At 62.4% G+C, this 57,671-nt stretch carries 53 protein-coding genes and 2 tRNA genes (2 of these 55 cut by a window edge); 17 read left to right on the forward strand and 38 right to left on the reverse strand.

Features of this window, described 5'->3' with window-relative positions; all coding sequences use genetic code 11:
• Positions 1–329, forward strand: the 3' portion of a protein-coding gene (locus KTJ77_RS09445; protein ID WP_217338133.1) for a DNA-directed RNA polymerase subunit beta. Its footprint begins 301 nt before the window's first position; 329 of the gene's 630 nt are visible here — the last part of the coding sequence; the start codon falls outside the window, past its left edge; it ends in the stop codon at positions 327–329.
• Positions 330–530: 201 nt separating this feature from the next.
• Here the strand turns inward: KTJ77_RS09445 and KTJ77_RS09450 are convergent, their stop codons facing one another.
• The 7 genes from KTJ77_RS09450 to topA all read right to left on the reverse strand — a co-directional run bounded on the left by KTJ77_RS09450 (position 531) and on the right by topA (position 8,144).
• Positions 531–1,103 (reverse strand): isochorismatase family protein, encoded by a 573-nt coding sequence (locus tag KTJ77_RS09450; RefSeq protein ID WP_217338134.1) that lies wholly within the window; start codon positions 1,101–1,103, stop codon positions 531–533.
• Between the two features lie 31 nt (positions 1,104–1,134).
• The gene (locus KTJ77_RS09455) at positions 1,135–1,542 is read right to left on the reverse strand and encodes a hypothetical protein (protein WP_217338135.1); all 408 of its coding nucleotides are present in this window, start codon (positions 1,540–1,542) and stop codon (positions 1,135–1,137) included.
• A 96-nt stretch (positions 1,543–1,638) separates the two neighbouring features.
• Positions 1,639–1,713 (reverse strand) — tRNA-Thr (locus KTJ77_RS09460).
• Positions 1,714–1,865: 152 nt separating this feature from the next.
• Positions 1,866–3,419, reverse strand: a complete 1,554-nt coding sequence (locus tag KTJ77_RS09465; protein ID WP_217338136.1) for an alpha/beta hydrolase — start codon at positions 3,417–3,419, stop codon at positions 1,866–1,868.
• Positions 3,420–3,430: 11 nt separating this feature from the next.
• The gene (locus KTJ77_RS09470; RefSeq protein WP_217338137.1) at positions 3,431–4,594 is read right to left on the reverse strand and encodes a DNA polymerase III subunit delta'; all 1,164 of its coding nucleotides are present in this window, start codon (positions 4,592–4,594) and stop codon (positions 3,431–3,433) included.
• A 104-nt stretch (positions 4,595–4,698) separates the two neighbouring features.
• Positions 4,699–5,331: a dTMP kinase gene (tmk, locus tag KTJ77_RS09475; protein ID WP_217338140.1), complete on the reverse strand. Its 633-nt coding sequence runs from the start codon at positions 5,329–5,331 to the stop codon at positions 4,699–4,701.
• A complete protein-coding gene (gene topA, locus KTJ77_RS09480; RefSeq protein ID WP_217338141.1) occupies positions 5,328–8,144 on the reverse strand; it encodes a type I DNA topoisomerase in 2,817 nt (938 codons plus the stop codon). Before topA ends, tmk begins: the two co-directional genes overlap by 4 nt.
• Before the next feature lie 210 nt (positions 8,145–8,354).
• Here topA and KTJ77_RS09485 point away from each other — a divergent pair, with 210 nt between their 5' ends.
• The gene (locus KTJ77_RS09485) at positions 8,355–9,623 is read left to right on the forward strand and encodes a hypothetical protein (RefSeq protein ID WP_217338142.1); all 1,269 of its coding nucleotides are present in this window, start codon (positions 8,355–8,357) and stop codon (positions 9,621–9,623) included.
• Here the strand turns inward: KTJ77_RS09485 and KTJ77_RS09490 are convergent.
• The 8 genes from KTJ77_RS09490 to KTJ77_RS09525 form a co-directional block, all read right to left on the reverse strand.
• On the reverse strand, positions 9,593–10,105 hold the full coding sequence (locus KTJ77_RS09490; RefSeq protein WP_217338144.1) for a hypothetical protein: 513 nt from the start codon (positions 10,103–10,105) through the stop codon (positions 9,593–9,595). The genes KTJ77_RS09485 and KTJ77_RS09490 overlap by 31 nt on opposite strands.
• A gap of 1 nt (position 10,106) precedes the next feature.
• The gene (locus tag KTJ77_RS09495) at positions 10,107–10,667 is read right to left on the reverse strand and encodes a hypothetical protein (RefSeq protein WP_217338146.1); all 561 of its coding nucleotides are present in this window, start codon (positions 10,665–10,667) and stop codon (positions 10,107–10,109) included.
• Positions 10,664–11,329: a DUF4352 domain-containing protein gene (locus KTJ77_RS09500; RefSeq protein ID WP_217338148.1), complete on the reverse strand. Its 666-nt coding sequence runs from the start codon at positions 11,327–11,329 to the stop codon at positions 10,664–10,666. Before KTJ77_RS09500 ends, KTJ77_RS09495 begins: the two co-directional genes overlap by 4 nt.
• 98 nt (positions 11,330–11,427) lie before the next feature.
• Positions 11,428–12,159, reverse strand: coding sequence for a M23 family metallopeptidase (locus KTJ77_RS09505; protein WP_217338149.1), 732 nt, complete (start codon positions 12,157–12,159; stop codon positions 11,428–11,430).
• Positions 12,159–12,518 (reverse strand): TadE family type IV pilus minor pilin, encoded by a 360-nt coding sequence (locus tag KTJ77_RS09510; protein WP_217338151.1) that lies wholly within the window; start codon positions 12,516–12,518, stop codon positions 12,159–12,161. Before KTJ77_RS09510 ends, KTJ77_RS09505 begins: the two co-directional genes overlap by 1 nt.
• A gap of 14 nt (positions 12,519–12,532) precedes the next feature.
• The gene (locus tag KTJ77_RS09515; protein ID WP_217338153.1) at positions 12,533–12,790 is read right to left on the reverse strand and encodes a DUF4244 domain-containing protein; all 258 of its coding nucleotides are present in this window, start codon (positions 12,788–12,790) and stop codon (positions 12,533–12,535) included.
• A 42-nt stretch (positions 12,791–12,832) separates the two neighbouring features.
• Positions 12,833–13,732: a type II secretion system F family protein gene (locus KTJ77_RS09520; protein ID WP_254367411.1), complete on the reverse strand. Its 900-nt coding sequence runs from the start codon at positions 13,730–13,732 to the stop codon at positions 12,833–12,835.
• A complete protein-coding gene (locus tag KTJ77_RS09525) occupies positions 13,716–14,777 on the reverse strand; it encodes a TadA family conjugal transfer-associated ATPase (RefSeq protein ID WP_217338154.1) in 1,062 nt (353 codons plus the stop codon). The genes KTJ77_RS09520 and KTJ77_RS09525 overlap by 17 nt, the downstream gene beginning before the upstream one ends.
• Before the next feature lie 486 nt (positions 14,778–15,263).
• Between KTJ77_RS09525 and acs the strand changes: the two genes are divergently transcribed.
• A complete protein-coding gene (gene acs, locus KTJ77_RS09530; RefSeq protein ID WP_217338155.1) occupies positions 15,264–17,231 on the forward strand; it encodes an acetate--CoA ligase in 1,968 nt (655 codons plus the stop codon).
• Positions 17,232–17,290: 59 nt separating this feature from the next.
• Here the strand turns inward: acs and KTJ77_RS09535 are convergent, their stop codons facing one another.
• Together KTJ77_RS09535 and KTJ77_RS09540 are read right to left on the reverse strand one after the other, a co-directional pair.
• Positions 17,291–17,758: a RidA family protein gene (locus tag KTJ77_RS09535; RefSeq protein ID WP_217338156.1), complete on the reverse strand. Its 468-nt coding sequence runs from the start codon at positions 17,756–17,758 to the stop codon at positions 17,291–17,293.
• 2 nt (positions 17,759–17,760) lie between these two features.
• The gene (locus tag KTJ77_RS09540; protein WP_217338157.1) at positions 17,761–17,976 is read right to left on the reverse strand and encodes a DUF4177 domain-containing protein; all 216 of its coding nucleotides are present in this window, start codon (positions 17,974–17,976) and stop codon (positions 17,761–17,763) included.
• 63 nt (positions 17,977–18,039) lie between these two features.
• Here KTJ77_RS09540 and KTJ77_RS09545 point away from each other — a divergent pair, with 63 nt between their 5' ends.
• The 5 genes from KTJ77_RS09545 (at position 18,040) to KTJ77_RS09565 (ending at position 23,014) form a co-directional block, all read left to right on the forward strand.
• The gene (locus KTJ77_RS09545) at positions 18,040–20,763 is read left to right on the forward strand and encodes a transglycosylase domain-containing protein (RefSeq protein ID WP_217338158.1); all 2,724 of its coding nucleotides are present in this window, start codon (positions 18,040–18,042) and stop codon (positions 20,761–20,763) included.
• Positions 20,760–21,686: a metallophosphoesterase gene (locus tag KTJ77_RS09550; protein ID WP_217338159.1), complete on the forward strand. Its 927-nt coding sequence runs from the start codon at positions 20,760–20,762 to the stop codon at positions 21,684–21,686. The genes KTJ77_RS09545 and KTJ77_RS09550 overlap by 4 nt, the downstream gene beginning before the upstream one ends.
• Positions 21,687–21,826: 140 nt before the next feature.
• A tRNA-Pro gene (locus tag KTJ77_RS09555) sits at positions 21,827–21,900 on the forward strand.
• Between the two features lie 69 nt (positions 21,901–21,969).
• On the forward strand, positions 21,970–22,161 hold the full coding sequence (locus KTJ77_RS09560; RefSeq protein ID WP_367948880.1) for a hypothetical protein: 192 nt from the start codon (positions 21,970–21,972) through the stop codon (positions 22,159–22,161).
• A 100-nt stretch (positions 22,162–22,261) separates the two neighbouring features.
• The gene (locus KTJ77_RS09565; RefSeq protein ID WP_217338160.1) at positions 22,262–23,014 is read left to right on the forward strand and encodes an HAD-IIB family hydrolase; all 753 of its coding nucleotides are present in this window, start codon (positions 22,262–22,264) and stop codon (positions 23,012–23,014) included.
• Between the two features lie 60 nt (positions 23,015–23,074).
• On the opposite strand, the gene galE is transcribed toward KTJ77_RS09565, so the two are convergent.
• From galE to KTJ77_RS09605, 8 genes are all read right to left on the reverse strand, one after another.
• Positions 23,075–24,091, reverse strand: coding sequence for a UDP-glucose 4-epimerase GalE (galE, locus tag KTJ77_RS09570; RefSeq protein ID WP_217338161.1), 1,017 nt, complete (start codon positions 24,089–24,091; stop codon positions 23,075–23,077).
• Positions 24,092–24,128: 37 nt separating this feature from the next.
• Positions 24,129–24,794, reverse strand: a complete 666-nt coding sequence (locus tag KTJ77_RS09575; RefSeq protein ID WP_217338162.1) for a thymidine kinase — start codon at positions 24,792–24,794, stop codon at positions 24,129–24,131.
• A gap of 107 nt (positions 24,795–24,901) precedes the next feature.
• On the reverse strand, positions 24,902–26,359 hold the full coding sequence (mqo, locus tag KTJ77_RS09580; RefSeq protein WP_217338163.1) for a malate dehydrogenase (quinone): 1,458 nt from the start codon (positions 26,357–26,359) through the stop codon (positions 24,902–24,904).
• A 121-nt stretch (positions 26,360–26,480) separates the two neighbouring features.
• Positions 26,481–27,212: a VIT1/CCC1 transporter family protein gene (locus KTJ77_RS09585; protein ID WP_217338164.1), complete on the reverse strand. Its 732-nt coding sequence runs from the start codon at positions 27,210–27,212 to the stop codon at positions 26,481–26,483.
• A gap of 99 nt (positions 27,213–27,311) precedes the next feature.
• Positions 27,312–28,376 (reverse strand): aspartate-semialdehyde dehydrogenase, encoded by a 1,065-nt coding sequence (locus tag KTJ77_RS09590; protein ID WP_217338165.1) that lies wholly within the window; start codon positions 28,374–28,376, stop codon positions 27,312–27,314.
• 163 nt (positions 28,377–28,539) lie between these two features.
• Positions 28,540–29,622: an ABC transporter permease gene (locus KTJ77_RS09595; RefSeq protein ID WP_217338166.1), complete on the reverse strand. Its 1,083-nt coding sequence runs from the start codon at positions 29,620–29,622 to the stop codon at positions 28,540–28,542.
• 41 nt (positions 29,623–29,663) lie between these two features.
• Complete coding sequence (locus KTJ77_RS09600; RefSeq protein WP_217338167.1) at positions 29,664–31,169, reverse strand: sugar ABC transporter ATP-binding protein; 1,506 nt, start codon at positions 31,167–31,169, stop codon at positions 29,664–29,666.
• A gap of 1 nt (position 31,170) precedes the next feature.
• A complete protein-coding gene (locus KTJ77_RS09605) occupies positions 31,171–32,295 on the reverse strand; it encodes a substrate-binding domain-containing protein (RefSeq protein WP_217338168.1) in 1,125 nt (374 codons plus the stop codon).
• Positions 32,296–32,535: 240 nt separating this feature from the next.
• Here KTJ77_RS09605 and KTJ77_RS09610 point away from each other — a divergent pair, with 240 nt between their 5' ends.
• The 5 genes from KTJ77_RS09610 (at position 32,536) to KTJ77_RS13715 (ending at position 37,499) form a co-directional block, all read left to right on the forward strand.
• On the forward strand, positions 32,536–33,441 hold the full coding sequence (locus tag KTJ77_RS09610; protein WP_217338169.1) for an SDR family NAD(P)-dependent oxidoreductase: 906 nt from the start codon (positions 32,536–32,538) through the stop codon (positions 33,439–33,441).
• Between the two features lie 120 nt (positions 33,442–33,561).
• Positions 33,562–34,584 (forward strand): VOC family protein, encoded by a 1,023-nt coding sequence (locus KTJ77_RS09615; protein ID WP_217338170.1) that lies wholly within the window; start codon positions 33,562–33,564, stop codon positions 34,582–34,584.
• 77 nt (positions 34,585–34,661) lie between these two features.
• A complete protein-coding gene (locus tag KTJ77_RS09620; protein ID WP_217338171.1) occupies positions 34,662–35,336 on the forward strand; it encodes a TetR/AcrR family transcriptional regulator in 675 nt (224 codons plus the stop codon).
• Between the two features lie 86 nt (positions 35,337–35,422).
• Positions 35,423–36,277 (forward strand): alpha/beta fold hydrolase, encoded by an 855-nt coding sequence (locus tag KTJ77_RS09625; protein ID WP_217338172.1) that lies wholly within the window; start codon positions 35,423–35,425, stop codon positions 36,275–36,277.
• A 31-nt stretch (positions 36,278–36,308) separates the two neighbouring features.
• Positions 36,309–37,499 carry a hypothetical protein gene (locus tag KTJ77_RS13715; protein ID WP_217338173.1) on the forward strand — a complete coding sequence of 397 codons (1,191 nt, stop codon included), beginning with the start codon at positions 36,309–36,311 and terminating at the stop codon, positions 37,497–37,499.
• Positions 37,500–37,571: 72 nt separating this feature from the next.
• Here the strand turns inward: KTJ77_RS13715 and KTJ77_RS09635 are convergent, their stop codons facing one another.
• Positions 37,572–38,399 carry an IclR family transcriptional regulator gene (locus tag KTJ77_RS09635; protein ID WP_217338174.1) on the reverse strand — a complete coding sequence of 276 codons (828 nt, stop codon included), beginning with the start codon at positions 38,397–38,399 and terminating at the stop codon, positions 37,572–37,574.
• Between the two features lie 157 nt (positions 38,400–38,556).
• Complete coding sequence (locus tag KTJ77_RS09640) at positions 38,557–39,729, reverse strand: flavin reductase family protein (RefSeq protein WP_217338175.1); 1,173 nt, start codon at positions 39,727–39,729, stop codon at positions 38,557–38,559.
• Positions 39,730–40,043: 314 nt separating this feature from the next.
• Here KTJ77_RS09640 and KTJ77_RS09645 point away from each other — a divergent pair, with 314 nt between their 5' ends.
• Entirely contained in the window at positions 40,044–41,075 is a 1,032-nt protein-coding gene (locus KTJ77_RS09645; RefSeq protein WP_217338430.1) for an LLM class flavin-dependent oxidoreductase, read from the forward strand.
• 58 nt (positions 41,076–41,133) lie between these two features.
• Here KTJ77_RS09645 and galK read toward each other — a convergent pair whose 3' ends face one another.
• The gene (galK, locus tag KTJ77_RS09650) at positions 41,134–42,327 is read right to left on the reverse strand and encodes a galactokinase (protein ID WP_367948881.1); all 1,194 of its coding nucleotides are present in this window, start codon (positions 42,325–42,327) and stop codon (positions 41,134–41,136) included.
• A 35-nt stretch (positions 42,328–42,362) separates the two neighbouring features.
• The gene (gene galT / locus KTJ77_RS09655; RefSeq protein WP_367948882.1) at positions 42,363–43,526 is read right to left on the reverse strand and encodes a galactose-1-phosphate uridylyltransferase; all 1,164 of its coding nucleotides are present in this window, start codon (positions 43,524–43,526) and stop codon (positions 42,363–42,365) included.
• A 129-nt stretch (positions 43,527–43,655) separates the two neighbouring features.
• On the opposite strand from galT, the gene KTJ77_RS09660 reads away from it, so the two are divergent.
• The gene (locus KTJ77_RS09660) at positions 43,656–44,606 is read left to right on the forward strand and encodes a LacI family DNA-binding transcriptional regulator (protein ID WP_217338431.1); all 951 of its coding nucleotides are present in this window, start codon (positions 43,656–43,658) and stop codon (positions 44,604–44,606) included.
• A gap of 1 nt (position 44,607) precedes the next feature.
• A complete protein-coding gene (locus tag KTJ77_RS09665) occupies positions 44,608–45,702 on the forward strand; it encodes a glycerate kinase (protein ID WP_217338178.1) in 1,095 nt (364 codons plus the stop codon).
• Here KTJ77_RS09665 and KTJ77_RS09670 read toward each other — a convergent pair.
• Positions 45,699–46,160, reverse strand: coding sequence for an ASCH domain-containing protein (locus KTJ77_RS09670; RefSeq protein WP_217338179.1), 462 nt, complete (start codon positions 46,158–46,160; stop codon positions 45,699–45,701). The genes KTJ77_RS09665 and KTJ77_RS09670 overlap by 4 nt on opposite strands.
• An 84-nt stretch (positions 46,161–46,244) precedes the next feature.
• Here KTJ77_RS09670 and KTJ77_RS09675 point away from each other — a divergent pair, with 84 nt between their 5' ends.
• Entirely contained in the window at positions 46,245–47,099 is an 855-nt protein-coding gene (locus tag KTJ77_RS09675; protein WP_367948883.1) for an HNH endonuclease family protein, read from the forward strand.
• Positions 47,100–47,164: 65 nt separating this feature from the next.
• Here KTJ77_RS09675 and KTJ77_RS09680 read toward each other — a convergent pair whose 3' ends face one another.
• The 8 genes from KTJ77_RS09680 to pta form a co-directional block, all read right to left on the reverse strand.
• Positions 47,165–48,451: an aspartate kinase gene (locus KTJ77_RS09680; RefSeq protein WP_217338181.1), complete on the reverse strand. Its 1,287-nt coding sequence runs from the start codon at positions 48,449–48,451 to the stop codon at positions 47,165–47,167.
• Between the two features lie 116 nt (positions 48,452–48,567).
• Positions 48,568–49,488 (reverse strand): DMT family transporter, encoded by a 921-nt coding sequence (locus KTJ77_RS09685; RefSeq protein ID WP_367948884.1) that lies wholly within the window; start codon positions 49,486–49,488, stop codon positions 48,568–48,570.
• Position 49,489: 1 nt separating this feature from the next.
• Positions 49,490–50,086, reverse strand: a complete 597-nt coding sequence (gene recR, locus KTJ77_RS09690; protein WP_217338182.1) for a recombination mediator RecR — start codon at positions 50,084–50,086, stop codon at positions 49,490–49,492.
• The gene (locus tag KTJ77_RS09695; protein WP_217338183.1) at positions 50,086–52,476 is read right to left on the reverse strand and encodes a DNA polymerase III subunit gamma and tau; all 2,391 of its coding nucleotides are present in this window, start codon (positions 52,474–52,476) and stop codon (positions 50,086–50,088) included. The genes recR and KTJ77_RS09695 overlap by 1 nt, the downstream gene beginning before the upstream one ends.
• A gap of 49 nt (positions 52,477–52,525) precedes the next feature.
• Complete coding sequence (locus KTJ77_RS09700; RefSeq protein ID WP_217338433.1) at positions 52,526–55,060, reverse strand: glycoside hydrolase family 65 protein; 2,535 nt, start codon at positions 55,058–55,060, stop codon at positions 52,526–52,528.
• Complete coding sequence (locus KTJ77_RS09705; protein WP_217338184.1) at positions 55,060–55,803, reverse strand: HAD-IA family hydrolase; 744 nt, start codon at positions 55,801–55,803, stop codon at positions 55,060–55,062. Before KTJ77_RS09705 ends, KTJ77_RS09700 begins: the two co-directional genes overlap by 1 nt.
• Positions 55,804–55,862: 59 nt before the next feature.
• Positions 55,863–57,089 carry an acetate kinase gene (locus KTJ77_RS09710; protein ID WP_217338185.1) on the reverse strand — a complete coding sequence of 409 codons (1,227 nt, stop codon included), beginning with the start codon at positions 57,087–57,089 and terminating at the stop codon, positions 55,863–55,865.
• 9 nt (positions 57,090–57,098) lie between these two features.
• Positions 57,099–57,671, reverse strand: the final stretch of a protein-coding gene (gene pta / locus KTJ77_RS09715) for a phosphate acetyltransferase (RefSeq protein WP_217338186.1). It continues 1,545 nt past the right edge of the window; only the last 573 of its 2,118 coding nucleotides appear in the window; the start codon falls outside the window, past its right edge; it ends in the stop codon at positions 57,099–57,101.

Raw genomic sequence — 57,671 nt, forward strand, 5'->3', positions numbered from 1 at the left:
CCCTCCTCTATGAGCGGGGTAGCGCAGAGCTGTCGTCCGCAGACCCCGTCATCGCTGGTGCACCGACGCCCGCAGGCCCTGCTGAACTCATCAATCTGGCCGATACAATCCTCCGCGGCGTTTTCGACGGTGACTTTGCCAGTGCACTCGAGCGCGCGGCTTCCTTCTGCCGCGTCGAGGCTGCAGGTGCCACACATATCGCCGATGACTACGAGCTGACCGAACCGCAGCGCGCGAGCGAACTCACCACGCGAGCGTTGCGCCTCGCCACGTATGCATCAGATTTGTCGACGACGGCCCGGTTGTGGCGTTCCGGCCTCCTGATCTGAGGATTTCTGAGAGAGCAGAGCGGAACCATCAGGAGACACGCGCGATTGTGCTTCGTTTCTGAGAATCTCGGGAATTCGTTCCGCGGCAATCGCGTTATGATCTATTGGCCGGGCCGCTAACCCCGGGCTCCAAAACTTGCCGCTACGAGCGGCCTTCCGCCGAGAGGCGTTCAGCGGCTCGGTCTTATTCTTTCTCCGGCACTAGTCCGTGACGATCTCGGCGCCCGCGTGGCCCATTTCGTCGATCGCTCGCTGTGAGCTCTCCGGCGCGACACCGGCGATCATCGTCGTCAGCACGCGCACATCGACGCCGTGTTCAATCGCGTCAAGCACCGATGCTCGAACGCAGTGGTCAGTGGCGATGCCGACGACATCGACCGAGAGCACGCCGTGGGCGTTGAGGAGCGCAGCAGCCGTTTCTCCCGCATCGGTCTGCCCTTCGAACAGGGAGTATGCCGGCTTCCCCTGCCCCTTTTTCACATGGTGCGTGACCGCTGAGACGTCGAGCGCTGAGTGATACGCGGCACCCTCGGTATCGGCGACGCAGTGCACCGGCCACGTGTCGACGTAGTCGGGCTCCGCCGCAAAGTGTCCGCCGTTGTCGTCATCAGCGTTATGCCAGTCTCGCGACGCGATGATGAGGTCGTAGTCGCGTGCGTGCTCGGCCAGGTATGACGATACGGCCGCTGCAACGGCCGCACCACCATCGACACCAAGAGCGCCGCCCTCGGTGAAGTCGTTTTGAACGTCAACGATAAACAATGCGCGAGTCATATTCTGAGCCTACGCGCCGGGCAGACATCCGTCAGCCGCCGATGATCATGAGTGCGATCGACGTGCCGCCACTCAGCACGAGCAGCGTCGCGCTTGCGACGAGAGCGGCCGTGGCTGGCCGTCGCGCCGGTGACACCGCCTTCAGCCGCACCGCGCCGGTACGCCCCGGCTGCACCCAGATCGTGGCGTGATCAACATCACCCAGCTCCGCTGCTTGCGCTGGCGTGAGAATTGCCGCGCCCACGGTTCCGGCACGGTCATCAAACCAACGTGCGACGCGAGCCGAACCTTCGGTCTCCAGCATGGCGTCGACCTTGACCCAGGTCTTCTGCTGCGCGACGATCACGAACACCATCATCGCGAAGAAGCCCGTCGCCAGCGCTCCCAGCCACGTGAAAACGTCCGTCACGGCACCGAGCACATTGAGGGCATCATTCACCCATCGATCGTAGCGGGTCGACGCGTCTCGCTTCGCTCGCTCAACGACCAGGTCGGTACAAAGCGAAAGACCCCCGGCATGCCGGGGGTCTTTCTGTGGAGCCACCTATCGGGTTCGAACCGATGGCCTTCCCATTACGAGTGGGATGCTCTACCACTGAGCTAAGGTGGCGTTCCAGTTTGTAATCGGAATTCCGCGGGCGTGAGCCGGTGGAATTCGCGTGTTACGAACCTGAAATAGCCTAGCGCATATTTTCGATGGTCATGAACATGGCCTGCGCCCCGGGCGGGTCGAAGCGCACATGCGCTCCCCCGCGCCGCCGGCTATTTACAGGTTGTCTGGTCTGCGGGCGGAGTTCCCTCAAGCAAGAACGTATCGACCGCATCGTCAATGCACGAGTTGCCCTGGCCGTATGCGGTGTGCCCTTCGCCGACACGCGTCAGCAATACACCGCTGGAGAGCTGCTCAGCGAGCGATACTGCCCACTCGTATGGGGTCGCAGGGTCGTTCGTGGTTCCGACCACCAGAATTGGTGCTGCGCCGTCTGCTGTGATGGCGCCACGGGTTCCGGACGGCGGGTACGCCCATGCCGCACAGGTATCGCCGCCTGACCAGTATGGTGCGATCGTTGGCGCGTTTTTCTGAACGTAGGCATCGACGTCGTCGAGCTCTGCGTCGGTCATGTCATCCGGATAATCCATGCAGTTGTACGCGTTGAAGGCTTCGGTCGAATTGTCGGAGTACAGCTCGGCACCTTCGCGCCCGTTGTAGACGTCTGCGAGGTACATGAGGGTCTCCCCATTACCCTCTTCTGCCTCGGCGAGCCCCTGCGTCAGCACAGGCCACCAGCCCTGCTGGTACATTGCCGACACGACGCCGGTGAAGGCCGAGTCAGCGCCCAGTTTGCGACCATCAGCAATCGTGATGGGGCGCGCATCGAGCTCAGCGAGGAGCTCGCTCAAGTCTGTCAACGCCTCATCAACGTCGCCGCTGTATGGGCAATCCTTAGCAGCGAGACAACCCTTCATGTAGGCGCGCAACGCGTTTTCAAAACCGACTGCCTGAATTTTTCCGACATCCGCGCTTGGGATGGCCGGGTCAATCGCACCGTCGAGCACAAGGCGGCCGGCCCGCTCTGGGAACAGTTTCGCGTAGGTGGCCCCGAGGAAGGTTCCGTATGAGAAGCCGATGTAGTTCAGCGTCTCGTCGCCTAAGACGCCGCGGAGCACGTCCATATCGCGGGCGGAGTTCTCGGTGGTGATGTGCTCGAGCAGCTCGCCGGTGTTTTCAGTGCATGCCTGCGCGAACTCTGCGGCTCGTTCATCGACCTCTGCGCTCCACGCATCTGAGCCGCGTTCATTCTTGGGAATGTCGTATAGGTACGAATCCATCTGGGCACCGTCGAAGCACGTCACCGCGGTTGATGCGCCGACACCGCGCGGGTCAAAACCAATGATGTCGAACTCGGTGCGAAGCTCCTTCGAAAAGACGTAGGTGGCCGCCGTCATCACAAAGTCAAAGCCACTGGCACCTGGGCCGCCAGGGTTCATCAGCAATGAGCCCTGCGCGTGGCCATACGACGCACGTAACCGCACAACGGCAATCTCGATATCGCCCGCTGCCGGATCGGCGTAGTTCATCGGCACCTGCACCATGGTGCAGTCCATGTCTTCGTTGGCGTCGCAGACCTCCCACTCGAGCGTCTGCCCGTAATACGACACCAATTCGTCAGCGACACCGTCGGTCACCGGTGCTTTGGTAGGAATCACGCTCGGGCCGCTGGTGCCTGCGCCTTCCGGGATGGCTGCATAAAAGCACCCAGACAGCGCGATTGCGCCGATCGCAACACTCGCGAGGGCAGCGCTCCAGCGCCTCATGGCCTTGATTTTCACGGTGTCCTTCCGGTCGTGATCGTCACCAGCAAGCTCTCCAGGGCGAGCAACGGAGCAGCATTCTGCTCGATCGCGTCACGCGTATCGGTAATGGCGTCAAGCACGGCAAGCGTGCGATCCGGCGGCCATGCCGACGCAACGAACGAAATGTCGCTCTCGAGCTCCCGATTGATCATGTCATCCGTGCGCCCAAACTGACAGAGCACAACATCCCGGAACAGCGATTGCAGGTCGGTGAGCACGCGGTCAATGCCGTCACGCACGCTTCTGGTGGCACGCTTTTTCTGTGCGTCTTCCAGCGCGGTCACCTGTGACCGGACTGCGGGCGGAACCGCGGCACCGTCTGCGATGCCTGCCGTTCGCAACAGCTCGGCACGTTCGACAGCGTCGCGCTCTGTTGTGAGCGTCTTGGCGTCATCCGTCGCGGCCTGCACAATTGCGGCAGCGACCTCCACCACATCGGCGACGGTGCGCGCGCGAAGCGTGTCGCGCAGCGTCTTCTCCCGGCGCTCGCGCGACACCGGATTCGTTGCCAGCCGCTGCGCCATCCCAATGTGACGTTGCGCATGCCGTGCCGATTGCTCGGCGACAGCGCGGTCAGCCCCGGTGCGACGAACGATCAAATCCGCAACGTCGGCGACTTCTGGTTCCGCCAGCCGCACCATGCGAACTCGGGAACGAATCGTGGGCAACAGGTCAACGTCACTCGGTGCGCAGAGGATCCACACCGTCTCAGGCGGCGGCTCCTCGAGCGCCTTCAGAATCGCGTTCGACGCCTGCTCCGCCATGCGGTCGGCATCTTCGATGACAACCACACGGTGCCGCCCGACAGACGGCGCAAGATAGCTTCGGGCCGCGGCAGCGCGCACATCTTTCACCGGGATGATGACGCCCTCGGTGCGCAGGCGCACGAGGTCGGGGTGGGTTCCGGCGAGAACCTGCTGCACGGTGTGCTCATCGTTCGCGTCACGGGCGATGAGGGTCGCTGCGAACGCGTAGGCGAGGGTCGAGCGGCCGGAACCAGGGGGCCCGGTGATGAGCCAAGCGTGCGTCATCTCCGCACGGTTTTCGGCTGCATTTTTCAACTGCTCGACCGCTGCGGGCTGCCCCCACACTGCGTCCCAGGCGGAATCAGCAGGTGTGCCAGGCGCGGAAGTCATGCCACCAGCCTAGACGGCACCACCGACGCCGTCTGGCGTTTCGCTTGGAACGCGTCGATGCGCCAGAAGAGCGGCGCTCATCGTCGAGAAGACGACGGACAGAGTCACTCAGCGTTGATCGCTCGCTGTACGCGGGTACGTATCTGGTCGGCTATTTTGTCCACTGACTGTTGCGCGTCCACCACGATGAAGCGTTCTGGTTCCGCCGCAGCCAACGCGAGGTAGGCATCGCGCACCCGCGTGTGGAATTCCAGCTTCTCGGCTTCCAGACGGTCGAAAGGCTTGTCGGCCGCGTCGAGACGCTGCCGCGCGATAACCGGGTCAATGTCCAAGAGCACCGTGACATCCGGTAGCGCACCCTCTGCTGCCCAGAGCGAAAGGTCACGCACCTCCCCCGCATCAAGCACGCGGCCAGCGCCCTGATACGCGACGGAGGAATCGAGGTACCGGTCTTGCAGCACAATGTCGCCGCGCTCGAGCGCTGGGCGCACCACGGTCGCCACATGATGCGCACGGTCGGCGGCATACAGCAGAGCCTCGGCACGCGGCGCAATATGGCCGCGGTGGTGCAAGACAATGTTGCGGATCAGCTCGCCGACTTCGCTGCCACCCGGTTCACGCGTGTGCACGATCGTGCGGCCGAGGGTCTGCAACCACTCCATCAGCAAGGCCGACTGCGTCGTCTTGCCTGAGCCGTCTCCGCCCTCGATCGTGATCCAGAGCCCGCGAGCACTCACTCGCTATCCGCCGCCTTCTTTGCGGGAGCCTTCTTGGCCGCCGTGGTCTTCGTAGCCGTGGTCTTCGTAGCCGTGGTCTTCTTCGCTGCCGTGGTCTTGGCCGCCGTCGTCTTCTTGGCCGCCGCAGTCTTCGTCGCGGTGGTCTTCTTCGCCGGCGCCTTCTTGGCGGGAGCCTTCTTCTTGACTGGACCCTTGGCGCGCTTGTCAGCGAGCATCTGAACGGCCTTTTCAAACGTGATGTCGTCCGGCGTTTCACCGCGCGGAATCGTCACGTTCGTCTCGCCGTCGGTCACGTACGGCCCAAATCGGCCATCGCGCACACGGATCGGCTTGCCCGATACCGGGTCAGCGTCAAACTCTTTCAGCGCGCTCGATGCCTTGCGGGCACCGTACTTCGGCTGCGCATACAGCTCGAGTGCTTCGGCAAGCGTGACGTCGAAGATCTGCTGCTCGGTCTGCAACGAACGCGAGTCCGCACCCTTCTTCAGGTACGGGCCAAACCGGCCGTTCTGGGCGGTGATCTCATCGCCCGACTCCGGGTCGAGGCCAACAACGCGCGGCAGATCAAGAAGCTTGAGCGCCGTCTCCAGATCAACGGTGTCGACAGCCATCGACTTAAACAGGCTGCCCGTGCGCGGCTTCGGCTCGTCGGCCTTCTTCTTGGCCTTCTTCCGCGCCTCAACAACCTCACCGGTTGCTTCGTCGACGACTTCGTCCTCCGCAGGCAGGAGCTCCTGCACGTAGGGACCAAAACGGCCATCCTTGACGACAATGAGTCGCCCGTTCTCCGGGTTTTCACCCAGCACACGGTCACCAGCAACCGGAGCTTCAATCAGCTCAATTGCCTTCTCGGCCGTGAGCTCATCGGGCGCGAGATCTTCCGGAATGTTGATGATGCGCGGCTTCGCCTCGGGGTTCGCCGGGTCAACAACCTCAAGATATGGCCCGTAGCGGCCAAAGCGCAGGGTGGAATTCTCGGTGATCGACGTCGCATTCAGCGCACGCGCGTCAATGTCACCGACGTTGTCCACAATGTGGCGCAGACCGACGTGCTTGTCTGAGCCGAAGTAGAACTCCTTCAGCCACTCCACGCGGTTCTGCTCGCCGCGCGAAATCGCGTCAAGGTCATCTTCCAGCGCTGCAGTGAAGTCGTAGTCGACGAGCGAGCTGAAGTTCTCTTCCAGCAGGCGCACAACGCTAAAGGCCATCCAGCTTGGCACCAGTGCCTGGCCACGCTTGGTGACGTAACCGCGCTCGATAATGGTGTCGATGATGCTCGCGAAGGTCGATGGGCGTCCAATGCCCTTTTCTTCCAATGCCTTCACCAGCGATGCCTCGGTATAGCGCGGCTTCGGCGTGGTCTTGTGCCCCTTCGCCTCCACGTCGCGCACGGACACGGAGTCGCCAACGGCAAGTGCAGGCAGCGACTGGTCAGCGGCCTTGTCGGCATCGCTGCGCTTTTCGTCTTTGCCCTCTTCGTATGCCTCCAGGAAGCCCTTGAAGGTATAGACGGTTCCGGAAGCCGTGAATTCGGCCTTCTTGTCGCCAGCAGCAACAGCCACGGTCACCGTGGTGGTCTCAAACTTGGCGTCAGACATCTGGCTGGCGACCGTGCGCTTCCAGATCAGGTCGTAAAGGCGCTGCTCGTCGCGGTTGAGCTCAGACGCTACCTCTGACGGCGTGCGGAACGTCTCACCCGACGGACGAATAGCTTCGTGCGCTTCCTGCGCGTTCTTGCTCTTCGACTTGTAAACACGGGGCTTGAGCGGAACCGCGCCGTCGCCGTAGAGGGTGACAGCCTGCGTGCGGGCGGCGGTGATCGCCTGGGCAGACAGCGACACCGAGTCGGTACGCATATAGGTAATGAAACCCTTTTCGTACAGCTTCTGCGCCACCGACATTGCGTTCTTGGCGCTCAAACCGAGCTTGCGGCCCGCTTCCTGCTGCATCGTCGAGGTCGTGAAAGGCGCGTACGGGCTGCGGGTGCCTGGCTTCGCTTCAACTTTTGTCACATCGCCGGAACCAGCGGCTGTGATCGCGTCGGCAAGTGCGGTGGCTTCGGCTTCGGTGAAGACCAAAACGGCCTTCTTCAGCTTGCCGTTTTCGTCGAAGTCGGTGCCGCGGGCGAGGGATGCGCCATCAACCCGCACGAGGCGAATGCGGAAGTTGTTGTTGTCTTTCGCTGCGTCTGCGTCAACGTCCCAGTAGCTGGCCGAGACGAACGCCATGCGCTCACGCTCACGGTCGACAACCATGCGTGTCGCGGCGGACTGCACGCGGCCGGCGGAAAGACCGGGCTGAACCTTGTACCACAGCACGGGGCTGACGTCCCAGCCATAGAGGCGGTCGAGAATGCGGCGGGTTTCCTGCGCGTCGACGAGCGCGGTATCCAGTTCGCGGGTGTTGTGGACGGCAGCCTGAATCGCGTCCTTCGTGATTTCGTGGAAGACCATGCGACGCACCGGAACCTTGGGCTTCAGCGTCTCGAGGAGGTGCCATGCGATGGCCTCGCCTTCGCGGTCCTCATCAGTTGCGAGGAGCACTTCGTCGGCGTTCTTCAGGGCACGCTTAAGCTCCTGGACCGTCTTTGTTTTGCGGTCGCTGACGACGTAGAGCGGGTCGAAGCCGTTCTCAATGTCGATGGAGTACTTGCCGTATGCAGCCTTTTTCTCGGCCGGAATGCTCTTCTTATCGGCCAGGTCGCGAATGTGACCGACCGAGCTGAGCACCTCATAGTCGTCGCCGAGATAGCCCTGAATTGACTTCATCTTCGTCGGTGACTCAACGATGACGAGCTTCTTGCCGTTTGCCAAGAGTGTTCCTTCCTCCGAGAGCACACCATACACGCCCCCTCCCCGGTATCGACAGGGAGAAACGTGTGCGCAGTGCGAGTCTCAGAGCGTGATGTGGCTTGCGCGACGACCAGTTTTACGATGCACGGGACGCAGAGAAACATTAAGTCGTCACGTCACACCTTACGGCGTTTCCCTGGCAGACGGCGCCGCTGGCACTAGTTTGGTCTCATGCTCGCTCTGTTGCGCACGTGGGGTCGGGTGCTCGTCATGCACGGTCCGGCCCTCGGCGCCGCGTACCTTATCGGGCACACCGCACACTACATTCTGATCTGGGTATCGGGAATCGTGGGCGCCTACTCTTCCTTCGCCCTTGTGCTGATCGCACCCCTGGCGGTGCTGTCGAAGCTGTTGGCTTTCGTTGCGATGATGTTGATCACCCGTGACGCACTTCCCACCCTGAACCGCTTCGCGCCCGCGACCGAGCGCACAGTGGGTGCGCGCCGGGCTGGGTTCAGCGAGGCTGTGCTCTCCTCCGTCATTCCGTTCTTTGCCTTCTACTATGCGGCCGGCTTCTTCCGTGAGGATCTCGCGCGCATTCTCACCATTTCGCAAAACCAGGTGATGGTCGGTGCCGGTTCTGATATCGGCAATGCGACGCAGTTCGACGTGTCTCCCGCTCTCCTGATCTTGCTCGTCACGTGCTTCGTCCTGAAACAGGCATGGGAGAAGTTCAAAAACAAGCTGCCGATTTGGACCCGCGTGCCAGCGGTGTACCTCGATGTGGTGTGGGTTCTCGTTCTCATCTACGGCGCATCCTCGTTTACCGTCGCGATCGAGGATTGGATCGCCTCTCGCGCTGTTGTGCAGTGGACAAACGACTTCGGCGACTGGTTTGCCGTCAGCATTCCCGCAGTCGCGGTGGCCTGGGAGGCCATCGTGCAGGTTGTCACGGTCATTCTCAACCTCAGCGTGGTTCCGCTCGCGTGGCTCCTTATCGCCGGCGTCGTGTTCGGCGAAGCGATTGCCGTGCAACGTCCCAAAATGGAGCGCATCACCCGACGCTACGACCGCCTGAACGCGGCCGCGAAACGCCGACTTCGTGACACGGCGGGGCTCGCGAGTAGTCGCGTAAAGCCGATCCTGGAAGCAGGAACGCTCCTCCTCCACGCTGGCCCCATCCGCATTGCGTTCTATCTCTTGCTTTCGCAGGCGTGGCTGTTCCTCGATCAGACACTTGCTGCCGGAATCCCCCGTCTTTTCGGAGCGCACGCATGGGAATGGTGGGTCATGTTCCTGCCCCTCATCTCGGTGATTCCGGCGCTCATTTCTGAGCCCATCCGCATTGCGCTGATCGCGGCGGCTTACGACGGCGTCTTGGGCACGGCACGGAACGGCGGCGTGCAGAAGACACCTGCTGGTTCCGGAACCATCGCCCCCGGTGTCGAGAATCTGGTTCCGTTCACCCGTCAGCGCGAGAATTCAACCTCGACTGGCTGATCGGGGTCAAGAAAAATCAGGGTGAAGTTGCCGGTGAGCCCCTCAGGAATGAGGAACACCAGGTACTCATCAGATTGTTCGCTGGGCGAACCGACGCAGTTCGAGGTGAAGCTCGCCTCGCCAGTGAGACCCAGCTCCATCGACGTCGGCCGGAAGACAAGGGTGGGGTCTTGGTCGTGCCGCAACTCGACATGACAGTTGTATGTGGCGTCTTCAGGCGCATCGGCGTCGACGGCGATCAATACGACTTCGACGCCGATCATGGGCTCATCAGTCGCTGGGCGCTGAAACGACACGCTCATGTCGGTGACCGTCGTTTCTTCCAGCTTGAACGTGTCGCTAATGTTCACGCGGGTGGCTGTGCCGCCGGTCTGTACGATCGTCGGGCGGATGGCGATCAACCAAACCGCCAACACAAAAGCAGTGATCGCGATCGGCAGCGTCATGAGAGCCCACCGATTCGCACGCATCCAGCTCGACATGTCAGTACCCCACCACGGCTGAATCGACCTCTATCGTCGGCACCTGCTCGGCAACGGAGAGATCGATGGCGAAGGCGAGGTAGGTGTCAGCGTTGTCGACGTCCCAACGCGAGCCCAGCCGCAACTCCCCCGTCTTGTGAGCATCTGGTTCCGGAATCTCAAAAACGAGATAACCCCGTGACGGTGCGGCGACGAAAATTCGCGCGTCTTGCATGCTGTTTCGCACGCGATCTGAGGGCCGATACTCGTTGCCTTCGATGTTGAGAGTGGCGTGTTTGATCGTGCCTTCGGTTTCGTCTGTGAGTGATTGCGCCGTGATCCCGATGACGACCCAGATGGCGCCATCGCTCTGCGGATAGATATCGGAACCTTCGACCACGTCATCGGTGAGAGTTACGTCGGTAATGGTGACGCTGACGTTTCGGTCAGCGATCTCTTCGCCGACCACACCCGTGATCGGGAATCCGTCGCGCCACGCGACCTCCTGGGGCGTGACGAGGGAGATGAGCCAGCCGCCGGCGAGCAAAGCGAACGCTATGCCCCAAGCTGTGAGGCGCTTCATGGTGCACCGACTTCATCCGTGATGGCGAACTCGCCAATCGCGATGGTGTCGAGGGTTTCGTAGTAGCCGTCTGAGGTGTCACGAAGGAACTTGTTTGGCGTGTATTGGCTGGGGGCGAAGGCAATGGTGAGGAAGTCGCGATCAGTCGGTGGTTCAATGGCAAGCACCGTGATGTCGTACGTTTGCGTGAGTTTCGGGCCGAGCTGAACCGAGGCGTCGCCACTTGCGGTGCGAATCGAGGGGTAATCAAGTTCGAGATCTTCATCGATCGCGATGGCATTGACCCCATAGGTGGGGTTGGTCAATGTGCCCGCCGTAAAGAGTTCGGTGACCGAGTATGTGGTGTCAAACGTGTTCGTGACGGTTACGCGAAGCGTCAGAAACTCACCGCCATTTTCGTCCGGGTCACCGTAATTGTCGGTGGTTGTGAGACGAACGCTATCGATCGTGACGTCAGCAATACCGAGGTGTATAACTTCGCCCGCTTTTGCGGTGGCGCACGTCTTGTGACCATCTTTGAGTCCACCGAATATCGCGATTGCGCCGACCAGGACCGCTGCCACAAACGCGAGGTACACCACCGTCGGTACGCGATCGAATATGACAGGGAGCCGCGACCGTGTTGACGGTGGTTGCGGTGCCGGCGCATCGGTGATGGTCACAACGCACAGCTTATGGCGCGATGGGCGAGAACATGCACCCCGATATGGTGTGCTGCTGAATCGCACCATGGCAAATCTGAGCTGGCGTCAGCGGTCGGTCAGTCGAGAACGGTCATGGGGTCAATGAGGGCTCCGTTCTGTTCGAGTGTGATGTGGACGTGGCAACCGAATGACTGCCCGGTATCTCCTTCCAACGCAATGAGCTGCCCGGCAACGACGGTGTCGCCCACCGCGATGAGAATCCCGCCATTTTGAATGTGCGCGTAGCCGGTCGTGAGGTCGTTTTCGTGCTCAATACGCACCTGATTGCCATAACCCCCACCGTCGCCAGCGCTGATGACGGTTCCGGCCCGTGCCGCGTAAATCGGCGCACCGCACCCCGCTGAAAAATCCACGCCCTCATGGAAACTCGAGGCGCACCCTGACGCATCGCACTGCACTTCCCGTTGGCCAAAGGACGAGGTGATGTCGCCGTCGCTTGGACGCACCCACCCTGCGGCATTCATAGCGACTGCACTTCCCGTCGATCCGGCGCGAGCCGCGACGGCAATCGGGAAGCCTGCGTACGTGGCCTGCACACTCACCCGCACCATGGCAGCGTCGATAACGCATTCGGTGAGTGTGGCGCGGTTTGCTCCGGCAATTCGGGCGGCGTTGTCACACGGATCGCCTGCGCTGAATCCCAATGCGGTGTCGGCGGCGGCCAGTGCCGCAGCGTCTGCCGCTGCGCTCACGCGTTGCGCTGTAACAGCGGCTCCGCCGGCGGCCACGATACCGCACGCCAGCGTACTGACGGCAGCCATGGTTCCGAGGCTCATCATCACGCTCATTAGAGCCCTCCCGCGAGCGCGCATGCCCGGGCGCTGAGGGTGAGCGGAACCACGATACTGACGGTCGCAGAAGCGGTGACGCACACATCACCGTCGACGAATGTTACGTCCATCGTCGCGCCGCTCACCGCCGTCGTGATGGCGGATTCCGCGCGCACGACATCATCGTCACGCGCAATCAGTCGCGCAGCGTCGGCAGCGGAGTCTTGGAGCAGAATCTGTTTGCCCTGAGCCGAGATCATGGCAGACATCACAAGCAGAACCAGCACCACAGCGGGAAGCGCGATCGCAAACTCTGCGGTCGCGCTCCCCCGTTGTGAACGGCCAAGCGCGCGCACTCGTAGCCACTGCCGACGCACGGGGTGCAACCGGGTTAGGGCACCGTGAGGGCGCGTTCGATGAGATCGGTCAGAATCTGCTTGACTTCGTCTGATCGCATGATGGCCACAAGTAGGCCTGCGAATGCGACGGCCGCCATCGTGGCGATCGCGTATTCCGCGGTGGCTGCACCTGTTTCGTCGCACGCGACGGCTCGAGCGCGCTCGATGAGGCCTCTCGGCCGACGGGAGGAGCCGCGCAAAGCCCGCGTTTTGCACGCGGAACCGCGCAACGGTGCGGTGATGAGTGTCATGACATTCCTTTCTGATGTGGGCACGTGAGTAGGTGGGCACGGTCATAGCGGCACCTCGGTGCTCGCGATCACGCTGAGCATCATCGGCGCAACACCCAGCAGGAAGAACGCAGGCAGGGCGCACACCCCGATCGGTAGCAAAAGTTTGGTGGCGAGACGCGTAGCGCGAAGGCGCCCAGTGGTTCGCGCTTGGGCCACCATCGCACTCGCGCTCGCCCGCAACAGGTCAACCGCGGGAACCCCAGCAATCCGCGATAAGCGCAAGATATGAGCGGTTTCATCGGCCTCGGCGGCACCGCCCACGTCAACATCGTCGACCAACTGCTGTGCGCGTGCCGGAGAGGCTCCGCCTGCCAATGCAATCGACATGAGTTCCGCCCGCAGTCCAGGAACCACGGTGCTGGGAGCCGCTGCGGCGACGATTCGTCTGGTCCACCAGCGGGCAAGGACAATCATGCCGACCCCGAGAACCAGGCACGCGATACCAATGGGGTTGGTGGTGAGAATGACAAATGAGTTGAACCCGAGCACGACTCCCATGACGACAGAAACCGCGGGCAACCACATCATGAGACGGGCGGTCGATGCTGGTTCGGAAAGCGCGATGCGCACTTCGTTGGCAGCTTCGCGAGCATCATTGGCGACGCCCACCATCGATCGCAATGCCGGCGACACCGGTGATCCCACGGCCGTCGCAATGCGCCAGGCACTCGCTACCCATTCCCATGACCCGCCCTCAGCCTCCACGGCGTCGGCCACACCCACGCCTGCGCGGATGCGAACATTCACTCGAGCAGCAAAATCTCCGATCGGGTCATCGTCATCACAGGCTTCGGCGATGTAGGAGAAAACACGTTCCGGAATCGCCCCGGACTCCAGCAGTACCGCGATTCGAAGCGTCGTCGCTGCCACATCGGCCGAATGTTCACGCCGCATGGTCATCACGCAACCTTTGGTTCAGTCGGACCGGCCCCACTACCGCAGGTTCCGTTCGGGGCGTGCCCTGCGCTGGCTCTGTGGGGTGCACGACCAGGTGCCCATCGTGCAGGGCGAACTCTCCGATCGCGTCGACGCGCCGCACGCCGCTCGATGATCGAGTGAGGTGGACAACAAAGTCCATGGCGCTGACCACCTGTCGGGCGAGGGCCGCCGCATCGAGGCCAGCGAGAGCGCCCAGCGCTTCCAGTCTCGTTGCCACGTCGTGCAGACCATTGGCATGAATGGTTCCGGCACCGCCATCGTGCCCGGTATTCAGTGCGCTGAGGAGTTCACGGATCTCCGCACCACGACATTCACCGATCACGAGTCGATCGGGTCTCATCCGAAGCGCTTCGCGTACGAGCTGCGCAAGCGAGACGGCACCGGCACCCTCAACGGTCGCCTGGCGAGACTCCAAGGCCACATGGTGCGGATGCTGGAGGCGGATCTCCTGGACGTCTTCGATCGTGAGAATGCGCTCGGACGGCGCCGCCTCGCTCAACAGCGCCGAGAGCAGCGTGGTCTTACCGCTTCCGCCCGCTCCCGAGATTAAGAAGTTGGCGCGCCTGCCCACACTCTCGCGCAGCCACGCGTCCTGTTCTCTGGTGAACATCCCTGCTGCCGCTAGCTCAGTGAGGCTCTGCCCAGCCATCCGCGCAATGCGAATCGAAATCGTGGTTCCGTCCACCGCAATCGGTGCGAGCACCGCGTGCACCCGAACACCACCCTCAAGGCGCACATCAACACACGGGTGCGCATCGTCAATGTGTCGGTCGCCCGCGGCCATCAGGGAGACGGCGAGGTCACGCACCTCCCGCTCCGATGCACCCCAGGATTCGTCTTTCTCGCTCCCCTGACCTCGATCAATGAAGAGGCCGCGTGCGCCGTTGATGAAGACGTCGGTGACCTCGGGATCGTCGAGGTAGCGCGCAAGAGGTTGCAAGACGCGAGGTCGCGCAACGAGCGGCGCAGCCACGTGTTCGGCATGAATGACGAATGCTTCAACCATGCCAACGACGATAGGAAAATCGTGGTGCCCGCAAGCGAACCCGCACCAGGGTGTGCACGCTTCCCGAAAATGTCACCGTTGTGGAGGAATGAGCGTCGACAACGGCGAGGGGCGATGACACTCCGTACGCGGCGCCAACACGCATCTCCCCAAAGAGAAGGGCGACGCTCCAACCGGGGGAAGTGGAGCGCCGCCCAGCAACGTCCGTGGCTTGGGGGAACCGTATCGGCCGTTGCGGTGCCAGAATCAGATCGTTCGGCTCTACGACTATACGACGAACACCGCACTTGTGCCGCGCTCGAAGGATGTATGCGTGCAGTGTCGGGCACCTACGCGTGCGGCGGCCGGCACATGCGGGCGGCGCCGCACGTGCCCACAATGCCGATAACTGACTTTCGGCAGTAGTCGCTCCCGCGCTCCGCCGATAAATTCACCCCATGCCGCAACGAAGCGGCGTTCGTCATTTTCGCAAAGGAGCATACGCGAATGAGCAGTCAGATCGATCACCTGTTGAACGAAACCCGCAAGTTTGCACCGTCCCCCGAGTTCGTCGACAACGCGATCGCTACCCAGGAGATGTACGCAGAGGCCAAGGCCGACCGGGAAGCGTTCTGGGCAGATCAGGCTCGCGAACTGCTGACCTGGAGCACCCCCTTCACGGAGGTCCTCGACTGGACCAACCCGCCGTTCGCGAAATGGTTTGCCGATGGCAAGCTCAACGTCGCCTACAACTGCCTTGACCGTCACGTCGAGGCAGGCAACGGCGACCGCGTCGCGCTGCTGTTCGAAGGCGAACCTGGAGATACCCGAGAGGTCACGTATGCGCAGCTGACCGATGAGGTTAAGCGCCTCGCGAATGTGCTGACTGACCTCGGTATCGGCAAGGGAGACCGCGTTGCGATCTATCTCCCCATGATTCCCGAGGCCATCGCGTCAATGTTGGCCGTTGCACGCCTTGGTGCCGCCCACTCCGTCGTCTTCGGCGGCTTCTCGGCCGACAGCCTCCGTTCCCGCATCGACGATGCCGGCGCCAAGGTCGTCATTACGGCTGATGGTGGTTACCGCAAGGGTCGTGTATCTCCGCTTAAGCCGGCCGTCGACCAGGCGCTGTCTGATCGAGGCAACGGCGTTCAGGCGACAGTTGAGAAGGTGCTCGTCGTAAACCGCTGCGGCAACGACGTGCAGTGGACCGAGGGCCGCGACCTGTGGTGGAACGATCTGGTTCCGTCGGCATCCAACGAGCACACCCCCGAGGGTTTCGAAGCTGAGAACCCGCTCTTCATCCTGTACACGTCCGGAACCACAGGCAACCCGAAGGGCATTCTGCACACGTCGGGTGGTTACCTCACGCAGGCTGCTTTCACGAACCGCACCGTTCACGACCTGCACCCTGAGACCGACGTATATTGGTGCACCGCCGACATCGGGTGGATCACCGGACACACCTACGTCACTTATGGCCCGCTCGCCAATGGCGCGACCCAGGTGCTCTACGAAGGAACCCCTGACAGCCCGCACCCGGGCCGCTGGTGGGAGCTCGTCGAAAAGTACGGCGTCACCGTGCTCTACACGGCACCGACCGCGATCCGCTCGTTCATGAAGATGGGTCGACAGGTCCCTGAGCAGTTTGACCTCTCCTCCCTGCGCCTGCTCGGCTCAGTGGGCGAGCCGATCAACCCCGAAGCCTGGATGTGGTATCGCCACGTCATCGGTGGCGATTCCACCCCGATCGTCGACACCTGGTGGCAGACCGAAACGGGCGCCATCATGATTTCAGCGCTTCCCGGTATCACCGAAACAAAGCCCGGGTCAGCCCAGGTAGCGCTGCCCGGAATCTCAATCGATGTCGTCGATGAAAAGGGCAACGACGTCGGCGACGGCAATGGCGGCCTCTTGGTCATCACCGAACCATGGCCGAGCATGCTGCGCGGCATCTGGGGCGACCCGGATCGCTTCGTCGAGACGTACTGGAAGATGTTCCAAGACAAGGGCTACTACTTTGCTGGCGACGGTGCACGCCTCGATGAGGATGGCGACATTTGGCTTCTTGGCCGCGTCGACGACGTGATGAACGTCTCAGGTCACCGCCTGTCGACCGCCGAAATCGAGTCAGCGCTGGTTGGCAATGAGGCCGTTGCTGAGGCCGCTGTCGTCGGTGCGTCCGACGAGACGACCGGCCAGGCTGTTGTCGCGTTCGTGATAATCAAGGAGAGCTACCTCAAGACGCACCAGCCTGATGGTCTGGCTCAAAACCTGCGCCTGTGGGTCGGTGAACAGATCGGTCCGATCGCTCGACCGCGCGACATCTACATCGTGGGAGAGTTGCCGAAGACCCGCTCAGGCAAGATCATGCGGCGTCTGCTGCGCGACGTTGCCGAGGGTCGTGAGGTGGGAGACACCACAACACTGGCCGATACCGCGGTGATGAGCACGATCTCTCGCCAGGTGAAGTAGGCGCGCAAGCAAAAGGGATCCGCGGAACCAGTTGGTTCCCCGGATCCCTTTTTGTTGCGTCAGTTGGTGGTGAAGATGACTTCGACCTCCACAGGGGCGTCAAGCGGCAATACCGGAACGCCAACGGCGGAGCGGGCATGCGTGCCCTTTTCGCCAAAGATCTCGCCGAGAACCTCGCTTGCACCGTTGATCACGCCAGGCTGACCGGTGAACTCGGGCACCGAGGCTACGAATCCGGTGACCTTGAGGACACCAGTGATGTTGTCTACACCACCGGCGACGGCAGCGGCCGCGGCCAGCGCATTGAGCGCGCTTTGGCGAGCATAGGCCGTCGCGTCGGCCGCTGGGACCAGCCGGTGGCCGTCGCCAACTTTGCCTGTCGCAGGCAAAGAACCAGCCACCATGGGCAACTGGCCTGACGTGTAAATCAGGTGGCCGTCAACAATGGCCGGAATGTATGCGGCCACGGGGGCTGCCACACCGGGAAGCTCAATACCAAGCTCAGCAAGTCGTGCAGAAACGGTCATGTTCACGCCTCAAACTGCTTGGCGGCAACGGCGGCAGACGCGAGGCCAGCGTTCTCCGGAGCAGCGCTGGAAACCGGACGCTTGAAGTAGGCCACCAGGCCGCCTTCAGCGTTCGTAACTACCTGCACAAGCTCCCAGCCCTGCTTGCCCCAGTTATTGAGGATCGCGGCGGTGTTGTGAATCAGTAGCGGCGTGGTGAAGTACTCCCAGGTCGTCATTGTTCTCCCGACTCTCATTCACCCGTGGGCGGATCCCCAGGGTTTTCAATTACGATCAAGCCTATGCCTGGAAAGAATCGCACGTTTAAAGGTGTGCTCGGAGGAGTCCTCGGATTCACCGCGTTGAGCGCCCTCGCTGGTCTTTTGTTGACCGCAACGATCACTCCCGCGATCGCGCTGACGAGCACGGCTGCGTCCAGCGCCATCTCCGTGTTCAACAATATTCCGGGATTCCTCGCCATCGACAAGTTGATGCTGCCGACGGAGATTTACGCCACAAACAAGCAGACGGGTCAGCCCCAGCTGATGGCGCAGTTCTGGGAACAGAACCGCCAGCCGGTAACGTACGACCAGGTGTCGCCGTACATCGTTGACTCCCTGCTGTCATCGGAAGACCCGCGTTACTTCGAGCACGGTGGCATCGACATGATCGGTACCGCCCGCGCGCTGCTCTCCAACGCTGCAGGCGGAGGCGAAACCCAGGGTGGTTCGTCGATCACGCAGCAGTACGTCAAGAACGTGCTCATTCAGCGTTGTGAGGCGGAGAAGGAGACGCAGGAAGAGAAAGACGCCTGCTGGACAGAAGCGACCAACGCTGAGGGCGCCGAAGGGTACAAGCGTAAGGTTCAGGAGTTGCGCTACGCGATCGCGTTGGAACAGCGCTTCTCGAAGGAAGAAATTCTCCTCGGCTACCTCAACATTGCGAACTTCGGCGGCCGCACTTACGGCATTGAAGCCGCCGCACAGCGCTACTTCGGGGTTTCTGCCGCGAATGTGACCCTTGACCAGGCGGCAATCCTCGCCGGCATGGTGCAGAACCCCAACTCGTTCCGTATCGACCACCCCGAGTGGGAGATGAACGGTGAAGCGACCAACTACCAGGAGACGAAACACCGCCGCAACTACGTGTTGGGCCGTCTCCTCGATGACAAGAAGATCACCGAGGCCGACTACGACGCGGCCTACGCGTTACCGATTACGCCGAACATTCAGGCCGAGAGTTCGGGCTGTGTCACGGCCGTCGACGCCGAATACTTCTGCCAGATGATCAAGATCAAGGTTCTCAACGACCCCGCCTTTGGCGAGACGGCAGAAGAACGCCGTCTGATGCTTGACCGCGGCGGTCTGAAGATCTACACCACGATGGACTGGGATCTGCAGTGGAACAACATGCGCACGATGGAGTCCACGGTGCCTGCCACGGTGGAGGGTATTGCAAACTTCGGCTCCGCGATCGTCAACGTTGAGGTCGGAACCGGCCGTGTGCTCTCGATGGTGCAGAACACGCATTTTAGCGAAGCATCCGCGGACGCTGGCACCCCCGGCTACACCAGCCTGGTCTACGGTGCTGATCAGCGTTATGGCCTCGGAACAGGTATCGGCTTCCCTGCGGGTTCGACGTTCAAGGTGTTCACCGTCCTCGAATGGCTCAAGGAGGGCCACTCGATTCGTGAGGTGCTGAACGGCGTGAACCGCAAGGCATGGACGGTCGGTTGTGGTACGGACAAGATCAAGTTCGACCCCGAAAAGATGGTGCAGAACTACAACGGCGTCCGTGGCTACACCGGCGATATTGTGCGCTTCACTCGTGACTCCCTCAACTCCGGCTTCTTCGCCATGGCTGAGAAGCTCGACATGTGCAAGATCGGTCAGACCGCCATGGATCTCGGCGTCTACAACGGCAACTACTGGACGGGCAGTGTTCAGAACGAAGCAGGCGAAACTGCCACCGGCTACCTCAAGGCCGATGGCACCCCGAACTACCTCCTCGACGAAAACGGTGAGCGTGTGCTCGATGAGGCTGGCTTCCCGGTAACCGAACCAGACGCACTGACCCCGATCGACATGACGACCGGTCACTTCTCCGTGCTGGGATCACACAACGTTTCGCCGCTCGCGATGGCAAACGCGTACGCGACAATCGCGGCGGGTGGCACATACTGCGAACCGCGCTTCATCGACCGTGTCACAGACTCCGACGGCAAGGATCGCCCAGACCTGCTTCCGGTCACCACGTGTACCCCCGGCGTCATCAGCCCTGAGGTCGCCGCAACCGCCATCGTGCCGCTCAGCGCTGTCATGAATGATGGTGCAGGAACGGGTCGCCAGGCCAACAACTGGGACGGCGTGCCGGTGTTCGGCAAGACCGGTACGCACGAAGAGTTCCAGACCTGGATGGTGCAGTCCAGCTCCAAGGTGGCAACGGCCGCGTGGGTCGGTAACTCCGAAGGCGAAAGCGACATGACCTGGATCTGGCTTGATTCGGGCAAGCTCACGGATCTTCGCTACAAGCTCTCCCGCGAATCGCAGGGTGTCGCCAACAGCGTGTTTGGTGGAGCTGCATTCCCGCAGCCCGACCCGAACCTGTCGCGCCAGGTCTACAAAGACCTCCCCAACGTTGTCGGCATGAGCATTGCTGACGCGGAAAAGGCGCTGGAGGATGCTGGCTTCGCCGTCACTGTTGGCCCGGAGATTCCCGGTAGCCAGCCCGCCGGAATCATCGAGCAGCAGGATCCGGGCGCCGGTTCTGTTGTCGCTGGCACGACCGTCACAATCTCCCCAAGCAACGGACAGGGCGGTGCTGTGCCAGACGTGATGGGTATGTCTGTCAAGAACGCCAAGTCAACGCTCATCAACGCCGGGTTCACGAGCATTCAAGAATCCTGCGTCGAAAAGGATGACGCGCCCAAGGAGGGCACTGTCACCGCACAGTCCCCTGGTTCCGGAACTGTGACGACGAAGCAGACTCCGGTTTCGATCACCTACGAGCGAGAAAAGTGCAAGTGAGTTCTGCAGGACGCACAACACGTCGCCTCTTTGCTGCGGCTGGCATCGCTAGTGCCGCCGCGGCAACCTGGGGTTTCGGAATCGAACGCCACCTCTACACGTTGCGTCAGCACACGGTAGCGATCCTGCCGCCGCGTACCGACCCCATTCGCATCCTGCACCTGTCTGACGTGCACATGGCACCGTGGCAGGGGCGCAAGCAAGCATGGCTCGCATCGCTCGCTTCGTTGCGTCCCGATCTCGTCATCAACACCGGCGACAATCTCGGCCACCAGGACGCCCTGCGCGGAATCAAGGCGAGTTTCGCCGGCCTTGCTGGCGTGCCAGGACTCTACGTGCACGGCTCCAACGACATCGTTGCCCCGCGTCCGCGCAACTGGCTCAAATACTTTGCTGGTCCTTCCGAGCCCAGTGACGGCCCGGTCGAGACGCTCGACACCGGGGCCCTCGATGAGTACTTCACCGATGCCCTCGGTTGGCGGCCGCTGAACAACGCTGCCGCCACGCTCGATGTGCGTGGCCACCACATTGGCGCTTTCGGCGTCGATGACCCGCACGTCGGGCGCGACCGCATGGACATGGTGCCGGATCTTGCCGCCAGCGTTGCCGACGCCGAGTTGCGTTTTGGCGTCGCCCACGCACCGTACCGCCGTGTGCTCGATGGCTTGATGGCTGGCGGCGCCGACGTATTGTTCGCTGGGCACACCCACGGTGGACAAGTGCGCATGCCTGGCTTCGGTGCTCTCGTTGCGAACTGCGATATTCCGCTGCACCAGGCACGCGGGCTCTCCACGTGGCATGACGACAGCAGAGCCATCCCCCTCAACGTCAGCGCCGGAGTGGGCCACTCGATCTACGCACCCGTGCGCTTCGCATGCCGCCCTGAGGCGTCCCTTATCACCCTGGTTCCGCGCTCCGCTTAGGCGGATGGTTCCGGAACCACGACTGCTGCTAAGCAATTTGTTTGACGGTTTTCGGCCGGTGCGGTTTGGTTTTCTCGCCACCCGCAAGCAGGAATGGTCAAGAGCCCAGCCGAACATGGGATAGACTAGAACAGTTGTCACGGGGTATGGCGCAGCTTGGTAGCGCGCTTCGTTCGGGACGAAGAGGCCGCAGGTTCAAATCCTGTTACCCCGACAATAGTGAAAGGGCCGGATCATACGATCCGGCCCTTTTGCGTTGCCGCTGTGGCTCGTTAAAGCCGCCGTGAACCGCATTATGGCCGAGCAGGCACGTCGGGCTGTCGTTGTCACCGACAGCAGCAAGCTGGGTGAAACGGCGTTCGCGCTGGTCGGCGGCACCGAGCTTTTCGCGGCTGTGCTTACCGACTCCGCAGCCGATGCGGCCCGGGTCACTTCGCTGCGCGATGCCGGATACGACGTCATCATCGCGGAGTAGTTCGCGCCTCACACGCCAAGCCGCTACCCGCTGACGCGGCGCCAATCCTCAGGTGCCGTCGATAGGATGGAGCGGTTCTGACACCTGATCCGGAAGAGTTATGACGACACCGCTTTTGGTCGCCTTCGACCTTGACGACACCCTCGCCCCTTCGAAGACCGCGATCGACGCTCGAATGGGTGCGCTCCTGTCTGCGCTCAGCCAGCGCGTCGAGGTTGCCATCATCTCCGGTGGTCAGTGGGACCAGTTCAACAGCCAGCTCGTCGCGAATCTGCCCTCAGACACCGATCTCACGCGCATTCACCTGCTGCCCACGTGCGGTACGCAGTATTGGCGCCACGATGGTTCCGCCTTCGCCCCGCTGTATGCGGAAAACCTCACTGCGGAGCAGAAGGCAGCGGCTTTGCGCATCGTCGAAGCGGAAGCGCGCGCGCTGGGGCTGTGGGAAGCGGAACCATGGGGCAACATTTTGGAGGACCGCGGTTCGCAAATCACGTTCTCCGCACTCGGCCAGCAAGCTCCGCTCGATGCGAAGAAGGCGTGGGATCCGGACGGTTCGAAGAAGGCGCGTCTGCGCGACGCCGTGGCCGTCCACCTGCCTGACCTTGAAGTGCGCTCGGGTGGATCAACGTCAATTGATATCACCCGAAAGGGCATCGATAAGGCGTACGGGATGAACAAGCTGGCGGCCGCCACCGGCATTTCACTTGACGACATGCTGTTCTACGGCGACCGCCTCGATCTGGGTGGCAACGATCGCCCCGTGCTCGATATGGGCGTCGAGTGTGTGAGCGTAGACGGCCCTGCCGACACCGCGGATCATCTCGACGAGCTGATCCCCCAACTCCCCTGAATTCGTAACGAGAACGGCGGCCCGAATCTCTTCTGGCCGCCGTTCTCGTGATGAGGCGCGTTAGCTGTTGTAGCCCTGGGGGTTCTTCGTCTGCCAGGTCCAGTAGTCACGGCAGGCGTCATCAATCGTGAGCTGTGCCTTCCAGCCGAGCTCACGCTCTGCCTTCGACGGGTCGCAGTAGGTTGCGGCAACGTCACCGGCGCGGCGCGGCTTAATGTTGACGGGCAGTTCGTGGCCGATGGCCTTCTCGAACGCCGCGACGACACCCTTCACGCTGACGGGTTCACCGGTTCCGAGGTTGTAAACGCAGTACCCAGGCTGGGCTTGCTCGAGCGCAACCACGTGGCCGCCTGCCAGGTCAACGACGTGGATGTAGTCACGCAGACCGGTGCCATCCGGGGTGTCGTAGTCGTCGCCGAAGATACCCACTTCGTCCAGCGTGCCGATGGCAACGCGAGACACAAACGGCATGAGGTTGTTGGGGATTCCTGCGGGGTCTTCGCCAATCAGTCCCGACGAGTGCGCGCCCACCGGGTTGAAGTAGCGCAAAACGGTCACGGCGAGGTCAGGTGAAACCGCCGCGACGTCTTCGAGCACCTTCTCGTTCATGCGCTTCGACTTCGAGTAGGGGTTCGACAGGTCAACACTTGTCGTCGACTCTTCTGTGAACGGAAGATCCGCTGGGTCGGAGTACACGGTTCCGGTGCTGGAGAACACAAACGACTTCAGGCCACGCTCGATGCCCACGCTCAGCAGCGTAAACGTGCTGCCGAGGTTGTTGGAGTAGTACTTCAGCGGCAACTGGGTGGATTCCCCTACGGCCTTGTGCGCTGCGAGGTGAATGATCGAGTCAAACGGACCATACTCGTCGAACACGCTCGACACCGTGGCCGGGTCCTTGGCGTCACCGACAACGAGCGGTGCGGGCTTGCCGGTAATTTCTGCGACCCGCTCAGCGGCAACGGCCGACGTTGCCGACAGGTCGTCAAGGAGAACGACCTCGTGGCCTGCATCGAGCAGTGCCACGGCCGTGTGAGTGCCAATGTAGCCGGCGCCGCCGGCGAGAAGTACGCGCATGAACCCAGTTTACGTGGCGCGGCTTCTCAGCCCCGGCCTATTGCACGCCCTGCGGCAAAAGCACCCCGTTCGATTCTTCGAGATAGCACGAGCCGCACAGCGATTCATATGTCACAAAGTGCTCGTCACGCACGGCCGCCGTCGCTGCGTCAATGGCGACTTGATCGCCGTCGAAGATAAAGCGTCCGCCGATCACCCGACCGTTGAACACGGCCTTGCGCCCGCAACGACAAATGGTCTTGAGCTCTTCAAGCGAGTGCGCGATTTCCAGCAGCCGCCGTGAACCCGGAAATGCCTGCGTGCGAAAGTCGGTGCGGATTCCGTAGGCGATCACCGGAATGCCATCAAGCACCGCAATACGGAACATGTCGTCGACCTGCGCAGGAGTGAGAAACTGCGCCTCATCGACGAGGAGACACGCAATACGGTGTTCCCCAGGCACCAGCGCATCTGCCGCATCTCGCGCCAGGCGCTCGCGTGCGGCGGTAATCACGTCGCGCGCGGCAGCATCGGCTGGCAACAGAATATCGACTTCACGCGTCATGCCCAGGCGCGATTCGACCTGGCTCGCGCCCTTGGTATCGATGGCGGGCTTCACCAGCAGCACACGCTGGCCGCGTTCTTCGTAGTTGTAGGCCGCCTGCAAGAGTGCAGTCGACTTCCCGGAGTTCATCGCGCCATAGCGGAAGTACAGTTTGGCCACCAGAAGAGTCTACAAAGATGTGGCTCCTACGCAGGACAGAACCGCGGGTACGTGAACGCAAACGAGCCCGCCCCTCGAAAGGGACGGGCTCGTGAAAGCGTGAGTGCTTAGCGGTTGATCTGCAGCGCCTCAGCGGTTTCTGAGACGACCTTGTCAGCCTCAGCCGGCTTGTCGTTCAGCGTCTCGCCATAGGTGGGGATGAGCTCCTTGAGGCGCGGTTCCCACTCGCCAATGCGGTCGGGGAAGCACGTGTTCAGCAGGTCGACCATGATCGACACGGCCGTCGACGCACCCGGCGATGCGCCAAGGAGACCGGCAATCGAGCCGTCGGAGTGCGCGATGACCTCGGTGCCGAACTGCAGCTTGCCGCCCTTCATCACCTGAGCGCGTTGACCGGCGTTGAGAAGAACCCAGTCTTCGTCCTTCGCCGTGGGCATGAACTCGCGCAACGAGTCCACCTTGCCCTTGTGCGTCTTCATGAGCTCACCAACGAGGTACTTGATCAGGTTGAAGTTTGTGAGTCCGACCTTGATCATGCTGAAGACGTTGTGGAAGCGAACCTGCGTGATGAGGTCCATCATGTTGCCGTTCTTCAGGAACTTCGGCGTGAAGGTCGCGAACGGTCCGAACAGAATCGAGGTCTCGCCGTCGACAACGCGGGTGTCGAGGTGCGGCACCGACATCGGCGGCGCACCAACGGCAGCCTGCGAGTACACCTTGGCCTTGTGCTGCGAAACGATGGCAGGGTTGGACGTCTTCAGCCACTGGCCACCGATCGGGAAGCAACCATAGCCCTTGATCTCAGGAATGCCCGAGCCCTGCAGCAGCTTGAGGGCCCAGCCACCAGCGCCAACGAAGACGAACTTGGCGTTGATGGAACCAGGGGTGCGGCCGAGCATGTCGCGGAAGTTCACCTTCCACGTGCCGTCCTTCTGACGCTTCAGCTTGCGAACCTCGCGGTTCGTGTAGAGCGTCGCACCCTTGCTCGTCATGTTGTCGAACAGCTGGCGGGTGACGGAACCAAAGTCAACGTCGGTGCCGGCAGGCACTCGGGTCGCCGCGAACGGCTCGCCTGCAACACGCTTCTGCATGAGCAGCGGTGCCCACTGGTTGATGACGCGGCTGTCTTCGCTGTACTCGATGCCAGCGAACAGCGGCTCGTTCTTGAGCGCCTCATAGCGGGTCTTGAGGTACTTGACGTCTTTTTCGCCGGTAACGAAAGTCATGTGAGGAGTGGGATTGATGAAGGTGTCAGGAGCGTTGAGCACGCCCTCCTCCATCAGCTTCGTCCAGAGCTGGCGGCTCTGCTGGAATTGCTCGTTGATCGAGATGGCCTTGGCCGGGTTGACGGAACCATCGGCTGCGGCAGGCATGTAGTTCAATTCACACAGCGCTGCGTGGCCGGTGCCCGCGTTGTTCCACGCGTTGGACGACTCCTGCGCGACGTCGGAGAGTCGTTCGAAGACGACGATCTTCCAGTCCGGCTGAAGCTCTGAGATAAGGGTGCCAAGGGTGGCACTCATCACTCCGCCACCAATAAGAACGACGTCTACAGTTTCACTCACCCGACTAGTTTAAGCCGTCGGATGCCGCACCCTTGCCCGTAGGCGGGTTCTTGGCCTCGTCAATTGATCCGATACGAAAGAAGTCCCCTTCTTTCGGCAGTAATTTTGATTCCGTTGCCTGCTAATTATTTCGGTTGACATCAATTTGCGGCACGAACTGGTCAATCGCCTCAAGAAGCAAACCCGCACTAAAGGCAACAACCGCCACAAAGAGCCCGGTAAGCAACGATCGGGCAATCGCGCGGCCCGCCGTTCCTGAGCCCGAAGCCCACGCGACGACGCCGCTCATGGTGAGGCAAATCACGACCACGCTGATGGACGCCACCGCGCGCACGTCTTCGGAGACGAGCAGCACCGTGACTGTCAGCGGAAGCGCGCCTGATATGAAGCCAAGCACCGTGAGGAACCCTCCCCACCAGGGCTGCCACGCAGGCGGCGGTGGGTCAAGGAGGCCGAGGTCGGTTTCGAGATGGGCGGCTAGCGCGTTGCGCTGGGTGAGTTGGGTTGCCACTTGCTTTGCCAACGGGGCATCCAAACCAAGGTTGCTGTAATGCTCTTCAAGGTCGCTGAACTCTTCCTCAGGCGACCGCGCCAACAGCACCTGCTGGCGTTCAACGGCCCGACGCTGGTGCCCGCGTTCCTGCGCAAGCTCAGCAAAGGTTCCGGCAGCCAACGACAGCGCCCCGGTGATGAGCACGATGGCTGCGGCAAAGCTGACCGTCGTCATGTCGGCGCCTGCGCCCATAAATCCCTGAATTGCGCCGGTGGTCGTCATGACGCCGTCGTTGGCGTCGAGCGCCCAGCGGCGGCCAGTGGAACCGTCGATGATGTCGCGGCGAGACCGAATGAACATGACGCCATCATGCCCAACCCGCGCGGTTTAGGGAACTTCGGCGAGACGACAATCGCGCCGAGCCCGCAGGCCCGACGCGATTGTCATGTGAATGGGAGCTTATGAAGCCAAGCGCTTGGCGACGACCTCGGCGATCTGCACGGCGTTCAGCGCGGCACCCTTGCGGAGGTTGTCGTTCGAAATGAACAGCACGAGACCCTTGTTTTCCGGCGCCGACTGATCGGCACGGATACGACCGACGTAGCTCGGGTCGTTGCCAGCCGCCTGCAGCGGAGTCGGAACCTCTTCGAGCGCGACGCCGGGAGCCTTAGCGAGAATCTCGCGGGCGCGGTCGGGCGTGATGTCGTCGGCAAATTCGGCGTGGATCGACAGCGAGTGGCCGGTGAAAACCGGAACGCGCACGCACGTGCCTGCGACGCGGAGGTCGGGCAGGCCAAGGATCCGGCGGCTTTCGTTGCGCAGCTTTTTCTCTTCGTCGGTCTCGCCCTGGCCATCGTCAACAATGCTGCCCGCGAGCGGAATCACATCAAACGCGATGGGTGCGACGTACTTCTCCGGCTGCGGAAAGTCAACGGCTGCGCCGTCGTGCACGAGGTCAAGCACATTGCCCTGGGCCAGCACGCCTTCGACCTGGCCCAGGAGCTCCTGAGCGCCAGCAAGACCCGAACCGCTCACCGCCTGGTACGTCGAGACGATGAGACGCTCAAGGCCGGCAGCTTCGTGCAGCGGCTTGATGACGGGCATCGCTGCCATCGTGGTGCAGTTGGGGTTGGCGATGATGCCCTTGGGCGGGTTGACGGTCGCTTCCGGGTTTACTTCGCTGACGACGAGCGGGACGTCCGGGTCCATGCGCCAAGCGCTGGAGTTGTCAATGACAACGGCGCCGGCTTCGGCAAAACGGGGGGCGTGCGCGCGCGAGCCCGTCGCTCCGGCCGAGAACAGGGCAATCTCAATGCCCGTGGGGTCGGCGGTCGCGACATCTTCAACGATGATCGACTGGCCACCGAACTCAATGGCCTTACCTGCGGAGCGTGCCGTCGAAAACAGTCGCAGCTCACGAATTGGGAAGGCGCGCTCCTGGAGAATTTCGCGCATCACGGTGCCGACCTGACCGGTCGCGCCAACGATGGCAACGGAATATCCAGATTCAGAAATACGCGTCATATCGAGTCCTTCGATGTAAGAAGTGGACGCGCCAGAGCCGACGCGTTGCCACGTTCGGCGATCGTTGCCGTTGGCTGATCTTACAACCGTCCTCTGAGTACCCCGCGCCATATGACGCCCGAGGCCGCCACTCCGGTATCTGATGTGGCGGCCTCGGGACTGGCTACCGTTCTACCGGAACCATATCTGGCGCGGATTGCTCAGCCTGCGGTTCCGGGGCGGGAGGCCTACTGCCAGACACCACCGATGGTTGTGCACCCTCACGCTTCTTGCGCACTTTCGCGGGCTTTGCCTTGCGCTGGATGACGGTGATTCCCACGGCGACGATCAGGACGACACCCTGGAAGACTTGCGGGGCCCACTGGCCGACGCCGGTCAGCAAGAGTCCGTACGACCCGGTCTGCAGCATGAGCACGGCCACGACCGTTCCCCACGAGTTGAAGCGACCGCCGCGGAACTGTGTCGCCCCTAGGAACGCGGCGCTGAAGGCCGGCATCATGTAGGCGTTTCCTGCCATCGGGTCAGCTGCTTGGATGCGACCGAGCAGGATGATGCCTGCGAACGAGGCGAGGATCGCGGAGACGAGGATCGCGCCGAGCTTGAGGCGGTCGACGTTGATGCCCGCCAACCGTGCAGCCTCCGGGCCGAAACCAGCGGCGTACATGCGACGGCCGGTTGCGGTGCGCTCCAACACGAAGCCGAGGACGATCATGATGATGAGCATGTAGTAGACGGGCAGCGGAATGCCGAGGAGACTCCCGGTCGAGATCTTGCTGAACTCGCCAGCGATGCCCACCGTCAGAATCTTGTTGTTCGCAACACCGACGGTGATCGCCGAGATGATCGCGCCGGTGGCGAGCGTTGCGATGAAGGAGTCGATGCGGAGCTTCAAAATGACGAAGGCGTTGAGCAACCCCATGAGCGCACCGCCACACAGTGTCAGCACGATAACGAAGGGGATGGGCAGGTCTGTGTTGCCAAGGAGCCAACCGGCCGTCACCAGCGAGAAGCCCATCACCGCGCCGATGGAGAGGTCAAAGACGCCGACCGCGAGCGGCATGATCACCGCCATCGCGATCATCGCGGTGACCGTGCTCTGGTTAAGAATGCCCAGCGGGGTGCTGCTGCGTAAGAAGGTGTATGGGATCCACAGGCTGAAGATCAGGATCAGCAGGAGCCACACATAGACCGCACCAATGTTGCGCGGAGCGAGGGTTTTGAAGAAGTTTCGGTTGTTCTCAGTCACGAGAGCGTCCTCTTTTCTGGAGTGCTTGTAGAGAGCGGCGGCTAGCTGTCTGGCGACATCGCCACGATGAGCCGGTGCTCTGAAATCTCGGATCCGTGCAGTTGTTCACTCACCTGGCCGTCGACCAGCACGAGCACGCGGTCGCACAGTCGGGTGAGGTCTTCGAGGTCGGAGGACGCAACAAGCACCGGCGTGCCAGTCGCGGCAACATCACGCACCTGTTCGTACATGGCTTTTCGTGCGCCAATGTCGACGCCACTCGTGGGGTCATCCATGACGAGCAGGCGCGGCCCAACATTGAGCCATTTGCCGAAGATGACCTTCTGCCTGTTACCGCCAGAGAGCGCGGCATAGTCGCGGCTGGGCACGCGTGGCCGAATATCAAGGCGCTCCATCCAGAGGTCAACACGCTGCTTTTCAGCTGCTTTGTTGATCACACCGAATCGGGTGAGCCCGTCGATATCGCCCATCGTCAGGTTCTCGGCAATACTCATGCCGCGAACAGCGGCCCCGGGCTCACGGTTGGCGAGCACGAGCGCAATGCCCGCTCGAATCGCCGCCGCCGGCGTCAGTGATTCAAGTTGTTCTCCGTCAATCACGACGGTTTCTGCCCGCCCGTTGGCATCTCCGTAGAGAGCGGAGGCAACAGTCTCTCGGCCAGACCCGTCAAGGCCGGCCACTCCGACGATCTCGCCAGGTGCCAGTTCAACGTCGAACTGTCGAAGCGTCGTTGAGCTCAATCCCGAAATCGACACGCGTGCCGGTTGCCCCGTGGGTGCGGGGCGACGCTCGTCGTCAGCAGCAATCTCCTCGCCGACGATGAGAGCAGCAAGCCCGGCACGATCAAGTCCGGCTGTGGTCGTGCTGGCAACAACGCGACCATCCCGCAACGCGGTGATGCCTGTGCAGAGTTGGGTGACCTCATCGAGGCGGTGCGAAACATACATCACGGCAACTCCGCGAGCTGCCACTTCTCGCACAATCTCAAAGAGACGTTCCACGTCATCGACGGGCAACGCCGCGGTCGGCTCGTCCAGCACCAGCAGCCGGGCGGGGCCGAGCTCCGAATCGTCGAGGCATCGCGCTACCGCGAGCGCCGTGCGTTCCACCGCGCTCAGGGTAGAAACCGGTGCGTCCAGATCGATCGTGACGCCAACACGCGCCAGGGATTCGGTCGCGATCTTGCGCAGCGGCGCCCAGTCGATACCAAACGTGCCGCGCGGGAATCCGCTCGTGAGGCCAAAGTTCTCAATGGCGCTGAACGCCTCGATGAGTCCGAGGTCCTGGTGTACAAAACGCAGACCGCTGTGCCGTGAGTCTTCGGGGCTACCGAGCTTGAGCGGGGAGCCTGCGACGAACACCTCTCCCCCATGATCAGGGTGGTGAAAGCCCGACAGAATCTTGATCAGGGTCGATTTGCCCGACCCGTTTTCTCCCACGAGTGCGTGGACCTCGCCCGCCGCTATCGTCAGCGAGGCATCTTGCAACGCACGAGCGTCACCAAAGGTTTTCGATACGCCACGGAGGGCGAGGGCCACATCAGTCATGTCAGACGCCCCACAGTGCCTTGAACTGGTCGGCGAAGTCAACGACCGAGGGGAACGTCTCGTCGCGCGATGGCAGGGTATCCTTCGTCACGATCCAGGCCGGGTATGTGTGCGCAACGGAAGGGGCGATATCTTCCCCGTTGAACATGCGCAACAAAGTATCGACGTGACGCCAAGCGAACTCGTACCCTGACGGGGTATCAATCGCCGCCAAATAGTCGCCGTCTGCGAGGTATCCCATTGCCGCCGCGCCGTAGCCGACGGTGACGAACCGTACGTTTTCTCCGACACCGCTCGCGCGCAGTGCGTCAGGCACACCGACCATCATGTCGGCCCAGGCGAGGTTGACCCAGTTCACGTCCGGGTGCGACTGCAGGTACGTCACGATACGAGAGGACAGGTCACCGCCAAGTGCATCCACGGGCAGATCAACAACATCCGCCGTGCAGGATTCACAATTCTCAGAGATGGTGTCGGTGAAGGCGGCCGTGCCTATGGGGGTGACGTCCATTGCGCTGACCATGAAGGTGACGGCATTCGTCCCTGCACCAGACTGGCTCATCACGAAGTTTGCGAGACGCTCGCCAGCGGCCGCGAACTCTGCGGGCCCGAAGTGGTTAACCGGCACCGACTCGGTGGGCTCCTGCGAACTGTTCATGTCGAGCACCGGAATGCCGCGCGCGGCAAGCGTTGCCGCTTCGTCAGCCCACACGGCCCGAGCGCTACCTGAGGTAATGACGGCATCAGGATTGTCGAGCACTGCCTGACCCCACGCCGCCTTCGTATCTTCCGGGGTGAGACCCGAGTCGATGCGGGTGAGCGTCCAGCCCACCGCATCGATCGACGCCTCGATCGTGTTGCCAAGGTCTTGACATGCGGGCAGCGCGCACTGCATGAAGTAGATTTCCTTGTCAGCCGGCACGTCACCCGCGATGGGTTCGTCGATACCGATGCTGGTGGGACGCAGCAGAACGTCTTTCACCTTAGCTGCGGCAGCGGTGGCGACTTTGTCGGTTGCCGGGGCCGCGTCGTCGCCTCCGCCCGCGGAACCATCCGCGGAGCAGGCAGTCAAAGCAAGGGTTGCGACGGCCAGCGTCGCGCCAAGGACAGCAAGTTTGCGATGCATAAATTGGACCTCTCTGTTCATCGTTGAAAGCGAGTGCATGGGTGCTGGTGTCAGGCGAGGGGTACAGAATCCTCGTCCGGGATGCCTGATGCCAGCGGAAGCGACCATAGGAGCGCCGCTAGCGCGCCCGCCATCGAATGTCCCGCCAGCCGAAACATTTGCCATGGCGAAGCATCTTCCAGCCCTTAGATGACTCGAAACGCCGTCAACGAAGCGGCGTCTCACTATGAAGGGAACATTATGACTACTCAAAGACGAGTTGTTCTCGTTACAGGCGCGTCCCGCGGCGCAGGACGCGGTATCGCGGTGGGTCTCGCACCCGATTCTGTCGTCTATATCACGGGCAGAACCTCCAGCCCTTCCCACGAAGATCAGTGGCTACCAGGATCGTTAGCCGAAACTGCTGGCGAGATCGAAGCTGCAGGTGGCGTGGCGGTGCCTGTTGCGTGTGATCACGGAGATGATGATCAGGTCGCAGCTCTGTTTGAGCAGATCACCCGCGATCACGGCCGTCTCGACATTCTTGTGAACAATGCGATCGCGCTCCCTCGCGAGCTGCCGGGGCCGCGCGGGTTCTGGGAAATGCCGCTCGACGATGAAGTACGGTTACTCAACGTGGGACTGCGCTCACACTACGTGTCGAGCTACCACGCGGCAAAGCTTATGGTGCCCCAGGGCAGCGGCCTCATCGTTAACACGTCATCACCCGGGGCACGCACTCACCTTCCAGGCGTACACACGCCGCCATATGGTGCAGGCAAGGCCGGTTCTGACAAGCTCATCCACGACATGGCGTGCGAACTCGAACCACATGGTGTTGCGGCCGTCGGGATCTGGATGGGTCTGCTGCTCACAGAGCGCGTTCTCGCTAACCCCGACTGGGTACGCGACGACGGAGTATTTCCCGGAATGGAGTCACCATGGTTCATCGGCCGTGTTATCGACGCTCTCTCTCGTGATGAAAAACTTGCGGCGCGTAGCGGTGGCATTTTCTATAGCAGCGAACTGGCTGCGGCTTACGGCGTGACAGAGGCAGATGGAACCACTCCACCGTCATATCGCGCATGGTTGGGAGCGCCTTCCTCGTTCACCGACGTATATCCGACATATGCCGAGTTTGTTGCCTCGGAAGCCGCCGTCTCATGATGCACCATCCTCGCATCCGGGCATCCTTTCCGAGGGGCGGAACACCCGATTTTTCCTCTGCGCACTGTGTGGTGGGCTATCCGCATCTGACAGAGACGTTAGGTTCCAGAGGAGAAAACTTTGAGTAAGTACGACTACAACCCGGGCCCCACCATCTCGCATGCCGCTGGAATCAACATCGGCACGCCTGATCTCGAGAAATCGCTGTGGTTTTTCCGCGATCTGCTCGGCATGGAGGTCACCGCCCAAACTGAGAACGTCGCGTACCTGCGGGGATACCAGGAGCACGTTCACCACTCCCTCACGCTGACGCGCCAGGCAAACTCGGCCGTGAACAGCCTGAGCTTCCGCGTCGGTCGACGAGAAGACGTGGAACTTTTTCACGACCGCATTCAGAAGTCGGAAACCGACGTTCTGGAACTTCCGTCAGGAAGCGAAGCGGGCCGCGGCGAAGCGATTCGCTTCCTGATCCCTGGTTCCAACCACCCTGTCGAGCTCTACTACGACATCGACCGCACCGCTGGTGACCCCGACCTGAAGTCACAGCTGCTTGGCAACTCGACGCGTCGCCGCGGTCTCGGAGTCCAGCGCATCGACCACCTGAACGTTTCGACAACGCCAAGCACGATCGGAACCGCTGAGCGTTGGATGCGCGAAGAGCTCGGCATGAAGCGTCGCGAGTACGCGGCAGCGGAACCGGGAACGGACGATCTGTGGGTGTCATGGTTGTCGGTGAACTCGCGTCTGCACGACATTGCTATCGCAGCCAACGAGCAGGAAGGGGATGCCCGGTTCCACCACGTCGCTTTCCACCTCGCGAACTACCACGATGTCCTCACCGCCGCCGATGTGCTGCGCGACAACGGCATCCAGATTGACGCTGGCCCCGGCGTGCACGGCGTCGGCCAGGCGATGTACCTCTACGTGCGCGACCCCGGTTCGGGCCACCGCATCGAGCTGTACTCCGGCGGATACCCGTTCTTCGAGCCGGACTGGGAGGCGACGTACTGGGGAATCGCCGAAATGGGTGCAGGCATGACCTGGGTGGCAGACCTCCCGAACATGGACCCTGCCACCAGCACCTACGTGACCACGACGGCAATGTCGGGTCTCGAGTTCAACCGAGCTGGCGGCCAGGCTTAACAGAACAATCCGAGCGTGTCGCGGCGGGGGCTCTCCCCCTTCGCGGCACGCTCGGTGCGTGTAGGCTCACTCACGATATGAATCAGCCCGCTGTGATCTCCGCGCGACCGGGGAAAAAGGCACCCCACGAGCCCCGCCGGCCAGGTGAACACCGCCAGAGCGCCGAAGTTCGCGAACGCATTTTGGACGCGACGCTCGAGGTTGCGCGTGAAAGCGGTTACCGCGGCCTCACGATCGCTCGCGTTTCGGCGGCGTCTGGCTATCCTTCCGGCAGCGTCTACTGGCATTTCGAGAACAAAGATGGCCTCTTGCGGGCCGCTCTCGACATCAGCTTCGAGCGTCAGGATGACGCGTTCCAGACGTTCGCGCCACGCGAGGGCGAGACCGCGCACGAGTATGTTGATCGATCGTTCGACAACATTCGTGGTTCCCAAGAGCCGTGGGAGTTCTGGCGCATCGGCGTCACGCTCATTAGTGACGAAATGGCCCCCGAAAAGCTGACGTTGCAGCGCTTCCGCGAGATCCGCGTCGAAGCGCGTGCCATGTATGCGCGGTGGTGGGCAGCCGTGCTTCCGCGCACCACTGGTTCCGTCCCCGGCCACACGCCAGAAGACTTCGCCGACCTCATGCTCGTCATCCACGATGGATTCGACGTTTCGCTTGCTTCTGGCGACTCCAGCGGTCGCCAAATTGACGTGTTCGCTGCCGCGTTTCACGCGATGGTCGACGTCGTCGAACGCGCCGCTACATGACACGTTCCGCCTGAGGGAACACCCCCGCGCACACCCCGAGTGATGTGTCTAGATTCTGTGATCAAGACCACGCAAGGAGGCGGATCATGGCGGAAACTCCGCAGACGCCGTTCACGTTTGAGAACACCGCTCGTTTTGTGCAGACGCCCGGATTTCGGTTGCACTATCACGACGCCGGATCGGGAGATGTTGTTCTCTTCCTCCACGGAAGCGGCCCAGGTGCAACCGGCTGGAGCAACTTCCGTCTGAATATTGAGGCGATCGCAAAAACCCACCGCGTCCTGCTGCTCGATCAGCCAGGCTGGGGTGAGTCCGGCGCCTTTGAGAGTGCCCCGGGCGGACACCTGCAGGCGATCACTGAGTTTCTCGACACGCTCGGTATCGAGCGCGTCTCGCTCGTTGGCAACTCGATGGGCGGCATCAACGCCATCGAGTTCACGATGACGCACCCCGAACGCGTAGACAAGCTCATCACGATGGGGGCGCCGGACATGTCGCACCCCAACGTGTTCTCTCCCGGCGGCTTCTCGCTCGGGCTCCAGGCCGTCTATCACGGCTACGTTGAGCGCACCCCTGCCGTCTACCGTCGCCTCGTCGATGTGATGACCTTTGGTGACGCTTTCCTCGACGATGACCTCATCGCGGAGCGACTGCAGTCCGCTCTCAACCACGAAGAGCACCTCGACGCGTTCTTGAAGCGTGGTTCCGCCCCTCGCATTGGACCGGAGTGGACCCAGGCGACGGTCGCGGCAATCACGCAGCCGACGCTGCTGATTCATGGTCGTGACGATCAGGTGGTTCCGTACGAGGCGACCCTGCGCCTGCTCACTATGATCCCCAACTCTCGTGCGCTGCTTTTCAACCAGTGCGGCCACTGGGCCCAGCTGGAAAAGGCTGACGAATTCAACCGGGTCGTATCTGGCTTCCTCCGCGAAGCCTGACCCACCCCTGCACCGAACTGAAAGGAACAACGTGGTTCACTCACTGACGGCCGAAGAAGAAACTCTGGTCCCGATCACTGACATCGTGGAAGAGCTCGCCGCTGATGCGATTGCCTGCGACGAAGCCAACCAGCTCACCGCAAAGAGCGTCGCGCTGCTGAAGTCCACGGGCGTGACCCGCATGATGCAGCCACGCGACCGTGGCGGCCTTGAGACACACCCTTCCGACTACTGCGCCGCGCTCATCGAGATCGCATCACATGCGCCCAGCGCCGGCTGGGTTGCCGGCGTTGTCGGCGTACACCCGTGGCAGTTTGCGTGGCTTTCGCCTCGGCTTCAAGAAGAAGTATGGGGCGAAGACCCGAACACCTGGATCGCGTCACCGTACGCGCCGACCGGAACCGCACGTCGTGTTGACGGCGGATACATCTTTAACGGTCGCTGGCAGTTCTCCAGCGGCGCTGACAACTGCCAGTGGGACGTGCTCGCCGGTATTGAGGTTGACGATGAGGGCAAGCCGATTCCAGGCGCTGTGCGTCACTTCGTCCTTCCCCGCGCCGACTACACGATTGTTCCGGATTCCTGGGATGTCGCGGGTCTTCGTGGAACCGGTTCGAAGGACGTCATCGTCAAGGACGCGTTTGTGCCTGACTACCGCAGCGCATCGGCCGAAGAGGTCTTCGGCGGCGGTCTCTCGCGTATCAACCGTCCGGGCAACCCGCTGTACGCACTGCCGTTCAACGTGATGTTCCCCGCCGCAGTGAGCTCGGCGACGATCGGTATCGCAAAGGGCCTCGTTGATCGCTACCGCGAGTACACCGCATCGCGCGTTGACATTCTCGGCGTGAAGGCCGTGGAACACCCGTTCCGCATGGCGGCGCTCGGCGCCGCGACGGCCGACATTGAGGCTTCGGTGTTGCAGGTCACGGAAGATCTCCGTCGCCTCTACCAGCACGCGGCAGATGGCGGCGTCATTACTCCGGAAATGCACTACGCAGCGCGCCGCAACCAGGTGCGTTCCGTGCGCCGTGCGTACGAGGCTGCGCTCATGGTGTTCCGTCACGCAGGCGGGACCGCAAACCGACTCGACAACCCGATCCAGCGGTTCCACCGCGACCTGGCAATCGCCATGGGTCACGCTGCAAACCAGGATGACCTCGTCTACCAGGCGGAGGCGATGTACTCGCTCGGCGCTCCCATTCCGCCGGGAACCTACATCTAACCCGCAAACGAAGAACGGGCCGCTCGAACGTATCGAGCGGCCCGTTCTCTGTGTTCGGCACGGGGAGGCCGGCTATCGGGTGGCCGTCGCTGCGGCCTTTCGCAACTGCATCTGGTCAAGGTGAGCAACGGTGAGCGCGCGCGACGCGGCACGGGCTGCCTTGTGCACGCTTTGGGCCAGGTTTTCCGTTCCTGCCACACCGGCATCCCACGACAACGAGATCGCGGCAACGGCCTTACCGTCGAGTCCCGGAACGGGTGCGGCGACACAGCGGATAGTGCTGACCGTCTCACCTCGATCAATCGCGTGGCCGTCAAGACGGATGCGCGACAGCTCCTGCGACAATTCGCGCTGATTCGAGACCGTTGCTGGCGTCCATTTCACGAACTCAACGTCCTGCAGACGCCGGAGCGCAGGCGCATTGAACGCCAGCATCGCCTTACCGACCGCGGTGGAGTATGCCGGGGCACGTCCGCCGATGCGCACAGGCGAGCGTGACGAGCGCGTGTCCTGCAGCTTGTTGAGGTACACCACGTCGGAACCATCAAGCACGGCAAGGTGCGTCGTGAAGCCCGTCGACGCGTAAAGTTCAGCAATGTGTGGCGTCAGGAGCTCCCGGATCCAGTCGTGTTGCATGCGCCGAGGTGAGGCCTGCATTTGCGTGAAAAGCGCGCCGCGACGATAGAGCTTGCCGACGCGTGCGATTGCGCCGCCGGACTCCATCGACCCCAAAATGCGGTGCGCCGTCGATTTGCTGAGCTGTGCGCGACGAGCGAGTTCGGAGACGCCGAGCCCATCGTGCGCATCATCGCCAAATGCTCGAAGGAGGTCTAACGCCTTGCCAATCGAGGTGCGGCTGTCCGCGTCCAACGCGTCTGCCGATTGCAGTACAGCTTCCATAGTGCGTACTCCTTGAGATCTATCACCATTGATAATTCTTGATCGCACGTTCTAGAACGTTCAATCATTGTACTGACGAGTGACAGAAAGGAAAGGCCCCGATCCCACTCATCAGGATGAGCAGAATCGGGGCAGAATTTGGGGCGGAATCGGTGGGCTAAGCGCCGGCGGCAAGCTCCTCAGCGACCGCACGCGCGGTGTCTCGCAGCCGCTCGCCAAGTCGTTCCAACTCAGCAGGCGACATGTTCTCCGAAAGCCCAAACAGCGCAAGAACCAATGGGCAGCGCCCCGCTACCCAAACGGGTGCGGTCAAGATTCGCGGCTGCTCGTCATGCTGCGGCAACCCCGGCGGGTCGTAGTAGGGCAAGAGCTCATCCAACAGGCTTGCGTGCCGTCGCGCACCCGCCGGTGTCGGTGGTTCCGCACTCGTGCGCGCAATTTCTGCCCAGATTGCGTCGAAGCGGGGAGTGAAGAGGCCATATGACCAGCCTCGGGCCGCGATGGTCTCGAGCTTGAGTCGGTAAGCCGCTCGTTGCTCATCAGTGACACGGAGGTGCGAGGTCCATTGCGTTACGCCCTCATCCAGGTCACCCCCGGTCAAGAACGCGGCTCCAAACGGCGGCGCAAACGGCATCCGCCGACCGATCTGCGTGCGTGAGGACTCCCCCGTCGCTGCCACAATAACGATGTCGTGATCGACGATCGCCTGCGCAATACACGCGACGTCCAGCTCGTCAGAGAGCGCCTCCATGTGCGTCTTGGCGATGTGCGCCGCATGCAATGGCTCACGAAGATTGTCAGCGAAGGGCGCGATCAGGGAGCGCGAGCGGAACCCGCCATACCCGCCCTGATAGAACAGGAGCGCACTTGAGTGGTGTGCTGCTTCCAACTCCAACACGCGACCCAGCACAATGTCATGATCGCCGCCGTCGACCGTCCGCTCGACCGCACAGTCGATCCAGGCAACGGCACCTTCGAGTCGCGGCGAGCCGCTTTCAGATAGATGCCACTGCACATCCGCAAACTTATCGACGTTCTTGGACGCAAAGCGTCGGCACAATTGCTCGTGTTCAACAGACAAGACGTTGACGCAGAAGCGGTCGGCCTGCCGCAGCGTGGCGTAGCTGGCCGATGACTTCGTCGGCAGGTAAGCAACAAGAGGCGGGTCGAGAGACACCGACGTGAACGACCCCACGACCATTCCCGCAGGCTGGCCGTTCACCATTGCCGTGACGGCCACCACACCCGTGGGAAAGTTGCCAAGCGTCTCGCGAAAAACCATCGCATCAATCTCGTTGCGTCGTTCATGATCCAGCACCGTTGCCGACATCTCATCACCTCTCCTCAGCGATGTGCTCACGTTATGCGCGATGTGCTCCCGCGCCGAGGGCGCGTTGCGCCAAGCGGAACATCGCACGCGATCGAACCCACGGCCAACGAGAAAAGGGATCAAGTGTTTTCTGCACGATGAAATGGCGTTTCGGCCTCGACACGCCGTGTTTTCGCGCTGGTTGAGCGTTCGGCTCGTGCACAACTGGATCGGCTCATGCGTAACTGGTTCGATCCACGCAGGTCGTGTTCGATCGCACCACGCGAAACACTATTCGCAGGAATGTAATTCATGGTTCCGTGGTTCCATTGAATATGAAGAAAATCGGCTTCCTCTCTTTCGGGCACTGGACTCCTCACCCGGACTCCCAAACCCGCTCGGCTCGTGACGTGCTGCACCAGTCGATCGACCTCGCGGTCGCCGCGGAAGAAATCGGCGCCGACGGCGCATACTTCCGTGTGCACCACTACGCCCGCCAGCTCGCTTCTCCCTTCCCGCTCCTGGCGGCGATCGGCGCGAAGACATCCAAGATCGAAATCGGTACGGGCGTCATCGACATGCGCTACGAAAATCCGCTCTACATGGCGGAAGATGCGGGAGCCGCCGACCTCATTTCCGATGGCCGACTTCAACTCGGCGTGAGCCGTGGGTCACCCGAGCAGGTCGTCGATGGCTACAAGTACTTTGGCTATGACGCTCCCGAAGGCATGACGATGGCTGACGTCGCGCGCAACAACACCGAGACATTTCTTCAAGTCATCGACGGTGCACGTTTCGCCGAGCCCAATCCGCGGCCAATGTTCCCAAACCCACACCCGGGCGCACTCGGTATCGAGCCGCAGTCCGCTGGGCTCCGTGATCGCATTTGGTGGGGTGCGGGGTCTAATGCCACCGCCGTCTGGGCAGCCCAAGCTGGCATGAACTTGATGAGCTCGACGCTGAAGGCCGATGAAAGCGGTAAGCCTTTCCACATTCAGCAGCGTGAGCAGATCGATGCCTTCCGTGACGCGTGGAAGGAAGCCGGCCATGAGCGCGAAGCTCGTGTCTCGGTGAGCCGATCCATTTTTGCGCTCACGTCAGACGAGGACTACCGCTACTTCGGCTTCGACCGCGATACCGACGATCAGATTGGCACCATCGGCGGCGACCCCATCGGCCGCGCCATCTTTGGCCGCTCGTTTGCTGCTGAGCCCGAAGCTCTCATCGAGCAGCTTCGCGGCGACGAGGCGATCGAAGCCGCAGACACCCTGCTCCTCACCGTGCCTAATCAGCTCGGCGTTGCCTACAACACGCACGTGATCGAGTCGATCATTAAGCACGTAGCCCCCGCGCTCGGCTGGCGCTAACCGCGCACCGCAAGAAGGCGGGTTTCGTAACCCTCCGGTTCCGGAACCCGCCTTCTGCTTATTTGTTGCGGCGCGCTCCCGCTGACGGCGACACCGTAAAGAGGTGCGGTTCCGCAAAGCCAGCGTCGGCGAACGCGGCCACCACGGCATCCGACACTGCGTCGACAGCAGCGGCCTCAACGAGTGCGATCGCCGCGCCACCGAAACCACCGCCCGTCATTCGCGCCCCCAGTGCGCCGGCGGCCAGCGCCGCTTCGACCGCAGTGTCAAGCTCAGCAACGGAAATTTCGAAGTCATCGCGCATTGACGCGTGCGAGGCAACGAGCAGGTCGCCAATCGCACGGGCGCCATGCGTGCGCAGCGCCGCCACGGTGTCGAGCACGCGCTGATTCTCGGTCACGATGTGACGCACCCGGCGAAACGTCACGTCATCCATCAGCTCGGCCGCACGGGCAAGGTCAGCGACCGAAAGATCACGCAACGCTGCGACGCCCATGACGGCAGCGCCACGTTCGCAGGCATCGCGCCGATCACGGTAGCCGCCGGTCGCGTGGGCGTGCTTGACGTGAGTATCGATCACCAAAATCGCAAGATGCGCTTCGGCCATGCCCAGCGGAACCAGCTCACTGTCGAGTAAGCGGCAGTCGAGAAAAATCGCGGCGTCTGGAGCGCCCAGCATGGACGCGGTCTGATCCATGATGCCGGTCGGTGCGCCGACGGCTTCGTTTTCAGCCGTGCGCCCAATACTCGCCAGCTCTTTCGCACTGAGCCCCAGGTTCCACAGTTCATTCAGTGCCGACGCTGTCGCGCCTTCGATGGCGGCAGACGACGAGAGACCAGCACCGACCGGAACCTCGGAGGCGATGGCAATGTCGACACCGGTACCAGAAGCGGAACGCCCGTCGAGCAAAGCCCATGCCACGCCCAGCGGATATGCGGCCCATTCAGGCACCGCGGGCGCGGAACCAGGGGCCGTCGGAAACACCTGGGCGAGATCGGCGAGATGCACCTCGACCGGTTCTTCCGCAAAGGTTGATGCCACACGAATGCGGCCGTCATCGCGCAGCCCAACCGCCGCGACCGTACGGTGCGAGATCGCAAAGGGAAGCACGAAACCCTCGTTGTAATCGGTGTGTTCGCCGATCAGATTGACGCGCCCTGGCGCTGACCACAGTCCCATCGGCGCGTGCCCCGTGAGCTCGTTAAAGAGCGCCGACGCGGCTTCGTGGGGGGCGAGTGTGGGCTGAGTCACGGTGTTACCTTGCATGTTCGATGGTGAGGAGTCGGTCACGCGTGCGCGCGCTCGATGGCTTCGCGGAGGCGTTTCGCGCCCTGTTCCGGTGTGACTTCAGCAGCCCACGCCCACATTGCGGCTTCGGAACCTGCCAAGTACTTCATCTTGTCGGCAGCGCGACGCGGGCTCGTGAGTTGCAGGTGCAACCGCACGGTGTCACGCCCGACGTTCACGGGCGCCTGATGCCACGCCGCAATGTAGGGCGTCGGGGTGTCATAGAGCGCGTCAACACCGCGCAACAGCCGCAGGTACAGGTGCGCGAGCTCATCACGCTCAGCCTCGCTGGTCGCCGCAAAGTCCGGCACGTGGCGGTGCGGCATGAGGTGCACCTCAAGTGGCCAGCGCGCAGCAAACGGTACGAACGCGCTCCAGTGTTCCCCCTCAAAAATGATGCGTTCCGACGCGCGTTCAAAATCGAGAATGCGCTGAAACAGGTCGGGCCCGGTACTCGCGATGCTCTCGAGCACGCGCGATGTGCGCGGGGTTATGTAGGGGTAGGCGTAAATCTGGCCGTGCGGGTGTGGGAGCGTGACACCAATCGCTTCACCGCGGTTTTCAAACGGAAAGACCTGCTGCACACCGGGCAGGCGCGACAGGGCCGCGGTGCGATCAGCCCAGGCCTCGATGACTGTGCGGGCTCGAGTGACAGACTGCGTGCCAAACGAACCGGAGTGCTCCGGGCTGAAGCACACCACTTCGCATCGCCCGATGGCGTTACGCGTGCGGCCCAGGCCCAGAGTGGCCAAGTCTCCCAGGCTCAGCGGCGGGTCGGCGGCGATCGGCGCTTCGCCTGTGGCGTGCAACAGCGCAGGCCCAAACGCGGGTGACTTGTTTTCAAACACGGCGACGTCATAGACCGACGGAACCTCGGAGGGGTTGGTGGGGGTCTGCGGTGCCAGCGGGTCAGCATCAGCGCCAGGCATCATGACGCGGTTCTGGCGGTTGGCGGCGACGGTGATCCAGTCACCGGTGAGCACGTCGAGACGCATGGATGAGGTTTCAGGACGGGGATCAAGCGTGCGTGCGTCGACGGCGCGTTCGGCTCCCAGTGTGGTGTCGCGGTCGTCGTAGTAGATGAGCTCGCGCCCATCAGCCAAAGTGGTGGCGCGCCGGACGATGCCAGCGGAGAGCGTACTTGTTTCCTGACGCGTGTTCACGTCAACATGTTTCCACAACACGCATGGTAACGTCAACATGAACGGACGTGCACGAAGGGGACGCCGGTGGGATCTGACATCGAAACATCGACAGCAATGCCTACAGCGCCAGGCGGAGGCCGCGTTTCGATGGCGATGGTGGCTGCCAGTGCCGGCGTATCCGGGCAGACGGTGTCGCGCGTCGTGAACGGGAGCCCCCGGGTCGACCCAGAAACCCGCACGCGTGTCGAAGCCGCCATGGCCGAGCTCGGATACCGCCCGCATCGCGCCGCACGCGCTCTGCGCACCGGCCGATCGCACACAATCGGCGTCGTCGTGACAACACTCACCACCGTCGGCAACTCACGCATGCTGCAAGCCACGGCCGAAGCCGCCGCAGAACGCGGCTACGCGCTCACCCTCGTCACCGCATCTAATGGCGTCGGCACCGCCCTCGCCTCTCTTGCTGAACAGGAGGTCGACGGTGCGATCGTGCTGAATGAAGCCTCCGCACAAATCACTGCAGCGGCCCTCCCCCGCGACTTGCGACTCGTCGTTATCGACGCGCCGAAGGACGCTCACGTCGCGGCCGTGCACAGCGATCACTCCGGTGGCGCATTCGCCGCGACAACGCACCTCCTGCGGCGGGGATACGACACCGTGCATCACCTGGCTGGCCCCGCCGATTCGTTCGCTGCCGCGGAGCGCGAGCGCGGATGGCGGGAGGCATTGGCCGCTGCGGGCATGCCAGCACCGGAACCAGTGCGCGGCGATTGGAGCGCCGAGTCGGGTTACGCCGCGGGAACAGCATTGCGCACAGCGCCCGCCGTGTTCTGCGCGAATGACCAGATGGCACTCGGCCTCTTACGAGCCTTTGCGGATGCCGGCCGAGACGTGCCCGGTGAAGTGGGAGTCATCGGTTTTGACGATGTTCCCGATGCTGCCAACTACCGACCGCCCCTCACCACCATCCGTCAGGACTTCACGGCTCTCGCTCATCGAGCGGTCGAGGCCCTCATTTCCGGCATCGAAGGCACCAGCGACTCGCGTAGCGCGATCGTGATCGGAACGACTCTCATCACACGAGAAAGTAGCCGCTAACATGACTCGCGTCGTGCTCGCCCCCGATAGCTTCAAAGGCACAATCACGGCAGTCGATGCCGCGAGCGCCCTGGCTGAGGGCTGGGCGTCGGTAGAACCGGGCGCCGAGTTTGTATTCCGCCCGATGGCCGACGGCGGCGAGGGCACTGTTGCGGCCTTTGCGACCGCGGTTGATGGTTCCGCTCTCCAGCCACTCACAGTAACCGGCCCGGCCGGCACCCCGGTGGCGTCGGCATGGTTGCGGTTGCCCGATGGCACAGCGGTGATCGATTTGGCATCGACAAGCGGCATCGAGTTGCTTGACCACCTGCGGCCATGGGATGCAGACTCGACGGGATTCGGCGAGGCCATCGCCGCAGCCCTCGATGGGGGCGCCACGCGCATCGTGGTGGGCATCGGTTCGAGCGCATCGACGGATGGTGGAACCGGCATGCTGGCAGCGCTCGGGGCGCGGTTTCTGAACGCGCAGGGTGCGGCTGTTCCCCGCGGCGCGCGCGGGTTGGCTGACATCGCGACCGTCGATCTGTCGGCGCTGCGCGAGGCTTGCTCGGTCATCGTGTTAACCGATGTCAACAATCCGCTGATTGGCCCGCACGGCGCCGCGGCAGTATTCGGGCCGCAGAAGGGACTGACCGCGAGCGAAGTCTCGGTGGTTGATGCCGCGATGGCGAGGCTTGCTGCCGCGCTCGGAGTTGACGCATCGATGCCCGGCACCGGTGCGGCAGGCGGGGTCGGTGCTGCGCTCGTGGCATGGGGTGCCACTCTGACTCCGGGAGCGGAAGCCGTGGCTGAGCTCATTGGCCTCGAAGCCGCGCTCATGGACGCCGATGTTCTTATTACCGGTGAGGGATCCTACGACGCGCAGTCTGGTGCGGGGAAGGTTCCGGCGTTCGTCTCCGCGCTCGCGCACAAAGCCCATGTCACGTCGATGCTGGCGGCTGGTCGCATCGCACCTGGTGCCAACACCACCAGCTTCACCGCCGCTGTCTCGCTCGCGGAGGTTGCTGGTTCCGCCGCATCCGCCATCGCAGAACCCGCACGGTGGCTCCGTGCGGCAGGCAGTGCGCTCGCCCGATCACGGACGATCGACAACTAGGTACTGAACAGCAGCCGTAGCTGTTCGCAAACCACCGGCATCTCCGGGGCGAAGCGCTTCGGGCTATCGGAATGATCTCGCCAGTATCGTTCGTGAATGTCACGCCAGGTCGCGAGTGTGCGGTCGCCCTCGCCCTCGGCAAACGCGTGATCGGGCGTCACCTTGGCGAACGGAACCACGTCAACAGCGACTGTTTCGAGGAGCGCCCGCGGATGGCCCTCACCGTCAAGAATGATGTTCAGCCAACCCACTTCTGGTACGGGTTCTCCCGTGTGCTCGTGGTCCCAGAGCGACGATGCGGTCGCGGTCTTGATACCGGCGAGCACGAGGGCGAGAAGTTCATCCGCGTGCGCGGGTGTCGCACCAAAGGCCCATGCTTCCGGTGCTTGCGTAGGCAGGTGCGGCAGAGCTTCCCGACAGACCAGCCAAAAGGTGTCGATGAGTTGCGTTTCAGCCATTCCCCCACCCTACAAAGACTCAGCGCGTTGCCGCCCTGTCCGCCAAAATCGTGAATGTCTGCGACAGCCGTTAGTGTCGAAATCGTGTCAACAGTGCGAGATCGGCGGGTGCGTTCCGCTCGATCCTTCCCGAATCACCCACTCTCGCCCAATCGCCGCAAGACTCCGTCGCGGTACCGGCGGCGGCGCACGCACTGGTCGGTAAAGGCCCTCGTCATTTTCGCCATTGCCGTCGCCGTGCTGGTTGGCTCGAGCCTGCTGGCATCGAAGGGGGCTCTCCCTGGTGCTGACCCCACACCGACGGCGACATTGTCAGCTCCGGCAACCCTTCCAGCATCTCCGCCAACAACGGTCGCTTCTGGTTCCGTCGCCGACCCTGCCGCCGCGATCGTCGCACTCGACGCGTTGCTGACGGCAGACGGATTCGGGGCGCCCGACTACGACCGCGACCACTTTGGTCGACGATGGGCTGATGTCGACCGCAACGGCTGCGACACCCGAAATGACATGCTCGGGCGCGACCTCACCGCACCATCGTTCAAGCCGGGTACGCGCGAGTGCAAAGTGCTCGCCGGCACGCTCACCGACCCGTACTCCGGAGTCACGATCGACTTCGTGAGTGGCCCCGATACGTCACCGCGCGTGCAAATCGATCACATCGTTGCGCTGGCGTGGGCCTGGCGCCAGGGCGCACACGAATGGTCTCCCGAGCAGCGTGAGGCGTTTGCCAACGACCCGCGCAACCTCCGAGCAGCTGGTGAGGCAACGAACCAGGCAAAGAGCGACTCGGGCCCGTCAGGGTGGCTACCACCGGCAGCAGACCTTCAGTGCCGCTTTGTGTTGGAGTGGGTATCCGTCGTGGTTGACTACGATCTCTCCATCAACGCGAAGGATCGCGCCGCCGCCCAGCAGGTGTTGCACGCCTGCCCCACGGCATAGCCCGGTCGCCGACAAAACGACGAATGCCCCGCTCACCAGGAGCGGGGCATTCGTATTGTTTCGTCTTAGCGGCCGGTGCCTGCGTGCACGATGGCTTCGGTCTCGGCGTCGAGTCCGTATGCGCTGTGCACCGCCTTCGCGGCAGAAACAACGTCGTCGGCGCGAAGCACGACCGAAATGCGGATTTCCGACGTGGAGATCATCTCGATGTTCACGCCCGCGGTGCTGAGCGCTTCAAACAGGGTCGCTGAGACTCCGGAGTGCACCCGCATGCCAGCACCGACAACCGAAAGCTTGCCGATCTGGTCGTCGTGCACGAGGCTTTCAAAACCGACCTCGGCCTGGTCGGCGGCAAGCGCCCGCAGTGCAACGCTCGCGTCCGACTTCGGAACGGTAAACGAAATGTCGGTGCGGTTGGTGGCCGCAGCCGACACGTTCTGCACGATCATGTCGACGTTGGCGCCCGACTTTGCAACAATCTTGAAGATCTCCGCGGCCTTACCCGGAACATCAGGCACACCGGTGACCGTGATCTTGGCTTGGCCGAGATCGGTGGCGACTCCGGCGACGATGGGCTCTTCCATGTCAGCTCCCTCGATGTAGTGGGGTGGCTTCTGCCCCTCCCCAAGAACGTATGTGCCCTCGTTCGACGAGAACGTCGAGCGAGCGTGAATGAGAACGCCGTGCCGACGCGCAAATTCGACGGCACGAATGTAGAGGACCTTGGCACCGTTGGCGGCAAGCTCAAGCATCTCTTCACTCGTGATGGTGGAGAGTTTGCGGGCGTTCGGAACCACACGCGGGTCAGCGGTGAAGATACCGTCAACATCGCTGTAAATTTCGCAAACGTCGGCGTTGAGCGCCGCAGCAAGAGCGACGGCCGTGGTGTCTGAGCCGCCGCGGCCGAGCGTCGTGATGTCGCGAGTGTCGCGGTTGAAGCCCTGGAAACCCGCAACGATGACGATGGCACCCTCATCTAGTGCCTCGCGCACGCGCACAGGGGTGACGTCGACGATGCGAGCGGAACCATGGTGCGAGTCGGTGATCATGCCGGCTTGGCTACCGGTGAACGAACGCGCTTCGAAACCCATGGAATGGATCGTCATGGCCAGCAGCGCCATCGAAATGCGCTCTCCGCTCGAGAGCAGCATGTCGAGCTCGCGCGGGGCAGGAATCGGTGCGACCTGGTGTGCGAGATCAAGCAGTTCATCAGTCGTGTCGCCCATCGCACTGACCGCGACGACGACATCGTGACCGGCGCGACGGGTGTCAACAATGCGCTTAGCGACCCGCTTGATGCTCTCGGCATCCGCAACGGATGAGCCGCCGTACTTCTGCACGATCAACGCCACTATGTCACTCCTGGGTTTGGTGAGCACTACGCTCAGTTCTCACCAGTTTACGACTGAGCGCATGCACGAATTGCCATGTGACGCCTCGCGAAAGGGGTTACTCCCGCAGAGCGGAATCATTCTGCCCGCGTCGGATCTGGTTCCGGCAGCACAGCTTCCCGTTTCTTGCCGCCCATTGCCGCCAGCCAGCACCCAAGCAAGACAATCGGCGCGCCAACGAGAAGTTCCGCGCCGAGATGCTCGTGCAGAATGATCACGCCAGCGACCAGCGCCACGATCGGATTGATGTAGGTGAAAAGCGGCGCGTTGACCGGCCCCACTTCTTTGATCAGCGCGAAGAAGAGAATGAATGCGAGCGCGGTGCAGATCACGCCGAGTAAGACGAGAGAGATCGTCGCGTCAAGCGTGGGAACCTCGTGCTGAGTGAGGAAGGCAACGGGCAGGTAGCCGACACCGATCATGAGCAGCGACAGGGTGATCGAGCCAAGCGACGGTACGTCGTTGAGCTTGCGCGCGACGATAAACGGCGCGATCGCATACAGGACCGCGACGAGCAGCACCTCGCCAGCGGCCACCAGCCAACCGCCGCCAGCCACGCCAAGCCCAGGTACCAACACGATGACGGCGACACCGAGAAATCCGAGGGCGAGCCCGACGACTCGCGTCGGCCGCAGCGCTCCGCGATCACCGCCAACAAGCGCGATAATTGTCGCCCACAGCGGCACCGTCGCGACCAAAAGACCGGTCAGCCCCGATGGCAGGCTCTGTTCGGCGTGGCCGAGGAGGAAGAATGGTCCTGCCATTTCGACGAGTCCGAACGCGAGCACCCATCGCCAATGTTTCAGCGCCGCACGCAGCGCACCGCTGCGGATAGCGAACGGCAATAGGATCGCGGCGCCGATAAGCGTGCGCCCCGCGACAATGGCACCCGGGGAGTATGACTCGACCGAGATCTTGATCAGGAGGTAGGGAATACCCCAGATCGCGGCCATCGCGAAGAAGAGCAGCCACCCACGCTTGGTGAACGACTGGGACACGTCAGATCGCTGACCGGCGGCCCTCGAATGCGCGGCCGAGAGTCACCTCATCCGCGTATTCGAGGTCGCCGCCAACGGGCAGACCCGAAGCAAGGCGTGTGACCTGAATATTCATCGATGTGAGGAGTCGGCTGAGGTACGTTGCCGTCGCTTCACCCTCAAGGTTGGGATTCGTTGCGAGGATGACTTCTTGTACGACTCCGTCGGCGAGGCGCCCCATCAAGTCCGTGATGCGCAGGTCATCAGGACCACGGTTTGCGATCGGGCTGATCGCCCCACCGAGCACATGGTAGAGACCACGAAACTCACGGGTACGTTCAATCGCGGCGACATCCTTCGCATCTTCCACGACACAGATAATGCTCTGATTGCGTCGAGCATCGCGACAGATGGTGCAGCGATCCTGCTCGGAGACGTTGCCGCAAATGTCACAGAAACGCACTCGGTGGCGCACCTCAGCGAGAAGTTCTGCCAGACGAGAGACGTCAAACGACGGCGTCTGCAGAATGTGGAACGTGATGCGCTGTGCCGACTTCGGACCGACTCCTGGAAGGCGCCCAAACTCATCAATCAGTTCTTGAACAATGCCGTCGTACATCAGTTAAACCTCGTCGGTGGGTTATATGTGTCTTCGCGAACGAACGTTGCGCCGAGAACCTGACGCACCACGGCTTCTCCGTAGCGCTGCGCGCCACCCGTCATTAACGGACGGGAACGTACGGTCGGTGCGGGCCCGCGCTGCTGAATGGCCTCATCATCGTCATCGCCATCCGGATCGTCCGGTTCCATCGGCGATGGCTCACCGTCATGGGGTGGGGCAACCGGTCGGGCGAGCGCTTCTTCCGGCTCATCGTCAACGGGCAGCGGCGCTGATGCTCCGCCCGGGATTGCAACGACGGCCCACTCCGTGACAGGAGCTGCATGCACGGGTGCGGGCGCGGGCGCAAGCGGCGCCTGCTGCCGCTGCCAGCCGTCATCGGGCGGCAACGACTCGGGGTCGTGCGGAGGTTCGTCGTGCCAGCCGTCAGCCGATGGAGAAGGCTCCGATGGTGATTCGCGCGGCGGGTGTTGAGGCGCGAACGCGCTCTCGTGCTTGGCGATGTATTTCACCCGCACTCCGAGCACATCAACAATGACTTGTCGCAGATCTTCGCTCACCCCGGCACCCGCCTTGAGCTCCTTGAACTTGATGAGATCGGGGTGGTTAGCAAAAGCCAGTGTCAGCACGTCGTCAGCGAAGCGCATGATGCGTGCGTTCATGACGATGACCCAGGCATGACGGCTCTTCGCCTGTAGTTTGTCGAGAATCTGCGGCCACGCGGCCTCGATCGTGGCCTGGGTGACCGGGCCCGCGGGGATCGATGCGGAGACAGGCTCCGGCCGTGGCATTGCCGCAGGCACCGCATCAGGCGCAGTCGCGGGCTCAGGCGCAGTCGCGGGCTCAGGCGCCGGTTCCGGCACGGGCTCTGGCTCGGGCAGGTTGTGGGGCTCAGGCTGGGCGATCGTCTCGGGCTCGGAGGGTGCAGGCTCGGATTGGGTTTGCTCCAACGTGGGCGCAGGCTCATCCTCACCCGGTGCAGGCACCGGCTCGTCCGCCAGCTCCGGTTCGCTCGCCTGCTCCGGCGCAGACGAAACCTCAGCTACCTCGGCCTCCGAGACTGGCTCCGGCTCGGCAACGGGCGCGGGCGCGGCAGCAACCGGCTCGGAAACGGGCGCGGCAGCAACCGGCTCGGAAACGGGCGCGGCAGCAACCGGCTCGGAAACGGTGGCGACCGGCGCGGCAGCGACCGGCGCAACAACCGGCGCCGCCGGCGCGACCTGCGCGGCAGGTGTTGCCGCCGGCGTTGCGGTGGCAACAGCGGGTTGACCTGCCGCGCCGCGGTGGCGGGCATCGGCCGACAGCACGCGTGCCACGAGAAGTTCCAGGTGCAGTCGTGGCGACGTTGCACCAGACATGTCGTCGAGCGCCTTGCTCACCACGTCTGCAGTCTGCGACAGCCGGATGGTTCCGTATGCCATCGCCTGCTGGGTCATGCGCGCCAGCTCGTCTTCAGCGACACCGCGCAGCACCGCACTCGCCTCGGCACCCGTGGCCGAAATGATGATCAGATCGCGCAGCCGCTCGAGCAGGTCATCGACGAAGCGTCGCGGGTCTTGGCCGGTCTGGATGACTCGGTCAACGGCGGAAAAAGCCATCGACGCATCACCTGTCGAGAACGCATTGACGACGTCGTCGAGAAGCGCAGTGTGCGTGTAGCCAAGCAGCGCAACCGCACGCTCATACTCGACCGTGCTGTTCTCTGAACCGGCAATGAGCTGGTCGAGGAGCGAAAGCGTGTCACGCGGTGAGCCGCCGCCTGCACGCACCACAAGAGGCAGGACACCAGGCTGAACGGTGACACCCTCCTGTGCGGATAGCTCTTCAACGTATGCGAGCATCGCGGCAGGCGGAACCAGGCGGAACGGGTAGTGGTGGGTGCGCGACCGGATCGTGCCGAGCACCTTCTCCGGCTCGGTGGTCGCGAAAATGAACTTCACGTGCGGTGGCGGCTCTTCGACGAGCTTGAGCAGCGCATTGAAGCCCTGCTGCGTCACCATGTGCGCCTCATCAAGAATGAAGATCTTGAAACGATCACGTGCCGGAGCGAATACCGCACGCTCACGCAGGTCACGCGCATCGTCTACACCGTTGTGGCTCGCCGCGTCAATTTCGACCACGTCGAGCGAGCCGCTACCACCACGCGCCAGCTCAACACAGCTGTCGCACACGCCACATGGCGTGTCTGTCGGCCCTTCTGCGCAGTTCAGGCAGCGCGCAAGAATGCGCGCCGAGGTCGTCTTGCCGCAACCGCGCGGACCGGAAAACAGGTAGGCATGGCCAACCCGATCAGCCCGCAGGGCGGTCATCAGGGGGTCGGTCACTTGAGATTGACCGATCATCTCCGCAAACGTCTCGGGACGGTATCGGCGGTATAGAGCGGTGGTCACCAAACCAGCCTACGGTGTACCGCCGACATCGGCCTCTCCGGCATCGAAATCACCCTGTGTACGGTTGGGTAGGCGTGTGGTGGTGCCCCTCATCATTAATGGCGTCCAGCAGCGTAATTGGCGTCGTCGATGTCGGAACAGACACCGAAATCAGTGATCCGTCTTCCAATCGCTGGTCTTCGAGTTCGCGCACAGACGGCCGACCGGACAGGCTCGGTCCCTGGTCGGCGAGCGGAACCACGACACGACCACCAGCGGGAGCCACGTACCGCTCTCCCCGCACGTGGAAGATGACGTCCTCCCCCTCGCGAACCGTGGCGGTCAGGGTGTCGGCAGTGATGGCGATGTCGAGCTGGCTCTGCCCCCAGCGCAGCGGGAACCGAAGCTCCGGCCAGGTGATCGGCAGGCGCGGGTCAAACGTCAAGGCGCCACGATGGTCTCGCATGCCGCCGAACCCACTGACGAGGGCCGTCCATACACCGCCAGCCGAGGCGACGTGAACTCCGTCCGCTGCATTGTGGTGCAAATCAGCAAGGTCAACAAACAGCGCATCGGTGAAGTAGTGCATCGCGAGATCGCGGTAGCCAACCTCGGCGGCCAGAATCGACTGCACGACGGCCGACAGCGTGGAGTCCCCGGTCGTCAGCGGATCGTAGTAGTCGAAATCGGCGCGCTTCTGCTCCGGCGTGAACTGGTCGCCCTGGAGAAAAAGCCCCAGAACCACGTCGGCTTGCTTGAGCACTTGGAACCGGTAGATCACCAGCGGGTGGAAGTGCAGGAGCAGGGGTCGCTTGTCTGCCGGAGTGTTCTCCAGATCCCACACTTCCTTTTCGAGGAAGGCGGAATCTTGCGGATGAATACCCAGCGCGTCACTGTAAGGAATCGACAGGGCGTCGGCTGCGACGTCCCAGGCATCGGCTTCGGTCGGGTCAAGCTTCAAGCGGTCGGCCATCCGGTCGTATGCCGCAGGGTCAGCAGACGCCAGCTCCCGCACACTCTCCGCGGCATATCGCAGATTGAAGCGCGCCATGATGTTCGTGAACAGGTTGTCGTTCACCACCGTGGTGTACTCATCGGGCCCGGTCACACCATGAATGTGGAAGGAATCTTCGCCATTCATCGACCGCCAGAATCCCAGCGTGGCCCACAGACGGGCCGTCTCTACCGCGATGTCGATGCCCTCGTTGAAGAGGAAGTCCGTGTCTCCCGAGGCGCGCACATACTTCGCGAGCGCATAGGTCACGTCGGCGTTGATGTGGTACTGCGCGGTGCCGGCGGCGTAGTAGGCAGAGGCTTCCTCGCCGTTGATCGTGCGCCACGGGAACAGCGCGCCCGCTTCGTTGAGTTGCCGCGCCCGCTTGCGCGCAGAGGGCAACATGAGTGAGCGCATGCGCAGTGCGTTGCGCGCCCACATCGGCGACGTGTACGCCATGAACGGCAGCACATAAATCTCGGTATCCCAGAAGTAGTGCCCGGAATATCCGCTACCGCTGACGCCCTTGGCCGCGATGCCCATGGAATCGGCGCGCGCGGCTGCCTGCGCAAGCTGCAGCAGGTTCCACCTCACTGCCTGTTGCAGCGCATCCTGACCGGGAATCTGCACGTCAGAGCGCTCCCAGAACGCGTTCATCCAGACGGCCTGTGCGCGGAACACCGCGTCGGCGCCCTGATCCATCGCGCGTCGAATCGTGCGGCGTGCACGATCAATGAGCTCCCGCGTGGGCACCGAACGCGACGTGTGGTAGGCGAGAAACTTTGTGACGGTCGTCGGAACCCCCGCCTTGGCCTCGACGTGGAAAACCACCTTCGCGGTGTCACCATCTGCGAAGCCGTCGGCGGCCTCCACGGCGTTGTCGGTCTCGACAACATGGTCAGCCACGACGGCAAGCGTCATTCCCGAGCGCGCTACGCGGTAAGAAAGAGAGATTTGCGAGCCCGTGCGGTGGTGTTCTTGCGGCACCAAAATGCGCTCAACGAAACGCTCCGCTTTGCGCGGGTCGAAATCGGCACTGCCGTGTCCTGCTGGCTTTGCCGCACCATAAACATCGCCGCCATCCTGACGATTCACGAGCTGGCTACTGATGACCACAGAGGCGTCAGCATCAAGCACGGTCACACTGATCTGCTCGAGGGCAAGGTGGCGTTCATCAAACGACACCAGGCGATCCATATCGATCACGACATTCTTACCCGAGGGCGTGCGCCACAGAATGTGCCGGTGCAACACCCCCTCACGCATGTCGAGCGATCGCTCATACTCACGCATTTCGGCGACATCGAGCGTGAGCGGTTCGTCGTCGACATACACGCGCATGATCTTGCCGTCGGGAGCGTTGACAATCGTTTGCCCGACCTCCGCAAAGCCATATGCTTGCTCGGCATGCCGAATCGCGAATGTCTCATGGAACCCGTTGATAAAAGTTCCGTGTTCGTGCGCGTGCCGCCCCTCGGGGTGGTTTCCGCGCATACCGAGGTAGCCGTTGCCGATGGCAAACATCGTCTCGGTGACGCCTTCGTCACTCGCCGAGTATCGGGTTTCTACGAGACGCCACGGGTCGACCGGAAAGCGGTCGCGATCCATCATCATGCGGTGTGAGTCCTTGTCGACAGCGGAACAAATTCTGCGAGATCATTGACGACGAGCGTCGCGCCATGGCTGAGAAGCGCATCGGCACCGGCGCCGCGATCAACCCCGACGACCAGCGCGATCCCCGCGGCTGCGGCCGAAGCCACGCCACTGTGGGCATCTTCAAACGCGGCGATCCGATCGGGCGAAATACCCAGGTCATGGGCACCGCGCGCGAACATGTCGGCAGCGGGTTTGGAAGCCAAATGGTCATTTTCCGCGACGAGCCCATCGACGATGGTGACGAATCGGTTCGCGATGCCCGCTGCGGCGAGCACGTCACGCGCATTCTTCGAACTAGACACCACGCCCAACGGGTACCTGGCAAGCTCATCAAGCAGGGCAAGAGACCCGGGGTACGGCTGGATGCCTTCCTCGTTCAAGACGCGGGTGAAAACTTCGTTCTTGCGGTTGCCAATGCCGCAGACGGTGTCGGCGGTCAGCGGATCGCTCGGGTGACCCCATGGAACCTCGACGTCGCGGGAACGCAACAGCGATGCAACGCCGTCATAGCGCTTCTTGCCGTCGACATATCGGTAGTAGTCGTCGTCGGTGTACGGACCCGCAATGTCCCACGCAGCAAAAAGCTCGTCAAACATCGCCTGCCACGCGCGCATATGAACCTCGGCGGTTGGTGTCAGCACCCCATCAAGGTCGAACAAAAAGGCATCAAATGATGTGAGATCGGGCAACGTAGACACGACACCTCCGAATCGATATGGAACGATTCAGCGTAACGGTGTGGAACGTTCCAGGTCACTCAGGCAGTAGCTTGCAGCGTCTGGCGTGCAATCTCTAGTTCTTCATTGGTCGGAACCACGAGAACAGCCACAGGGGAATCGTCTGTGGAAATCACGTGGATTCCCGGAGCACTTTCGTTATTGCGCTTCTCGTCGATGTTGATGCCAGCCCATTCCATGTTTGCAAGGGCTTCGGCGCGTACCGGGGCGGCGTTCTCACCGACGCCTGCCGTGAACGAAATCACATCCACGCCGCCAAGCTGCGCAAGGTAGGACCCGACGTAGGAACGGAGGCGGTGCACGTAGACGTCAAACGCGAGTGTGGCCACTTCTTCGCCAGCGGCGCGACCGGCAAGCACATCACGCATGTCGGCCTTACCCGTCATGCCGAGCAGGCCGCTCTTCTTGTTCAGCAGGTGGTCGAGGTCGTCAATAGACATCTCGTGGCGGCGGTGCAGTTGAAACAGCACAGCAGGGTCGATGTCGCCCGAGCGGGTGCCCATGACGAGGCCTTCCAGCGGTGTGAAGCCCATCGAGGTGTCCACCGAACGACCACCGTTCACCGCGCACATCGATGCGCCGTTGCCCAAGTGCATGACGATCTGCTTGAGGTCTGCATTGTCGCGACCGAGAAAATCTGCCGCAGCCTGCGACACATACTTGTGACTGGTTCCGTGGAATCCGTACTTACGAATACGGTGTAGCCGCGCAATCTCCGCGTCGATCGCATACGTGTACGCCGACGGTGCGAGGGTCTGATGAAACGCCGTGTCGAAGACGGCGACGTGCGGAACCGTTCCAAAGGCTTTGCGTGCCGCGACGATACCAGCCAGCGCGCCCGGGTTGTGCAGGGGCGCAAGCATCGAAAGATCGTCGATATTGATCTCGACAAGCGGTGTAATCACGGTGGGCTCAAAGAATCGTGCTCCACCGTGCACAACGCGGTGGCCGACGGCGACCGGAGGGTAATCCGTCAGCGACGGGCCATCAATGGCGAATGCGTCAAGCATCGCCTGGAATCCGGCCGTGTGGTTAGGGATAGGCTGCTGCCGCTCGATCGTCTGCTTGTCGATCGTGGGAGCTGCCTCCCCCTTTTCCAGCGAATAGTACTTCGTGTGGGTCGTGGTTCCGAGGCCCTCACCAATCCGCTCCACCAGACCGGCGGCCAAAACCCGCTCGGTGTTCATGTCGAGCAGCTGGTACTTAAACGAGCTGGATCCGCTGTTGACGACGAGTACGGTGCTCACGTTTTGTCCTTAACCCTGGGCCTGAATTGCCGTAATGGCGACGGTGTTGACGATGTCGGCGACGAGCGCGCCACGCGACAGGTCGTTGATGGGCTTGTTCAATCCCTGCAGCACCGGGCCGATGGCGAGAGCCCCTGCCGAACGCTGCACGGCCTTGTACGTGTTGTTGCCGGTGTTGAGATCGGGGAACACAAAGACCGTGGCCTGCCCCGCGACGGGTGAGCCGGGCATTTTCTTCGCCGCGACGGCAGCATCCGTGGCGGCGTCGTACTGGATCGGCCCTTCGACGAGTAGTTCTGGCGCCCGTTCGCGTACCAAAACGGTGGCCTCGCGGACCTTATCGACGTCTGCTCCGGAACCAGAGTCTCCGGTTGAGTAGGACAGCATGGCGACGCGGGGGCTGATGCCGAATTGGCTTGCGGTGGCCGCGGACGATATCGCAATGTCGGCGAGCTGGTCGCTCGTGGGGTCGGGAATGACCGCACAGTCGCCGTACACCAGAACACGGTCGGCAAGCGCCATCAAGAACACGCTCGAGACAACCGAGGTTCGCGGCTTGGTCTTGATGATTTCGAATGCCGG

Source organism: Microbacterium sp. NC79, assembly GCF_019061125.1.
Lineage (GTDB): Bacteria > Actinomycetota > Actinomycetes > Actinomycetales > Microbacteriaceae > Microbacterium.

Excerpts from the sequence above, each read along its gene's own strand:
- KTJ77_RS09450 (WP_217338134.1), bottom strand. The coding sequence starts at position 1,103 with ATGACTCGCGCATTGTTTATCGTTGACGTTCAAAACGACTTCACCGAG.
- KTJ77_RS09465 (WP_217338136.1), bottom strand. The coding sequence starts at position 3,419 with ATGAGGCGCTGGAGCGCTGCCCTCGCGAGTGTTGCGATCGGCGCAATC.
- KTJ77_RS09470 (WP_217338137.1), bottom strand. The coding sequence starts at position 4,594 with ATGACTTCCGCGCCTGGCACACCTGCTGATTCCGCCTGGGACGCAGTG.
- KTJ77_RS09485 (WP_217338142.1), top strand. The coding sequence starts at position 8,355 with ATGCTCGCTCTGTTGCGCACGTGGGGTCGGGTGCTCGTCATGCACGGT.
- KTJ77_RS09490 (WP_217338144.1), bottom strand. The coding sequence starts at position 10,105 with ATGTCGAGCTGGATGCGTGCGAATCGGTGGGCTCTCATGACGCTGCCG.
- KTJ77_RS09495 (WP_217338146.1), bottom strand. The coding sequence starts at position 10,667 with ATGAAGCGCCTCACAGCTTGGGGCATAGCGTTCGCTTTGCTCGCCGGC.
- KTJ77_RS09505 (WP_217338149.1), bottom strand. The coding sequence starts at position 12,159 with ATGAGCGTGATGATGAGCCTCGGAACCATGGCTGCCGTCAGTACGCTG.
- KTJ77_RS09515 (WP_217338153.1), bottom strand. The coding sequence starts at position 12,790 with ATGACACTCATCACCGCACCGTTGCGCGGTTCCGCGTGCAAAACGCGG.
- KTJ77_RS09520 (WP_254367411.1), bottom strand. The coding sequence starts at position 13,732 with ATGACCATGCGGCGTGAACATTCGGCCGATGTGGCAGCGACGACGCTT.
- KTJ77_RS09525 (WP_217338154.1), bottom strand. The coding sequence starts at position 14,777 with ATGGTTGAAGCATTCGTCATTCATGCCGAACACGTGGCTGCGCCGCTC.
- acs (WP_217338155.1), top strand. The coding sequence starts at position 15,264 with ATGAGCAGTCAGATCGATCACCTGTTGAACGAAACCCGCAAGTTTGCA.
- KTJ77_RS09535 (WP_217338156.1), bottom strand. The coding sequence starts at position 17,758 with ATGACCGTTTCTGCACGACTTGCTGAGCTTGGTATTGAGCTTCCCGGT.
- KTJ77_RS09540 (WP_217338157.1), bottom strand. The coding sequence starts at position 17,976 with ATGACGACCTGGGAGTACTTCACCACGCCGCTACTGATTCACAACACC.
- KTJ77_RS09545 (WP_217338158.1), top strand. The coding sequence starts at position 18,040 with ATGCCTGGAAAGAATCGCACGTTTAAAGGTGTGCTCGGAGGAGTCCTC.
- KTJ77_RS09565 (WP_217338160.1), top strand. The coding sequence starts at position 22,262 with ATGACGACACCGCTTTTGGTCGCCTTCGACCTTGACGACACCCTCGCC.
- galE (WP_217338161.1), bottom strand. The coding sequence starts at position 24,091 with ATGCGCGTACTTCTCGCCGGCGGCGCCGGCTACATTGGCACTCACACG.
- KTJ77_RS09585 (WP_217338164.1), bottom strand. The coding sequence starts at position 27,212 with ATGTTCATTCGGTCTCGCCGCGACATCATCGACGGTTCCACTGGCCGC.
- KTJ77_RS09590 (WP_217338165.1), bottom strand. The coding sequence starts at position 28,376 with ATGACGCGTATTTCTGAATCTGGATATTCCGTTGCCATCGTTGGCGCG.
- KTJ77_RS09600 (WP_217338167.1), bottom strand. The coding sequence starts at position 31,169 with ATGACTGATGTGGCCCTCGCCCTCCGTGGCGTATCGAAAACCTTTGGT.
- KTJ77_RS09605 (WP_217338168.1), bottom strand. The coding sequence starts at position 32,295 with ATGCATCGCAAACTTGCTGTCCTTGGCGCGACGCTGGCCGTCGCAACC.
- KTJ77_RS09610 (WP_217338169.1), top strand. The coding sequence starts at position 32,536 with ATGACTACTCAAAGACGAGTTGTTCTCGTTACAGGCGCGTCCCGCGGC.
- KTJ77_RS09620 (WP_217338171.1), top strand. The coding sequence starts at position 34,662 with ATGAATCAGCCCGCTGTGATCTCCGCGCGACCGGGGAAAAAGGCACCC.
- KTJ77_RS09625 (WP_217338172.1), top strand. The coding sequence starts at position 35,423 with ATGGCGGAAACTCCGCAGACGCCGTTCACGTTTGAGAACACCGCTCGT.
- KTJ77_RS09635 (WP_217338174.1), bottom strand. The coding sequence starts at position 38,399 with ATGGAAGCTGTACTGCAATCGGCAGACGCGTTGGACGCGGACAGCCGC.
- KTJ77_RS09640 (WP_217338175.1), bottom strand. The coding sequence starts at position 39,729 with ATGTCGGCAACGGTGCTGGATCATGAACGACGCAACGAGATTGATGCG.
- KTJ77_RS09645 (WP_217338430.1), top strand. The coding sequence starts at position 40,044 with ATGAAGAAAATCGGCTTCCTCTCTTTCGGGCACTGGACTCCTCACCCG.
- KTJ77_RS09660 (WP_217338431.1), top strand. The coding sequence starts at position 43,656 with ATGGCGATGGTGGCTGCCAGTGCCGGCGTATCCGGGCAGACGGTGTCG.
- KTJ77_RS09665 (WP_217338178.1), top strand. The coding sequence starts at position 44,608 with ATGACTCGCGTCGTGCTCGCCCCCGATAGCTTCAAAGGCACAATCACG.
- KTJ77_RS09670 (WP_217338179.1), bottom strand. The coding sequence starts at position 46,160 with ATGGCTGAAACGCAACTCATCGACACCTTTTGGCTGGTCTGTCGGGAA.
- recR (WP_217338182.1), bottom strand. The coding sequence starts at position 50,086 with ATGTACGACGGCATTGTTCAAGAACTGATTGATGAGTTTGGGCGCCTT.
- KTJ77_RS09700 (WP_217338433.1), bottom strand. The coding sequence starts at position 55,060 with ATGATGGATCGCGACCGCTTTCCGGTCGACCCGTGGCGTCTCGTAGAA.